This is a genomic window from Staphylococcus arlettae (assembly GCF_002902345.1).
In the GTDB taxonomy this organism is placed as follows: domain Bacteria; phylum Bacillota; class Bacilli; order Staphylococcales; family Staphylococcaceae; genus Staphylococcus; species Staphylococcus arlettae.
The window spans coordinates 66,299-123,969 of sequence record NZ_PPQB01000023.1 but is presented as its reverse complement, the minus strand read 5'-3'; the positions used below and the strand labels follow the sequence as shown (position 1 = coordinate 123,969).

57 protein-coding genes and 1 pseudogene (1 of these 58 cut by a window edge) are annotated in these 57,671 nt (G+C 33.1%); 22 read left to right on the top strand and 36 right to left on the bottom strand.

Features of this window, described 5'->3' with window-relative positions; all coding sequences use genetic code 11:
- Positions 1-131, top strand: the end of a protein-coding gene (locus CD036_RS12025; RefSeq protein ID WP_103388767.1) for a glycosyltransferase family 4 protein. It extends 1,018 nt beyond the left edge of the window; the window shows 131 of its 1,149 coding nt (coding positions 1,019-1,149); the start codon falls outside the window, past its left edge; its stop codon occupies positions 129-131.
- A gap of 301 nt (positions 132-432) precedes the next feature.
- Positions 433-2,118, top strand: coding sequence for a CDP-glycerol glycerophosphotransferase family protein (locus CD036_RS12020; RefSeq protein ID WP_002509081.1), 1,686 nt, complete (start codon positions 433-435; stop codon positions 2,116-2,118).
- 96 nt (positions 2,119-2,214) lie between these two features.
- Here CD036_RS12020 and CD036_RS12015 read toward each other — a convergent pair whose 3' ends face one another.
- Positions 2,215-3,039 (bottom strand): hypothetical protein, encoded by an 825-nt coding sequence (locus tag CD036_RS12015; protein ID WP_103388766.1) that lies wholly within the window; start codon positions 3,037-3,039, stop codon positions 2,215-2,217.
- Positions 3,040-3,528: 489 nt separating this feature from the next.
- A complete protein-coding gene (locus CD036_RS12010) occupies positions 3,529-4,053 on the bottom strand; it encodes a GNAT family N-acetyltransferase (protein WP_103388765.1) in 525 nt (174 codons plus the stop codon).
- Positions 4,054-4,373: 320 nt separating this feature from the next.
- Between CD036_RS12010 and CD036_RS12005 the strand changes: the two genes are divergently transcribed.
- Positions 4,374-5,363 carry an acrylyl-CoA reductase family protein gene (locus tag CD036_RS12005; protein WP_103388764.1) on the top strand — a complete coding sequence of 330 codons (990 nt, stop codon included), beginning with the start codon at positions 4,374-4,376 and terminating at the stop codon, positions 5,361-5,363.
- A gap of 249 nt (positions 5,364-5,612) precedes the next feature.
- On the top strand, positions 5,613-6,971 hold the full coding sequence (gene glcP, locus CD036_RS12000; RefSeq protein WP_002509077.1) for a glucose transporter GlcP: 1,359 nt from the start codon (positions 5,613-5,615) through the stop codon (positions 6,969-6,971).
- A 242-nt stretch (positions 6,972-7,213) separates the two neighbouring features.
- Here the strand turns inward: glcP and CD036_RS11995 are convergent, their stop codons facing one another.
- The 9 genes from CD036_RS11995 to CD036_RS11955 all read right to left on the bottom strand — a co-directional run bounded on the left by CD036_RS11995 (position 7,214) and on the right by CD036_RS11955 (position 14,634).
- Entirely contained in the window at positions 7,214-7,615 is a 402-nt protein-coding gene (locus CD036_RS11995; protein WP_002509076.1) for a GNAT family N-acetyltransferase, read from the bottom strand.
- Between the two features lie 75 nt (positions 7,616-7,690).
- Entirely contained in the window at positions 7,691-8,722 is a 1,032-nt protein-coding gene (locus CD036_RS11990; protein WP_002509075.1) for an NAD(P)/FAD-dependent oxidoreductase, read from the bottom strand.
- A gap of 180 nt (positions 8,723-8,902) precedes the next feature.
- Complete coding sequence (locus CD036_RS11985) at positions 8,903-9,319, bottom strand: DUF2871 domain-containing protein (protein WP_002509074.1); 417 nt, start codon at positions 9,317-9,319, stop codon at positions 8,903-8,905.
- Between the two features lie 45 nt (positions 9,320-9,364).
- The gene (locus CD036_RS11980) at positions 9,365-9,949 is read right to left on the bottom strand and encodes a YcnI family copper-binding membrane protein (RefSeq protein ID WP_103388763.1); all 585 of its coding nucleotides are present in this window, start codon (positions 9,947-9,949) and stop codon (positions 9,365-9,367) included.
- 12 nt (positions 9,950-9,961) lie between these two features.
- Entirely contained in the window at positions 9,962-11,212 is a 1,251-nt protein-coding gene (locus CD036_RS11975) for a copper resistance CopC/CopD family protein (RefSeq protein WP_002509072.1), read from the bottom strand.
- A gap of 196 nt (positions 11,213-11,408) precedes the next feature.
- Positions 11,409-11,849, bottom strand: coding sequence for a ribose 5-phosphate isomerase B (gene rpiB, locus CD036_RS11970; RefSeq protein ID WP_002509071.1), 441 nt, complete (start codon positions 11,847-11,849; stop codon positions 11,409-11,411).
- 24 nt (positions 11,850-11,873) lie between these two features.
- Positions 11,874-12,512, bottom strand: coding sequence for a dihydroxyacetone kinase subunit DhaL (dhaL, locus tag CD036_RS11965; RefSeq protein WP_002509070.1), 639 nt, complete (start codon positions 12,510-12,512; stop codon positions 11,874-11,876).
- An 8-nt stretch (positions 12,513-12,520) separates the two neighbouring features.
- The gene (locus CD036_RS11960) at positions 12,521-13,519 is read right to left on the bottom strand and encodes a dihydroxyacetone kinase subunit DhaK (protein ID WP_103388762.1); all 999 of its coding nucleotides are present in this window, start codon (positions 13,517-13,519) and stop codon (positions 12,521-12,523) included.
- A gap of 32 nt (positions 13,520-13,551) precedes the next feature.
- Positions 13,552-14,634, bottom strand: a complete 1,083-nt coding sequence (locus CD036_RS11955) for an erythritol/L-threitol dehydrogenase (RefSeq protein WP_002509068.1) — start codon at positions 14,632-14,634, stop codon at positions 13,552-13,554.
- Positions 14,635-14,807: 173 nt separating this feature from the next.
- Here CD036_RS11955 and CD036_RS11950 point away from each other — a divergent pair, with 173 nt between their 5' ends.
- Positions 14,808-15,575 (top strand): DeoR/GlpR family DNA-binding transcription regulator, encoded by a 768-nt coding sequence (locus tag CD036_RS11950; RefSeq protein WP_002509067.1) that lies wholly within the window; start codon positions 14,808-14,810, stop codon positions 15,573-15,575.
- A gap of 113 nt (positions 15,576-15,688) precedes the next feature.
- On the opposite strand, the gene CD036_RS11945 is transcribed toward CD036_RS11950, so the two are convergent.
- The 4 genes from CD036_RS11945 to CD036_RS11930 form a co-directional block, all read right to left on the bottom strand.
- Positions 15,689-17,173, bottom strand: coding sequence for a Na+/H+ antiporter NhaC family protein (locus CD036_RS11945; protein WP_371861086.1), 1,485 nt, complete (start codon positions 17,171-17,173; stop codon positions 15,689-15,691).
- Between the two features lie 51 nt (positions 17,174-17,224).
- Positions 17,225-18,559: an LLM class flavin-dependent oxidoreductase gene (locus tag CD036_RS11940; RefSeq protein ID WP_002509719.1), complete on the bottom strand. Its 1,335-nt coding sequence runs from the start codon at positions 18,557-18,559 to the stop codon at positions 17,225-17,227.
- Positions 18,556-19,575 (bottom strand): MsnO8 family LLM class oxidoreductase, encoded by a 1,020-nt coding sequence (locus tag CD036_RS11935; RefSeq protein ID WP_103388760.1) that lies wholly within the window; start codon positions 19,573-19,575, stop codon positions 18,556-18,558. Before CD036_RS11935 ends, CD036_RS11940 begins: the two co-directional genes overlap by 4 nt.
- A gap of 281 nt (positions 19,576-19,856) precedes the next feature.
- The gene (locus tag CD036_RS11930) at positions 19,857-21,524 is read right to left on the bottom strand and encodes a Na/Pi cotransporter family protein (protein ID WP_103388759.1); all 1,668 of its coding nucleotides are present in this window, start codon (positions 21,522-21,524) and stop codon (positions 19,857-19,859) included.
- 310 nt (positions 21,525-21,834) lie between these two features.
- Here CD036_RS11930 and CD036_RS11925 point away from each other — a divergent pair, with 310 nt between their 5' ends.
- Positions 21,835-22,773, top strand: a complete 939-nt coding sequence (locus CD036_RS11925; protein WP_002510076.1) for a magnesium transporter CorA family protein — start codon at positions 21,835-21,837, stop codon at positions 22,771-22,773.
- Between the two features lie 255 nt (positions 22,774-23,028).
- On the opposite strand, the gene CD036_RS11920 is transcribed toward CD036_RS11925, so the two are convergent.
- Positions 23,029-24,468, bottom strand: a complete 1,440-nt coding sequence (locus CD036_RS11920; RefSeq protein ID WP_103388758.1) for a sucrose-specific PTS transporter subunit IIBC — start codon at positions 24,466-24,468, stop codon at positions 23,029-23,031.
- A gap of 249 nt (positions 24,469-24,717) precedes the next feature.
- Here CD036_RS11920 and CD036_RS11915 point away from each other — a divergent pair, with 249 nt between their 5' ends.
- A complete protein-coding gene (locus CD036_RS11915) occupies positions 24,718-25,059 on the top strand; it encodes a DUF4889 domain-containing protein (protein ID WP_002510074.1) in 342 nt (113 codons plus the stop codon).
- 90 nt (positions 25,060-25,149) lie between these two features.
- Here the strand turns inward: CD036_RS11915 and CD036_RS11910 are convergent, their stop codons facing one another.
- A complete protein-coding gene (locus CD036_RS11910) occupies positions 25,150-25,503 on the bottom strand; it encodes a DUF3139 domain-containing protein (RefSeq protein ID WP_002510073.1) in 354 nt (117 codons plus the stop codon).
- A gap of 236 nt (positions 25,504-25,739) precedes the next feature.
- On the opposite strand from CD036_RS11910, the gene CD036_RS11905 reads away from it, so the two are divergent.
- Together CD036_RS11905 and CD036_RS11900 are read left to right on the top strand one after the other, a co-directional pair.
- Positions 25,740-26,180, top strand: a complete 441-nt coding sequence (locus CD036_RS11905) for a MarR family winged helix-turn-helix transcriptional regulator (RefSeq protein WP_002510072.1) — start codon at positions 25,740-25,742, stop codon at positions 26,178-26,180.
- 230 nt (positions 26,181-26,410) lie between these two features.
- Complete coding sequence (locus CD036_RS11900) at positions 26,411-26,839, top strand: Hsp20 family protein (protein ID WP_103388757.1); 429 nt, start codon at positions 26,411-26,413, stop codon at positions 26,837-26,839.
- Between the two features lie 74 nt (positions 26,840-26,913).
- Here the strand turns inward: CD036_RS11900 and CD036_RS11895 are convergent, their stop codons facing one another.
- Complete coding sequence (locus tag CD036_RS11895) at positions 26,914-27,450, bottom strand: GNAT family N-acetyltransferase (RefSeq protein WP_002510070.1); 537 nt, start codon at positions 27,448-27,450, stop codon at positions 26,914-26,916.
- A 132-nt stretch (positions 27,451-27,582) separates the two neighbouring features.
- Positions 27,583-28,410 (bottom strand): formate/nitrite transporter family protein, encoded by an 828-nt coding sequence (locus CD036_RS11890; RefSeq protein ID WP_002510069.1) that lies wholly within the window; start codon positions 28,408-28,410, stop codon positions 27,583-27,585.
- 185 nt (positions 28,411-28,595) lie between these two features.
- On the opposite strand from CD036_RS11890, the gene CD036_RS11885 reads away from it, so the two are divergent.
- Positions 28,596-29,003: an Rrf2 family transcriptional regulator gene (locus tag CD036_RS11885; protein WP_002510068.1), complete on the top strand. Its 408-nt coding sequence runs from the start codon at positions 28,596-28,598 to the stop codon at positions 29,001-29,003.
- 263 nt (positions 29,004-29,266) lie between these two features.
- Here CD036_RS11885 and CD036_RS11880 read toward each other — a convergent pair whose 3' ends face one another.
- Positions 29,267-29,968, bottom strand: a complete 702-nt coding sequence (locus CD036_RS11880; RefSeq protein ID WP_002510067.1) for a GntR family transcriptional regulator — start codon at positions 29,966-29,968, stop codon at positions 29,267-29,269.
- A 159-nt stretch (positions 29,969-30,127) separates the two neighbouring features.
- Between CD036_RS11880 and CD036_RS11875 the strand changes: the two genes are divergently transcribed.
- Both CD036_RS11875 and CD036_RS11870 read left to right on the top strand, forming a co-directional pair.
- Positions 30,128-32,029, top strand: a complete 1,902-nt coding sequence (locus CD036_RS11875) for a beta-glucoside-specific PTS transporter subunit IIABC (RefSeq protein ID WP_103388756.1) — start codon at positions 30,128-30,130, stop codon at positions 32,027-32,029.
- A 19-nt stretch (positions 32,030-32,048) separates the two neighbouring features.
- Positions 32,049-33,488, top strand: a complete 1,440-nt coding sequence (locus CD036_RS11870; protein WP_103388755.1) for a 6-phospho-beta-glucosidase — start codon at positions 32,049-32,051, stop codon at positions 33,486-33,488.
- 356 nt (positions 33,489-33,844) lie between these two features.
- On the opposite strand, the gene CD036_RS11865 is transcribed toward CD036_RS11870, so the two are convergent.
- The 9 genes and pseudogenes from CD036_RS11865 to CD036_RS11825 form a co-directional block, all read right to left on the bottom strand.
- Positions 33,845-34,318 (bottom strand): SRPBCC domain-containing protein, encoded by a 474-nt coding sequence (locus CD036_RS11865; protein WP_002510065.1) that lies wholly within the window; start codon positions 34,316-34,318, stop codon positions 33,845-33,847.
- Positions 34,319-34,918, bottom strand: coding sequence for a helix-hairpin-helix domain-containing protein (locus tag CD036_RS11860; protein WP_103388754.1), 600 nt, complete (start codon positions 34,916-34,918; stop codon positions 34,319-34,321).
- Positions 34,919-35,056: 138 nt separating this feature from the next.
- Positions 35,057-35,572 carry a YceI family protein gene (locus tag CD036_RS11855; RefSeq protein WP_002510063.1) on the bottom strand — a complete coding sequence of 172 codons (516 nt, stop codon included), beginning with the start codon at positions 35,570-35,572 and terminating at the stop codon, positions 35,057-35,059.
- A gap of 509 nt (positions 35,573-36,081) precedes the next feature.
- A pseudogene (locus tag CD036_RS11850) lies at positions 36,082-37,044 on the bottom strand (metal ABC transporter solute-binding protein, Zn/Mn family); the annotation flags it as partial.
- A 182-nt stretch (positions 37,045-37,226) separates the two neighbouring features.
- Positions 37,227-37,844 (bottom strand): DsbA family protein, encoded by a 618-nt coding sequence (locus CD036_RS11845; protein WP_002510060.1) that lies wholly within the window; start codon positions 37,842-37,844, stop codon positions 37,227-37,229.
- Between the two features lie 27 nt (positions 37,845-37,871).
- On the bottom strand, positions 37,872-38,240 hold the full coding sequence (locus CD036_RS11840; RefSeq protein ID WP_002510059.1) for a cystatin-like fold lipoprotein: 369 nt from the start codon (positions 38,238-38,240) through the stop codon (positions 37,872-37,874).
- A gap of 91 nt (positions 38,241-38,331) precedes the next feature.
- Complete coding sequence (locus CD036_RS11835; RefSeq protein WP_002510058.1) at positions 38,332-38,679, bottom strand: ASCH domain-containing protein; 348 nt, start codon at positions 38,677-38,679, stop codon at positions 38,332-38,334.
- Between the two features lie 220 nt (positions 38,680-38,899).
- Entirely contained in the window at positions 38,900-40,330 is a 1,431-nt protein-coding gene (locus CD036_RS11830) for an MDR family MFS transporter (RefSeq protein WP_103388753.1), read from the bottom strand.
- Between the two features lie 336 nt (positions 40,331-40,666).
- Positions 40,667-41,353, bottom strand: a complete 687-nt coding sequence (locus CD036_RS11825; RefSeq protein ID WP_002510056.1) for a 2,3-diphosphoglycerate-dependent phosphoglycerate mutase — start codon at positions 41,351-41,353, stop codon at positions 40,667-40,669.
- Between the two features lie 321 nt (positions 41,354-41,674).
- Between CD036_RS11825 and CD036_RS11820 the strand changes: the two genes are divergently transcribed.
- Entirely contained in the window at positions 41,675-42,040 is a 366-nt protein-coding gene (locus tag CD036_RS11820; RefSeq protein ID WP_002510055.1) for an aggregation-promoting factor C-terminal-like domain-containing protein, read from the top strand.
- A 130-nt stretch (positions 42,041-42,170) separates the two neighbouring features.
- Here the strand turns inward: CD036_RS11820 and CD036_RS11815 are convergent, their stop codons facing one another.
- Both CD036_RS11815 and CD036_RS11810 read right to left on the bottom strand, forming a co-directional pair.
- Positions 42,171-43,040: a cation diffusion facilitator family transporter gene (locus CD036_RS11815; protein ID WP_002510054.1), complete on the bottom strand. Its 870-nt coding sequence runs from the start codon at positions 43,038-43,040 to the stop codon at positions 42,171-42,173.
- Between the two features lie 219 nt (positions 43,041-43,259).
- On the bottom strand, positions 43,260-43,643 hold the full coding sequence (locus CD036_RS11810) for a GtrA family protein (RefSeq protein WP_002510053.1): 384 nt from the start codon (positions 43,641-43,643) through the stop codon (positions 43,260-43,262).
- 211 nt (positions 43,644-43,854) lie between these two features.
- On the opposite strand from CD036_RS11810, the gene CD036_RS11805 reads away from it, so the two are divergent.
- A complete protein-coding gene (locus tag CD036_RS11805; protein ID WP_002510052.1) occupies positions 43,855-45,006 on the top strand; it encodes a glycerate kinase in 1,152 nt (383 codons plus the stop codon).
- A gap of 70 nt (positions 45,007-45,076) precedes the next feature.
- A complete protein-coding gene (tcaB, locus tag CD036_RS11800; RefSeq protein ID WP_002510051.1) occupies positions 45,077-46,279 on the top strand; it encodes a putative multidrug effflux MFS transporter TcaB in 1,203 nt (400 codons plus the stop codon).
- A gap of 73 nt (positions 46,280-46,352) precedes the next feature.
- Here the strand turns inward: tcaB and CD036_RS11795 are convergent, their stop codons facing one another.
- Complete coding sequence (locus tag CD036_RS11795) at positions 46,353-46,817, bottom strand: GyrI-like domain-containing protein (RefSeq protein ID WP_002510050.1); 465 nt, start codon at positions 46,815-46,817, stop codon at positions 46,353-46,355.
- Positions 46,818-46,984: 167 nt separating this feature from the next.
- Between CD036_RS11795 and CD036_RS11790 the strand changes: the two genes are divergently transcribed.
- Complete coding sequence (locus tag CD036_RS11790; RefSeq protein ID WP_103388752.1) at positions 46,985-47,611, top strand: C39 family peptidase; 627 nt, start codon at positions 46,985-46,987, stop codon at positions 47,609-47,611.
- Between the two features lie 8 nt (positions 47,612-47,619).
- On the opposite strand, the gene CD036_RS11785 is transcribed toward CD036_RS11790, so the two are convergent.
- Positions 47,620-48,429 carry a metallophosphoesterase gene (locus CD036_RS11785; RefSeq protein ID WP_103388751.1) on the bottom strand — a complete coding sequence of 270 codons (810 nt, stop codon included), beginning with the start codon at positions 48,427-48,429 and terminating at the stop codon, positions 47,620-47,622.
- 220 nt (positions 48,430-48,649) lie between these two features.
- Here CD036_RS11785 and CD036_RS11780 point away from each other — a divergent pair, with 220 nt between their 5' ends.
- On the top strand, positions 48,650-49,150 hold the full coding sequence (locus CD036_RS11780; RefSeq protein WP_002510047.1) for a GNAT family N-acetyltransferase: 501 nt from the start codon (positions 48,650-48,652) through the stop codon (positions 49,148-49,150).
- A 90-nt stretch (positions 49,151-49,240) separates the two neighbouring features.
- Here the strand turns inward: CD036_RS11780 and CD036_RS11775 are convergent, their stop codons facing one another.
- The 3 genes from CD036_RS11775 to CD036_RS11765 form a co-directional block, all read right to left on the bottom strand.
- The gene (locus CD036_RS11775) at positions 49,241-49,681 is read right to left on the bottom strand and encodes a DUF805 domain-containing protein (protein WP_103388750.1); all 441 of its coding nucleotides are present in this window, start codon (positions 49,679-49,681) and stop codon (positions 49,241-49,243) included.
- A 67-nt stretch (positions 49,682-49,748) separates the two neighbouring features.
- Positions 49,749-51,347: a M20/M25/M40 family metallo-hydrolase gene (locus tag CD036_RS11770; RefSeq protein WP_103388749.1), complete on the bottom strand. Its 1,599-nt coding sequence runs from the start codon at positions 51,345-51,347 to the stop codon at positions 49,749-49,751.
- A gap of 273 nt (positions 51,348-51,620) precedes the next feature.
- Positions 51,621-53,012, bottom strand: a complete 1,392-nt coding sequence (locus CD036_RS11765) for an MFS transporter (protein ID WP_002510044.1) — start codon at positions 53,010-53,012, stop codon at positions 51,621-51,623.
- Positions 53,013-53,441: 429 nt separating this feature from the next.
- On the opposite strand from CD036_RS11765, the gene CD036_RS11760 reads away from it, so the two are divergent.
- The 5 genes from CD036_RS11760 (at position 53,442) to CD036_RS11740 (ending at position 57,631) form a co-directional block, all read left to right on the top strand.
- Positions 53,442-53,954, top strand: a complete 513-nt coding sequence (locus tag CD036_RS11760; RefSeq protein ID WP_002510043.1) for a DUF4242 domain-containing protein — start codon at positions 53,442-53,444, stop codon at positions 53,952-53,954.
- A 136-nt stretch (positions 53,955-54,090) separates the two neighbouring features.
- On the top strand, positions 54,091-54,831 hold the full coding sequence (locus CD036_RS11755; protein WP_002510042.1) for an ABC transporter ATP-binding protein: 741 nt from the start codon (positions 54,091-54,093) through the stop codon (positions 54,829-54,831).
- A 12-nt stretch (positions 54,832-54,843) separates the two neighbouring features.
- Complete coding sequence (locus tag CD036_RS11750; protein ID WP_002510041.1) at positions 54,844-55,806, top strand: ABC transporter substrate-binding protein; 963 nt, start codon at positions 54,844-54,846, stop codon at positions 55,804-55,806.
- Positions 55,807-55,809: 3 nt separating this feature from the next.
- The gene (locus tag CD036_RS11745; RefSeq protein ID WP_002510040.1) at positions 55,810-56,574 is read left to right on the top strand and encodes an ABC transporter permease; all 765 of its coding nucleotides are present in this window, start codon (positions 55,810-55,812) and stop codon (positions 56,572-56,574) included.
- Between the two features lie 13 nt (positions 56,575-56,587).
- Positions 56,588-57,631 carry an acyl-CoA dehydrogenase family protein gene (locus CD036_RS11740; protein WP_103388748.1) on the top strand — a complete coding sequence of 348 codons (1,044 nt, stop codon included), beginning with the start codon at positions 56,588-56,590 and terminating at the stop codon, positions 57,629-57,631.
- Positions 57,632-57,671 lie beyond the last annotated feature (40 nt).

Below are 57,671 nucleotides of genomic sequence, written 5' to 3'. Positions count from 1 at the left end.
CCTTTAAAATTCAACGTCTGTTAAATCAAGAATTTAAATACAATACGATTATCAAACATGGCTATGAGACCGTTGAGCAATATTCACCTGATGCTATTTACACACGATTTTCAACTATGTTAAAACACTAATTTATTAGCTAAACTAAAAGACGTTAACAGAATAATTTCAGCCTTATATGTCAATAACCACTTTGCGTCCTTTTAACAAATTAAACATTATATATAATAATATATAGAGCCTGAAATAATGAATATGTCAGGCTCTAGTTTATGTTACTTACTTGTTGTATCAGCTTATAAATACTTAAATAACACTATTTTATCATTACTGTTATATTCAATGATTTTAGTGTCTTTATATAACTCAAAGTTTATCTCTAAGCTCCTACATGATAAAATTGAGTTCAATTATGATAAGTAGAGGGATTTTATGATTAAACAATTAAATTTAAATATCTGGCAAGATTTAACTATGCATTTAAATAAAACATTACAAGAAGGTTATACTCACTTTATTCTTGTAGATGACTTCATACATATTTATCCAGAAATGTTGAATAATGTAACGTTAGATCAATCTAACATTGTTGCTGATTATACTGTTAACGGCTTATATCAAAATGATTGTCGCTATTTTGCGCAGGAAACTATTACCTTTAATGATTGGATCGAAAATATCAATCATTACCCTAACGTGATATATCATATTGAAACAACGTTAACCATGTTAGAAACGCACCACGTTAATACAATGTTTGATTTAGCTGTGCATGCACTATTACAAGATACGGTTAAAGTTGATCCACATGTCGTGTTCGACTATCAACAAACTTACTTGACCTCTTCTCAGTTATGGGAAGAGATTAAAAAATGTACGGTACTGAATACAACAAAATTCAATTTAAATAAGCTTGCATACATACACAAGCACTCTATACCGTTTAAAAATTACGAAACATTAGCTCCCGATCAGTTACGCTATACAGATAAATTGATAAAAAATTTCCGCTTCAAATTACCACATTGGATCTATAATTTTGCGCAACATCATTTTACAAAGAAACATCGTCAAATGAGCTATATATATGAGAAAAATGAAAACAAATTAAAAGACCATATTGTCTTTTTAGGGTTTGACTACGGTTTTAGAGGAAATTCACGTTATTTATTCAACCATTTCGCTAAACACTTTGCAAAAGTACCTATTTATTTCGTTACCGAAGATGTAAATGGACCAAATTTCATCAAACCTAATGACCCAAACACTAAAGCTTTAATCGAATCAGCACGTGTTGTTATTTTAGAAAGTAATATACCGGATGATATACGTCCAAACGGTACTATTATTCAATTATGGCATGGAACACCAATTAAAAAACTATTCTTAGATAGCCATGAAGTACATCAAAATAGTAAGATTTATAATTATAGAGCAAGAAAGTATAACAAATGGCTACAACAAAATTACTTAATTTGTGATTGTGAAGAAATTATCGATTACTTCAAATCCGCCTTTCCATTACAGCATACAAAAGTAGTTAGTAGCGGTTATCCACGCGTTAAATATTTATTGGATAAACAAAAAGATACACCTTATGTAAAATTTATTAAACATGAATTAAAAATTGATCCAGCAAAACCAACATTGCTTTATGCACCAACTTGGAAAACTACTGAAGACGAGTCTGATTTATTACCACTCAGTGACGGGTTGTTAAATAAGTATAATGTCATTTATAAAGGACATATCGAAAATACTTCAACTTACCTACCTGAAAATGCAATTATTGCACCAGCAAATATAGAGACACAGGATTTAATTCTTATCTCAGATGTAGTATTAACAGATTATTCATCTATTATTTTTGATGCACTAACTTTAGACAAAACAGTTTGTCAGTTCACACCAAATCATGAAAAATATATAGCAGAACGTGGTGTTTATGAAGATGTAATGCATTCACTCGCAGTGGTGCGTTACAGTGATGCCAAAGCATTACTCAATGATTTAATCAGTTTTCAAATGTCAGACATTACTAACAATGCATTTGTAAACAAAAATAATCATGCATTTGAGACGATATCGAATATCATAAAAAAACATATGAACCTATAACAAAATCGTAAGGCTTTAAATATAAAGAGGACTAATCCATATTACGGATTAGTCCTCTTATTTTGAGAAAGGAATTTATATCCCAGTCCCTTGTTATTATTGTTGATAAGCTGGATCTACTACACGTACAGTACCTTGTTGGTCAACTGTAGCTATAGCGTAGGTACCAGGTTGAGCTTGGTTTTGGAAACTAAAGATATAACTGTAATTTCCTTCACTACCTTCAATTGCATAATCATTATATGCATTATTTTGTCCATTAATAGCATTAACTTCTGACGTAGCGTTTGCTAAAGAATTTTCAAAATTAGGTAACGTTTGTAACGCTTGTTGAGGATCTACATTTGATGATGTAATGTTTTGTGATACTGGTACTGCATTTTCTCCTTGATAAGGTGGCACATAACCATTGGCATTACCACTATTAGCATTACCATTATTAGCATTCGCATCACTAGACGCTCCATTACCAGCGTTAGCTGTTGCATCATCAGAAGCACTATCTGCCCCAGCATTATTAGTTACTCCGCTATTAGCACTGTTACTGTCGTTAGCAGTACCATTAGCACTGTCACTAGCTTGGTCTCCACTATTACCATTACTACTAGCACTTGAATCTGAACTACTTGAATCGCTATCAGAACTGTCAGAGCTACTAGCACTATTAGAGTCATCAGAGCCATTAGAGCTGCTATCGTCTTCTGAGTTGCCATCTTTGTTGTCAGAGTTTGATTTATCTTCTCCATCTTTCGAATCTTTTGAGTCTTTTGAACTATCATCATTATTTTTCTTACTGTCACTAGCTGAATCTTTTGATTTATTATCGTCAGATCCGCCGTTGTCCGAACCTTCATCGCCCCCATTAGAACATGCAGCCAAAGCAAGCGATAATGTTAAGAAACCTGCCAAAAGTTTTTTCATTTAAAACAACCTCCTCTATTTTTTGTACACTTGCTAATTCGTAGATATTTCACTATGTAATATGCTTCACTCCACTTTCATAGCAAGAATTACTATGTTATACACTAAAAAATTTCAAATAAACATATTTCATAAAAATTTATTTTCAATTTACATACAAACTGTATTCAGAAATTGGGACAGAAATCCCACCCCAGCAAGCATGACTAGTATCGAACAAAGCTTCATTTGAAACGCATTTTCAAAACAATCAGCTACTGTCTCTTTGAAATGGGACGGGGATGAATCAATATTATCCCAACCTATAAAAGCGTAAACAAAACCAGCGTATTATTTATTGGCAGTGGATTATGCCGACTCCTGCGGGAATAGCACTCGCTGAAGACTACAGGCTGAAGCAGTGCCCGCGGAAAGCGTGCATAAAAAACTGCCGACAAAGCCAGAGACCTTGTCGACAGTTTGAGTATTAATATAAGGTTTACTTGGAGTTCAATTGGTTGTTAACTCTTTTTCCATAACTGCATCAAGATCAATTGTATTTCCTGTAATAAATTGATGCTCTCCAGTTTTGACGAACCCATGTTTTTTATAAAATTGCAATGCTTGTTTATTATGTTTCCAAACACCGAGCCAGATTTTGGTTTTAGCTAATTCTTGTGCACGCTGTAATACAAAGTTAAAGACACGTGTACCTTTACCACCACTTTGTGCATCTTTAACAAAATAAATACGTTGTAATTCTAAATACTCTGTACCTTTTGCTTCTGTTTGTCCTGCATCTACATTTATTTTAAAAAATCCTAATAATTCACCATGTTCTCTATAAAAGTAAGTTTCAGATTGCGGGTTATTCAATTCTTGTTCTAAAGCTTCTATACTATAGGCACTTTCAAAAAAGTCACGAAAATCTTCATCACTGTAACTACCTTCGAATGTTTCTCGGAAAGTAGTAATACAGATATCACGTAACATTTGTACTTCGGCTCGTCTTACTAAATCAATTTGATATGTCATAATAAATTATCTCCTCTTAATTTATAACAAGTTATCCCTATAATATAAATATATGTATTACATTTCAATTAAAATCTTTTATAAATTCTGCCAACTTAATTTTAGTCCTAATATTGTTAAACATTTATAATTATTTTATAATAGACCAGTTGCATGAATAATAATAAACCATATAATTGTGTTTAATTTCAATATAAAGCGTTTACTTACATTAAGAATAACTACAGCGTATTGTATAGGCAATAAATTCGTGATAGAGTATATTTTAGTTTTTATATTGTTCATAAATTTAAAATTACATAAGGGAGTGCCATAGCGCAATGAGTGAGACATTTAAGGCTTTAGTAGTCGATGAACAAGATAACAAAGTAATTAGTCAATTTAAAGAATTAACGATAGATGACCTTCCAGAAGGTGAAGTACTAATCAAAGTTAAATATTCTGGAATCAATTATAAAGATGCATTAGCAACTACAACTGGAAATAAGATTGTCAAATCTTATCCAATGGTTCCAGGTGTAGATTTAGCTGGTGTAGTAGAAGCGTCTGACAGCCATGCATATGAACCAGGCGATGAAGTAATAGTTACTGGTTTTGACTTAGGTGTAGCCCATTTCGGCGGCTTTAGCGAATACGCTCGTGTAAAAGAAGAATGGCTTGTCAAACTGCCTAAAGATTTAACACTAGAAGAAGCAATGATTTATGGTACGGCAGGTTATACTGCTGGTTTGGCAATTGAAACATTGGAACATAACGGATTATCAATTGAACATGCACCTGTACTAGTTCGAGGAGCATCAGGCGGAGTTGGGACATTAGCCGTTATGATGCTAAAAGAAATAGGCTTTAAAGTTATTGCCAGTACAGGCAAAACATCAGCTGCAGACAAATTGCAAACCCTTGGTGCTAAAGAAATTATTGATCGCCTCCCTGACAATGACTCTAAACCACTCGGAAAACGTACTTGGCAAGCAGTAATTGACCCTGTCGGCGGGGATGGATTAGCACATGCTGTAAAACATTTAGATTACAATGGTAGTGTTGCTGCTATAGGTATGACTGGTGGCGATAACTTTGCAACTTCAGTCTTCCCATTTATTTTACGTGGTGTTAATATCTTTGGAATCGATTCTGTCTATACGAATTTACGTAAGAGACAATTAATTTGGCGTAGATTAGCAAAAGATCTTAAGCCAAAACAATTACACGATATCAAAACTGTCATTAGCTTCTCAGAACTTGAGTCTAGCATTGAAACAGTGGTTAACCATAAAAATGAAGGTCGCATTATTATTGATTTCGAAGCATAAATCAATATTTTACAACGTAACTCAATAACTATATGAGGAAGTATATAACAGCAATTTTATTCAGATGCTGTTATATACTTCCTTTTTCATGTATTCACAAATTGTTTTTAATTTAATTTTAATTATTAAATAGTCATTTTCAAATAATAATCCGTACAAATAAATAATATAGTTATATTTTATTATTTACAAGAATAAAATGAAAGCGTATACTTGTGTTTATGAATTTAATCAGGAGGGGAATTTTTTATGGGATTAAAAGTAAATAAGAAACTCATTTTCTTCTTAGGTGCACTTGGAGGATTACTTTATGGTTATGATATGGGAGTTATTTCAGGTGCCTTACTTTTCATTAAAGATGATATTCCACTAAATAGCTTTACTGAAGGACTTGTAGTATCTTCTATGCTCATTGGTGCTATTGTCGGTTCAGGTGCAAGTGGTCCTATGTCAGATCGACTTGGTCGACGACGCGTCGTCTTTATTATTGCAATTATATTTATCATTGGTGCCTTGATTTTAGCATTGGCTCCTTCTATGCCAGTATTAGTTATTGGCCGCTTAATTATTGGACTAGCTGTAGGTGGTTCAACTGCCATCGTACCGGTTTATCTATCGGAAATGGCACCTACTGCACAACGTGGTTCACTTAGTTCATTAAATCAATTAATGATTACTATCGGTATTTTATCTTCATACTTAATCAATTATGCTTTAGCACCAATCGAAGGTTGGAGATGGATGCTTGGTTTAGCAGTCGTACCATCATTAATTTTATTAATCGGTGTTGCTTTTATGCCAGAAAGCCCAAGATGGTTGTTAGAACATAAAAGTGAAAAAGCTGCACGTGATGTAATGCGTTTAACATTTAATGACAGTGAAATCGATAAAGAAATTGCCGCTATGAAAGAAATCAATCGTATTTCTGATAGCACATGGAATGTGTTGAAATCACCATGGCTACGACCAACACTAATTATTGGTGCAGTCTTCGCGTTATTCCAACAAATTATTGGAATCAATGCCATAATTTATTATGCTCCTACGATATTTAGTAAAGCTGGCTTAGGCGATGCCACATCAATTTTAGGTACTGTGGGTATCGGTACAGTTAACGTTTTAATTACAATTGTCGCTATTATGATTATTGATAAAGTTGACCGTAAGCGTTTACTTGTTATAGGTAATATTGGTATGGTCTCTTCATTATTAATCATGGCAATATTGATTTGGGCTATTGGAATTCAATCTTCTGCTTGGATTATTATTTTATGTCTAACAATATTCATTATATTTTTCGGTTTCACTTGGGGACCAGTATTATGGGTTATGTTACCAGAATTATTCCCAATGCGTGCACGTGGTGCAGCAACAGGTGTAGCAGCACTTGTGTTATCAATTGGTAGTTTACTTGTAGCACAATTCTTCCCAATGTTGACTGAAGTTTTACCGGTAGAACAAGTCTTCTTAATCTTTGCAGTCATTGGTATTTTCGCATTATTCTTTGTAATCAAGTATTTACCAGAGACACGCGGACGTAGTTTAGAAGAAATCGAAGCAGATTTACGTGCTCGAACAAATGCTACTGAAGCTCATCTTAAGGAATAAAAACATACTAAAACGAGTCGGGATATAACTATCTTTGACTAAAAAATAAACGTCAATTTCTATTAAGAAGATATAGAAATTGACGTTTTCTTTAGTTTTATGAAATATCATTAACCCAAACCAAGTTCTTGCTTAACTTTTTGTTTGTTTTCGCATAGTCTTTTGAATACCAAAATATAAACTTCGTTTTATATTAAGATAAGTTATCAAACTTTAGCTATTAGTGATTACATAGTTAGTCACTAATATTTTATATACATACCTCCTGAATTTGGTTCAGTAGATTCAAAGCCAAATTGTTTATATAATTTATCTGCTGGATAATCAGCAATTAAGCTTACATAACTACTTGGTACAGCAACCGCTTCGATATAATCCATAATATGTGTTAATACCATTTTGCCATAACCAAGTCCTTGATATTTTGGGTCTACAGCAACATCGATTATTTGAAATGCCGTACCACCATCACCAATTACTCGGCCCATCGCAAAACCGTAACCATCATCATAAATCACAACATCAAAGCACGCATTGCCTAATCCTTGTTCAGCTGCTTGTATTGTCTTTTCACTCATACCTGAGTCTTTTCTTAAGCGACGGTATGTTTCAACAGTTGGTGGTTCATGTTTTATATCAATCATTTGTAATTCTCCTATACTTATTTGTTCAATTAATAAGATTAAGACTTAAACTATCTCTTGTAAGACATTATGATATTACAAATACTGTTGTATCACTTTTTCATTATCAGCTTTAAATACAGCATTGTGACTTGAAACATAGCCTTCTGGTTTGGCACTAGGCTCTACATATTGTTTGGCCAAATTTGCGGCATTACCAGCATCACTAAATGCACTAGCAATCAGATGTACTTTTGCTTCATGATGTACAATATCACCACAAGCAAATAGACCAGGTACGCTTGTTGTAGTATTACCTAACCCTTTAATTTGATATTCATTTAACATTTCAACACGTGTAGTCGCTTGAGCCAACAAAGTGCTTTCACGATCAAAACCATGACTGACAATTACTTCATCATAATTTGCTGTATCAATTTCTCCTGTATCTGTATTTTCTAATATCACTTGTTCTATACAATCTCCGGCAGGATCGCCTATCAGTTGTTTAATTTGGGTATTAGGTAGTTTTCTGACTTGTAACTCTTCTAACAATTGATTCATTGCTTCGTAACCACTAATATCTGCTTTACGGTAAATTAAGGTCACGCTTTTCGCATATCCACTTAAATCGCGTGCCCAGTCTAATGCAGAATTACCTGACCCAGAAATTAACACATCTTTATTTTTAAATTGTTTTAATGATTGTACTACGTAATGTAAATTAGTTAACTTATATCGTTCGGCGCCTTGAACATTTAATTCTTTTGGATTGATAATACCACCGCCAATTGCAATAATAACACTTTTAGACTCATAAACATTTCCTAAATTTGTCTCTAATTCAAAGTGGCGTTCATTTAGTTTACGAATATCAATAACTTTTTCTCCTAAAGCTACTTCAGGATTAAAATGTGTTCCTTGAGAGACCATGTCTTTAATAATTTCATAACACGGTTTCGGTGCCAATCCCCCAATATCCCAAATTATTTTTTCAGGATATATATGCATCTTGCCACCTAGTTTCTCCTGTACATCAATAATTCTAACGTCCATGCCCCTTAAACCTGAATAAAAACTAGCGAATAGCCCAGCTGGCCCGCCACCTATAATTGTTACGTCTTTCATATATAATCCTCCAAACATGACACCATTTACTAGTCATTATCCTATAGTTGATAACCATTATCAATGAAAAACATCAATATCTCGTAAAAATCCATATTTCGACCTATATAAAAAGAGAAAAGTGCACAAATAGACATCGTTTGTGTTCTTTTCTCTCGTAATATGTTGTACCTTGATTATTTATTCATTATGAGGAGCTTTAACTATTGCATTTCTTAATAAAAAGAATAACAAGATAAATCCTGCTGTTAAAGTTGTATGTCCAATACCAGCAAAACCAGCAAATGATTCTGGTACGTTTTTACCAATTACTTGGAATGTACCTTTAGTAAACATCATTCCAACTGTCGATAATACACCTAAATTATAAATAATAAAGAACCAGTTAAATAAATAGTAACTACTTAACTTAAACACTTTATTTAAAGGAAGCATGATTAGATGCATAAACATACCTAATATTAACGTATGCGTATGCACAACGACTAATTGTGTCTCTCCTGTAAAGTCATATGCTAAGGTAAGCTCTCTATAGTAAAATCCACTCAATAACCCTAAAATTGTATAAACCAAAAATGCATATAAAATTCTACGCATAATATATCTCCCTTCTTATCAACCACTGCCCGTTATAACATACTATTATTTTTTAGTCTTTTTAAAAATAGCAATTAGTGACAAAATAATAGCTATAATAGCGACAATCCATAAAGGTGTAGTATTTTGTTGCTCTTCATCTTTGCTCTCACCTTGCTCTTGAGCAGTGTTGGCACTCACAGTCGTAACAGGTGCTGGTTTTTCAGCATCCTTACCACCTGTCCATTTTACGGTTTCACCATCTTCGTAAGTTTGGTAAGCTTTCCATTTATATTGACCTTCCTCTTCAGAATTTGCCACTTGTATTGGAAAATCAATAAATTCATTAGGTCCGATGCCTTCACCTGTTGCAGTCCAAGTAACTTTTGTTATATTACCTTTTGAATCTTTAGTAAATTTATGTTTGAAACCGTCCACTGGTGCTACTGCTACTAATTGTAACCCATCAGGCACTACTAATTCGACCTTTGTTGTATTCGTATCCTTCTCTACTGGCACACGCACATCATGTTTTTCATATGCTCCCGGTTCACTTTTGTCTGGATTTAATGTTACATGGGCATTAGCAATATTAGTCATTAATACCATTGTAAAGACAAAGAATGCCATTAAACTTATTTTTTTAATCATTGTTCTACTCCTTTAACTTGGTATTTGAATTTGACTCATAATAATGCCAGCTAGCACTAACATAATACCAATTATTATTTCACAATATAATACTTTCTTATTAACTTTTTGTAAGTTCGTTAAAGCTCTAAAACTTTGATAACCACCTAATGTGATCATTAAAATAGTTCCAATTATTTTTACATAAAACAAACTGCTCCAAGTTGTTACACTAGACCAAATAGCCGCCAGACTTGTTTCGTCTATTGCCATCAATACTCCAGATATGACAAGTGCAATCACTGCGCCTAGATTAAGTTTAAAGAAAAACCGTTTTACTTTTACAATGTCTTGCAACTGTTTAGTAGTTGCTAACCAAACTAAGTACACCATACCGCCTAGCCATAATGCCATGCCTAATAAATGTATTGATCGTAGTATAATTGACCACAATGGAAAACTTTGGGCCCAAACATGTCCAGACATACTTAATGTCACAATAATAATTAAAGAGATTGCTATATACCAAATAGTCATCATCTCATTTAAAGTAAATAATAGTAACAATACTATTATAGCTATCATTGCTAATAAGAATGGCGCTTGCAATAATGCAGTCATGTCTAAAGCCATTATGTTTGAAACAAGTTCTGGAGACAATGTCATTATGTAAATAATAGCCGTTATAAATGCCATAGCACTTAATATCCAAGAGATTGGTTTGTAACTAAAGAATGCCAAATATGTCGGTAATTGGTAACGTTTGGCTACACTATTGACTAAAAATGATCCCATTAATACGATAAGACTCCCTTCAGTAATAAATCTAAATAGACCAAACCAAAAGTTAGAAGTCTCATAAAACGGTGGTGTAACATCTATATTACTTGTAGTCTTTTTATTAATAGAAAATTCAAATTCATCTTGAATTTCATGACCATCAGCTGATGTTGTATGCCAACTCACTTTGTGTGTCCCGTTGTCCAGTTGGCCTACATCAAAGGTCAAAGTTTGGTTGGTTCCAGAATTTGTTGGTTTAAATTCACCAAGAGACTTTCCCTTATCATCAAAAATTGTAATACTAGAATATTTAGTATTTACTGGTTCATTATAGTGCAATTCTATTTGTTGAGGATGCGATACTACACTGTTTTGAGCAGGCGTTGTACTTTCTAATGTAGCGTGAGCAGAAACTTGATTTGTTGCTACTGCCATTAAAAGTAGTGCAAAGAAGACTACTATCAACGTGCTTTTGGACATAACTCTCTTTGTATAAAGCAGCATATTATCCCCCTATATCATTTATTTATGCTTCTTCACAATTTTATAAAACAATAGTTATATAAACAATACAAATACTGATTTGTCATGTTTTCGTCAAATAATTAAATAGCAAATTCACCCATTACAACACAATATGAAAAGAGGTTGGGACAATTTTGATTTGTCCCAACCTCTCTAGTTTTATTATTATTTAAAGTTATTCTTGTGCTTCAATATCATCTATTTTATCGACTTTGCGTTGTGAGCCGCCTTCCCAAGCGACATTTAAATATGCTTCAACGTTTTTCTTAGCGACTTCTATGCCAATAATTTGAGCACCCATTGTTAGAATTTGTGCATTATTACTAAGTTGGGCACGTTCTGCAGAATAAACATCATGTGCTAATGCTGCACGGATACCTTTCAACTTATTAGCAGTAATAGCTACACCAATACCAGTGCCACAAATTAACACGCCACGTTCATTTTGACCTTCTTGTATACTTTTACCTACTTCTGCTGCAACATCAGGATAATCTGTCTCTGCACATTGATGGCAACCAAAATCTTCTACTTCATGACCTAATTTTTGGACATGTGCTTTTACCGCTTCTTTTAATTCATATCCATTATGATCTGCACCAATAGCTATTTTCATAGTTATCTTCCTCCTTAAAATTAATTATGCACCACTAAATGGTTTAAATTGTGCTAACATTAAATAAGATGACATTGCACCAGGATCGACATGTCCTTGTGAGCGATGACCTAAACGCTTGGAGCGCCCTTTATTAGAAACAATATCTTTTGTACTTTCCATACCTTGTTTGGCAGCGCTTAGAGCTTTATCAAATGCCTCATGAAACGGTGTTTGTTGCGCTTTATATTGCTGTAATGTCGTGAAAAATGGTTCTAAAGTATCTATCATGGTCTTGTCACCAATTTCAGCTTTCCCTCTATCTTTAATGCCTTTACTAAATGCAATCCAATAATCATAGAGCCCTTCGTCATCTAATTCAGTTTTATTTTTAACTGCGACAGCTGCTTTTAGATAACCTGATGCATATAAAGGACCTACTGAAGATCCCACAGCATCTAAAAAGCTTTTTCCAATTGCCACACTAATTTTTGCTATGTCTTGTTGATCTTGTAACTCAGATTCGAGTGTTTGTTTTACTGCTTGATACCCAATATTCATTGTGACACCATGGTCACCATCTCCTATTTTGCGATCAAGTTCACATAAATTATCTTTTTCTGTTTCGAATAACTCAGTTAATGCTAATAGATAATCTTTAAAGTTATCATTTGTTAATGTCATGGTTTCACCTACACTTCTTTAAAATTAGGACAATCAACCGCATGGTCAATACAACCTTTTAATGTTTCATCTAATTTCATTAACGTGACAGAAAAGCCACCCATTTCCATCGACGTAATAAAATTACCAACATAAGTTTTATAAACATTAATATTACGTTCATTTAAAATCGCATTAACTTCTTTATTAATGATATATAGTTCCATTTGAGATGTTGCACCCAAACCATTGACCAATACTACGACATCATCATTTTCCTGATAGATATTTTCTTTTAGTATATTTTGCATAATCACTTTAACTGTTTCTTGTGCAGTACGAATGGTAGTCTTTTCAATACCAGGTTCGCCATGATGTCCTAAACCGATTTCCATCTCGTTATCTTCCAAATCAAAACTAGGTTTGCCAGTTTGTGGTAAATAACATGGACTTAAGCCAATACCCATTGAACGAGTATTATCATTTGCTAATTGTGCAAGACGTCTTACCTCTGCTAAATCATGGCCAAAGTCTGCAGCTGCACCTGCAACTTTATAAACTAATAATTCGCCTGCAATACCACGGCGATCGTCAAGTGTTTTCGAAGATGCTACATCGTCATTACCAATTACTGCAACGGTAGTAATTTCATCTTCAATTTCAGTCATTTCACTCGCCATTTCGAAATTCATTAAGTCTCCAGCATAATTGCCATAAATATATAACACACCATGACCTTGATCAATTTCTCTTGTCACAGCTTGGATTGGTATTGGAGAAGGAGATGCAAAAATATTACCAACTGCTACACCATCAGCCATGCCTTGTCCTACATAGCCTAAAAATCCAGGTTCATGACCAGAACCACCACCGATTAACACACTTACTTTTCTTTGCGGATTTCTTTTTTTACCAATCAGTGCACGTTGATGCAACTCAGAGCGTCTAATATACTCAGGGTAAGCAGCTACATAGCCACTCATGAGTTCATCAATGACATTATCAGGATTATTTATCATTTTTTTCATTACTTACCTCTCCTTTGACCAAATGTTATTTACTATGGAACTAATACTACTTTTAATGATTTGTCACCTTGTTTCATAAGTTCGAATCCCTCTTCGAATTGATCTAATGACAATTGATGTGTCACTACGCCTTCAGTTGGGAAATCACCTTTTTGAATACCATCTATAACTAATGGATAACAGTATGGACCTAAATGACTACCTAATAAATCTAATTCTTTACGGTCAGAAATAATACTCCAATCAACTGTAACTGGATCTCCAAATACTGAAAACTCTACGAAAGTTCCTAACTTACGAATAGCACTTAGCCCTTGTTCTACTGATTTTGGATGTCCTGTTGCTTCGATGTAAGTATCACAGCCATAGCCATCTGTTAATGCTTTAATCTCTTTCACTACATCTACTTTAGATGGATTCATTACAATATCTGCGCCGAATTTTTTAGCTAATTCCAAACGGTCATCTTTCATATCAAGTACTACTAATGTTTCAGCTCCATTTTTCTTCGCTGCGCCTACCATACCAAGTCCTAAAGTACCAGCACCTGATAACACAACAAAATCACCTAATTTAATATTGGCACGTTGCACTGCGTGTAAGCTACACGCATATGGTTCAATTAAAATAGCTTCTTCTATAGGTAAATCTTCTGGCACTTTATAATTAATTGCTTCCTTCGTAAATTTCATATATTCTGCCATGCCGCCATTGACATTATTTTGGAAACCATATAAATCATGTTTTTCGCACATCCAATACTGACCACGGTTACAAAATCTACAATCCCAACAAGGTACAATTTGTTCAGATATTACACGGTCACCAATTTCAAAATCAGTAACAGCATCGCCTTTGTCAACGATACGTGCAATAAACTCATGCCCAGGAATCATTGGTGCTTTAATGTATGAAGGTTGTGTTTCGTCACCCCAAAAGCTAGGTGCCCCTCCATAAGCTTTAATATCTCCAGCACAAATTCCGCATGCTTCTACTTTGACGATAATTTCTTTGTCATTTTCCAGTGTCGGTGTATCTACAGTTTCATATTTATAATCACCAGGTGCATAAGCTACTACTGCTTTCATTTTTTCTGGATAATTGTTTTTAGTCATAATCAAATAACTCCCTTCATTTTGGAAAACGCTTTCATTTACACTTTATATTCTAATATATTTTTTCGTTTCTTTCAAATATTTTTTCATTTCTTTTCGTTTATCTTCGCTTATATTTGGTTATTGAGTATATTGTACAAATCATTTATGATAAATTTAAGGATGTGACTGAAATGAAAATGTACCCTGATGAACGCAGAGAACATATATATACGTATATAAAATCTCACAAACGCGCTACTGTTAAGCAACTTTCTGATTATTTAAGCGTCACTGAAGCAACCGTGCGCAGTGATTTACGTAGATTAGAAAGCGAAAATAAAGTGATACGCACACATGGTGGTGCCAAAGTAAATGAAAATTCGGGTTCTAAACTAAATTTTTCTTACCGCTTAACTCAAAAGCATAATGAAAAACATCTTATCAGTATGCACGCGCTAGCAAAAATCAAACCACAACAATGTATTATGATTGATGCAAGTTCCACTACATACGAATTGGCAAAATTACTTGCTGAAACAACTATGGAATTAACTATTATTACGAATGGTTTAGAAAATGCCGTATTATTAAAAGAAAATCCAAATTTAACTGTGTTAATTGTCGGCGGCTTTGTATCTAAAGATTCTAATGCAATAACAGGGAATATAGATTCTCAAATTTTAGAAATGTATCATATTGATTATTTCTTTTTATCTTCGAACGGTTTGACTATGGACAATGGTTTAACTGATTTTTCTTTACCAGAAGTTCAATTAAAAAAACAAATGGTTCAAGAAAGTGATCAAGTTATTGCTTTAATAGACCATAGTAAGTTTGATGTATCGTCGACTTTATCTTTTGCTAAAATTGCTGATATTAATGAAATAATTACTGATGAATACCCTGCAGCAAAATGGCAAGCAAACGTTCCATTTACACTAACTGTTGCCCAAGATTAACTATCTGCATAACCACTATTTTAATCTTCATAAAAAAGCTGGAACAGCATACTGTTCCAGCTTTTACACATTAATTTTATTTTTATTAAGTAACACTACTAATTTAATGTTACTTAAATACCTCCAGACCAACCTACGTTGGTAAAAATATATAATATAATCGAACCTATAACTAACCATATAATAAATAATGGACCCATAAATTTAATCCAAGCACCAAAATTTGCCCGTGCTATGGCAATAGCACCGATGGTTGCACCTAATGTTGGCGTTATCAAATTACCTAATCCACCGCCAAAAGATAAAGTTGTTATTAACATTTGATCATTAACACCTAACGTATGAGTTACTGGTTGTAAAATTGGTATCATAACACTCATCAATCCTGAACCTGAAGGCACTAAAAAATTAAAGACAGTAGCAACTAGGAAAACAAGTATTGCTACAACCCCAGATGAAGCTCCATCTAGTTGAGTCGTTAATGTATGTACAATTGTGCTTAATATTTTTCCTTTTTCGAGAATAACACTAATTGTATTTGCCATAATAATAGCAAACGCCACTACTAACATTGGACGAGCACCTTCAATAAATCCTTCGACCATTGTTTCTGAATTTTTCCGTTTAACTATATAAGCTAAAATAAAACTCAGCATAAATATCGTGATAAATACACCATTACCATATCTTTCAGTCCACTGAAGTACACTATTACCAATAGCTAAAATAATTGGCGTAAAAACAACTAATGCAACGACAACTAAATCTCGCCATGTCACATGTCTATCATTATTATCTGTTTGGGCATCTTCTAAGTTGTCATCACTGCCAAACCAATCTTCTACTGGCATCGCACTAGATTGTGGTTTTTTAATAATACGACGTGTATACCATAGTACATAAATAAGTGTCACTATTAAAAACACACTATACATAATCGCTCTACCACCATAACCAGAATACATTGGCACTTCAGGATAAACGATTTGACCTAGTTTCGCCATACCAGAAGGAGAAACTGAAAAAGCCATATATAGTGGTAAGAAGGTCATTGCTAATGCCATAATAGGATCCAGTTTCAATCGCTTCGCTAAAATCACACCTAATGTTACAAAGACAATCATTTGGTCTCCACCGACAAAAAAACCTATAAATGCCATTAATAAAAATAAACCTGTGACAAGTGGCACAGCTCCAGCATGTTCAAATCGAAATATTAAATAATTAGTTACTTTTTTTACTGAATCTAAATAAAGTATTCCTCCTATAGAGCCACCTACAAATAGCAATAATGTTACTGTTTGGGCAGCCTGTATACCACCATCTAATAATAGTGTGATGGCATAAATAGGATTAACTGGGTTTTGCGTAATTTGATGGTAAGTTCCTTCTATAATTGTGCCATTTTTTTGTGTATTAAACTCACCTGCAGGAATAATATACGTTAAAAGACAAGCAAACATCATCATGATTAACATCATAATCAACACATGTGGCAATTTAAATCTGCGTTGTACTTTTGATACTGTTGATACTTTTTCTGTTTTGCTATAGTTTGATACATTATTGTTATTTGATGTTGTACTTGAACTATTCAACATATCACTCCTATCTCATTGATTTAAGTTTGCGCATAATTTTATTTGTCGCTATTTGGTATGCTCAACACTTTGTTGTTGATATCTATTAGCTTTAAATGGAACTCCAATATTTTCACGTAATGTTGTTCCTTGATAAGTTGCATCGTAATAGCCTTTAGCTTCTAAAATCGGTAAAACATTGTTAATAAACTCTTCATAATTATCTCCATAAATATGAGGTCCGAATATAAAACCATCTGCAGCTCCCGCCTCAAACCAATCAATTATTGTTTGAGCTACATCTTTATAAGTTCCAAAGAATGGAGATTTGCGTGTTGTTTCTTCTAATGCTACTTGACGTAAAGTTAAATTGTTGTCGCGTGCACGTTGTGCAATAGCTTCAGTAGTAGCTCGGAAACTATTTTTACCAACATCACCTAACTCTGGGAAAGGTGCATCAAGTTCATATTGAGAAAAATCATGGTGATCATAATAACGGCCTAAATAAGTTAACGCTTCTTCAATTGTTGTTAATGACTTTATTTCATCATAACGTGCTTCGGCAATATCAATAGTTTCACCTAGTATAGGTGATAATATAGGATAAATTTTAATATCATCAGGTTGGCGTCCATATTCAACAGCTTGTTGTTTAATGCTGTCATAATTCTTCACAGCACTTTCTATACTTTCACCAATAATAAAGACAGCATCTGCATATTGTGCAGCATAAGCTTGCCCTTTTGGAGACGCACCTGCCTGAAAAATTACAGGTTGACCTTGTTCTGATCTATCAATATTTAAAGGTCCTTTAACTTGGAAATAGTTACCTTGATAATTTAAAGTGTGCATTTTGTCCTGATCTACATATTGGTTATGCTCTACATCTCTTGGAAATGCATCGTCTTCATAAGAATCCCACAATCCTTGAACTACATTTATATGCTCTTCAGCTATGTCGTATCGAACATCATGCTCTGGATGTTCACCTTTACTATAATTGTCAGCACTTCCTTCTAATGGAGAAGTCACTACATTCCAACCTGCACGTCCATGACTCAACTTATCTATAGTTGCAAGTTGTCTCGCTATTGTAAAAGGTTCACTATAAGACGTAGAAATCGTTCCAACTAAACCGATATAACGCGTAATAGGTGCCAACGCAGCTAATAATGTTAAAGGTTCAAAACGATTTAAGAAATGTGGTATCGATTTATCATTAATATATAAACCATCAGCAACAAATAAAAAGCTAAAGCCTGCTTCTTCCGCTTGACGAGCAATTTTTAATTGAAAGTCAAAATTAGTACTAGCGTCACTAGGTACTTCGTCAGACTTCCAAGCATGCATATGACTCCCTGGACCATTTAACATTATGCCAAAATCTATTTTTTTATTGCTCATATAATCCCTGCTTTCGTATTATTTATTATCTTATTGCTAGGTGCTAGTTGCTTAACTGTCTTAACACGTAGCGCATGACTTTGCACTGGCATATGTAACATTAATTCATCTACATAGCCTTCGATGACTAATTGTTGTAATTCTACTTCTACTTCTTGTTTAGAGCCATGAATCACATCAATTTTCTGCTCTTCAACAGTTAACGCTTCTGAGGATTGTGTGCGAAATGCTTCAACTTGCTCGATGGTATTAACTGTTAAACTTTTACCTTCTGCTAAATTGACGCGATAATTCGTACGCCCCTCTTCAACTTGTTGTTTATCCGCATCATTTTCGACAACAACTGCAGCTGCTGCGACTACAAATATTCCCTCTGGAAACAATTGTTTATAAACACGTGCTGCTTCTTCAAGTGCATCTTTACTTGAATTGATGAAATACGCAAATATAAAATTCACTTGTTCCTTTGCAGCCAATTCAGCTGAAGAAGCACTACCACCCAATACAAAAATATTCGGTTTCGGTATATCATCCGAACGGTTAGCTGTTTGTAGTTGTTTAAATTCATGATCTTTTGGAAAGCTATTAGAGTTAAATTGATTTAATAAATGTAATTTTTCTTCAAAAGGAATGGGTGGATTTTGTAATTCTAATTGAAGTGCTTTTGTAGCTAATGGAAATCCTCCCGGCGCTTTGCCAACACCTAAATCTACTCTTCCAGGTGCTAATTGACTCATGAGATGAAATTGTTCAACTACTTTGAAAGGATTGTAATGCTGTAACATTACACCACCTGAGCCAATGTTTATGCGTTCTGTTTTAGATAATAAATGCGTTACTAATATTTCTGGACTCGTTCCCACGACTTCTGAAATATTATGATGTTCTGCTACGAAATAACGCATATAATTTAATTCATCTGCAATTTGTGATAATTCAATTGTCCGCTTTAAACCATCTTGCACTGATTCATGCTGTTCAATTGGACTTTGATCTAAAATGCTTAGCGCAACCATACGAATACCCTCCTAACTTGTTACCGTTTAATTATATTTATATTATGCCTCATTATTTATTTTGTCAATCATTCTTATCGATTTAGTCGGATTTAAGGTGATTAAAAAGGGAGTGGGACAGAAATCTGATTTTGAAAAAATGATTTCGTCGTCCCAACCCGGCAAGGATGACTAGCGTTGAAAAAAGCTTGGTTACAAGCGCATTTTCAATGCAGTCAGCTACTGCCAATATGAAAAGAAACTAGGACAAATCAATTTTGTCCCAGCTTCTAATTGAATTATTATACCCATGCTGAATTATTTTCTGTATAGGTCTTATCATTACTAATATCGTCACCATAATTAATCATAGATTCTGAAATTACACGAGAATGATAGCCAATACGTTCTAAAATAGAAATCATATCAAGATAGCGAACTGCCCCTTCAGGTGTACATTCACCAGTGCTCAAACGCTTAATATGTTCTTTACGTAGATCATGTTCTAAACCATATGCTTCTTGGCTACGTTTAACAATTTCATCTTTCTTAATATCATCATACACATTAATGATATCAACCGTATCTCTAAAGGACACAGTAACATGTTCGTACAATTGACTTATACTAGTTAATGCTTTTTCAGATATATTCACCTTACCTTTAGCTTGTATGTCTAAATCATCCATATAAGCTTGAGAAAGGCTAGAAACTTTTAAAATTGCTCTATTAACATCAAATAATACGGACATGCGTTCAGCATCATTTGCAGATAATTTCTTTTGCGATATCTTCGTTAAATATTGACGAATATTATCGTACATATTTTCTATGACTTGATGTTTTTCCTCTGCATGTTTCTTACTTTTTTCGTCTTTATTTTGCGCACTTTCTAAGATAGATAAAGACATTTTACCAAGATTTTGAATTTCATCTTGTGCTTCTTGCAAAGCAAAACTTGGCGCTCTATCTATTAAATTTTTATCTAATACTCTTGGTCTATATTGTTCATTCACATCATTACCAGGAATAACTTTTGTTACAATCCATGCTAACACGAAGACAAACGGTAATTGAATTAGAGTATTTGTCACATTAAAAGTACCGTGTGCAAAAGCAATAACCATTTCAGGATTTAATGAAAATGCACGTTGAATCATTTCCATAACACTTTGATATAAAGGTAATATAATTAAGAAAATCGTAGCACCTATGACGTTAAACAGAACATGTACAAGTGCCACACGTTTAGCCGCTAATGAACCTGCTAAACTTGCTAATACTGCAGTAATTGTTGTTCCTATATTGTCACCTAATAATACCGGTAATGCACCATGTAATGAAATTAAATCATTGGCAAAAAATCCTTGTAAAATACCAATTGTCGCACTTGAACTTTGTATAATCACAGTTAAGAAAGTTCCTGCTAAAACACCTAATATAGGGTTAGATGAAAGATTTAACATAATTTCGTTAAAGCCGTCTAACTCAGCAAGTGGTTTTACCGCACCACTCATCAATTCCAATCCATAAAATAGTGCACCAAAGCCAAATAAGATCATACCTATATTTTTTGCTTTACGTTTGTGTATAAAGAAAATTAAAAATGCACCTAATGCAAGTATTGGTAATGCATATTCACCGATATCTATCCCGATGATAAAAGCAGTTACCGTAGTACCTATATTAGCCCCCATAACTACACCAATTGCTTGTCTCATTGTCATAAATCCAGCTGTAACTAAACCGATTGTAATTACAGTTGTACCAGAACTACTTTGAATCAAAATAGTCACAACCATACCTGCTATAACACCCATAATTGGGTTACTTGTAAATTTATTTAAAATATCGCGTAGTCGATCTCCAGCGCTAGCTTGTAAACCGTCACCCATTTGCTTAATTCCATATAGAAAAATACCTAAACCACCGATGAAAGTGAAGATAATCTCCATTGCAGATATATCCATTTTTGCACCTCTTCATATAATTTGTAAATCACGTTAATTATATCTAATGTTTTTTAAGCCAATGTAAATTTTAAGTTAATTTTTTAGAAGTAATAACAAAATATTAACGTAATATGATTACAAATTATCATAATAGTCTCATAATTTAAAATAAATATCAGCTGCATATATGCTATTGTTGAGCACTTTCATTGCCTATAACATTGATAGCGATTGCATTTAGCACAATATATCGTATAAAATCTTGTCACTTTATTAGTTATTCGCTAATATAAATAAGTATTAAAAATTGAAAGGAAGTATCTAGGTCATGATAAATGCATACAAACACGACAGTTCACAAGCAATTACTCGCTCAGCTTTAGACACTTCTACATCATGGATTAACGTGATTGACCCAGAACGCGAAGAAATTGAATTATTAATGTCACAATTTCATATTCCTGAGGATTTTATACGCGACCCTTTAGATTCAGAAGAAAGTGCTCGTATTGAATATGATGAAGATAGTGGCTATTCACTGATCATTATTGATTTACCTATAGTTAACAATAAAAATTTAAAAGTACTATCATTTATAACCATACCTTTAGGCATCATTATTGGTAATAAAAAAATATTAACTGTGTGTAGTGAAGAAATAGAATTTCTCGATAATTTTTCACGCCAACCTATTAATTTAAACTTCCATAGTCGTTTTGCTTTAAATATCTTGCTAACAATTGCCAATCATTATAATAGAAATTTACGTTTGTTAAACAAAACACGTTTAAGAATTGAGCGTGAACTAAAAAACAATGTGACAAATAAACAACTTTATAATCTAATGGAAGTAGAAAAAAGTTTAGTGTACTTTTTAGCTGCTTTAAAAGGTAATGATAATATTATTAAAAAGTTATTTCGTTTACCTGCAATTAAGCGATTTGAAGCTGACGAAGAATTATTAGAAGATTTAATTATAGAAAATAAACAAGCAGTAGAAACCACAGAATTGTACACTAATATTTTAGAAAGTATTACAACTTCATATGCATCTCTATTATCTAATGAAATGAATAATACAATGAAAACTTTAACATTATTCACTGTATTTTTAACTTTGCCTACGTTAGTCTTTAGCTTTTTTGGCATGAATGTACCCTTACCGATTGATGACCATAGTTATATCTCTTGGATCATCGTCATTGGACTTTCACTCATTTTAGTATCTATTGTAGGGGCATTTCTATGGAGAAAACAAAAACTCTGATGCTGTAAGACCTTGTTTTTAGGTTATTTATAATACTCAACCTTTTAGACTGTCGACAAAATTTTCAATTTTGTTGGCAGTTTTTTTATACACGCTTTCGGCGAGTGCTATTCTCGCAGGAGTCGGCATAAAACACCTTATTTTGGATCTTTAGTAAAAACTATACACGTCGTTTTCATAATGTAATAAATAACCACTTCGCATTAGTGTGCGAAGGGGTTATTTATGTTCTGACTGAAGGCTTTTTAACACTCATTAATTTTGTTGGCGGTATGTTTTGCGGAATGACAATAAAACAGTAATGATAAAGGTCACGCTAAATGCAATAAGCATACCAATAAAGTAATGTAACCATCCAGCATTGAGACCATTGATTGAAATAAAACCTGGTAAGCCAGCTGTGCCTAATGCTACAGCTTTAACTTTAAAGAATGAAACATACGCCGCTGCTACGCCTGAACCTACAATCGCACCGATAAAAGGATACTTCAATTTTAAGTTTACTCCAAACAGTGCTGGTTCTGTAATACCTAACAATGCTGAAATGCCAGACGCAGATGCTACACCTTTTAACTTCTTATTTTGTTTAATCACGCAGAACGCTGCTAAGGCAGCTGCACCTTGTGCGATATTTGACATCGTTGCTATAGGAAAAATAAAAGAACCACCTGTTGATGCGCTGTCAGCTATTAATTGGGTCTCTATCGCTATAAAACTATGATGCATTCCAGTAATGACGATTGGTGCATACAATAGACCAAATATCAAACCACCTATTGCACCTCCAAATTCGTATAACCACGTTAAGCCATCAGATAGCCAATAGCCTAAAGTACGTGTAATTGGGCCTACGAATAAAAACGTTAGAAACGCAGTCACAAATATCGAAACTAGAGGCGTTACTAAATTATCTAATGCTGTGGGCATAAATTTACGAAGACTAAGCTCTAATTTAGCTAAAATATATGACGCAACTAAAATAGGTAATACCTGTCCTTGATATCCTACTTGATTGATATCCAACCCAAATAGTTGCCATTGTGGTATTTCTTTATTTTGCTCTAATGCTTTAGGATAATCATATGCGCTCATTAATTCTGGATGCACTAGTATCATACCTAATGCTGCACCAAGAAAGGCATTGCCACCAAATCGCTTGGCCGCGCTAAAACCAATTAAAATTGGCAATAGTGTAAATGGCGCATTAGCAAAAATATTAATCATTTCTGCCAACCCAGCAAATTGCTGATGTATTTCTATAATAGATTGATTCTCATAAAATAAACCGGGTGCCGTCAATATATTATTAATACCCATCAATAAGCCGCCCGCTACAATAGCTGGAATAATGGGTACGAAAATATCTGATAACATTTTCACAAATTGTTGTAGTGGATTCATTCGTTTCGTCCCTTGAGATTTTACCTCTGAAGTCGTCGAAGCTTCTTTACCGGTAAGTTTTTCAAGTTCACTAAACACTTTGTTAACAATCCCTGAACCTAATATGATTTGATATTGTCCACCAGTCATAAAAGTTCCTTTGACATGTTCTATCTCAGCTAATTGATTCTCATCAATCTGCTCTGTATCTTTTAATACCAATCTAAGTCTAGTAGCACAATGTGCCATCGTATCGATATTATCATTTCCACCTATAGCGGTTAAAATTTCTTCTGCAATCTTTTTATTGTTCATATTAATAAACCTCCACAGTAAAATAGAACCGGTTCCAAAACACATAAACAATTGTAACCGGTTCCAACTAAAATCGCAAACTTTTTTTTAATTATTTCCTACTCCAACCTACTTTTAGTAATTTTTTGTAAATTACGTCCATTTTGTTACAGATTCAACATTTTCTATATTTATAGTTAATATTTAATTGCTTTCTACCTATATTTTAGTTATAAAAGAATTAGATGATTAAAAGGAGCAATGATTACAATGAATAAAAAAGTATTCAGTATTGGCTTAATTGCCGTAATGCTAATTGTCAGTGTTGTACTCATAATTATTATGATGACTTCAGGTGAAAAAGAAACTTATTTTGGCTATATGAAAAATAGTAACACTGCTGACAAAGTAATTAACGAAAAAGATCATAAAATCGAAGAAAATGTTAAGCTACCTGCAAAAGATGGATTTTCTCCAAAAGAAGGAGATTTTGTAAGATTAGTAAAATCCTCTAAATCAGATGAATATACTAAAATGCAAGTAGTTAGCCATGATGATGTACCTCACGGATTAATGATGAAAATACATGACATGGACGAAATGAAACATTAATCGAATGCTTCACTACTGTTCAAAAAAATAGCGCGCCCATTTAATTCAACTTAAATGGACGCGCTATTTTATGACACTAAATATTAAATATTATTGTGGTTTATATTTATCATCAAACTCATTATACTTTGCCTTTTTAATATTTTTCTTCGTTTCAGTATCAAAACCTTGAACTACTATGCCTTTAAAAGTACTAATAGGTTGAACCACATATGTGATTGACGGATTATCTTTAAACTTCACTTCTTTATAATATAATCCTTTTTGCCCACTGTATTTTGTTTTTTCCTCTTTTATTTTATCTGTTAAATTATGCTCTGCTAAATATTTATCTACTAATTCTATATTTTTATGTCCTTGATACATTCGCATTCCAATAAATAAAGCAGCAGCTACTATAAACGATACAATTAAAATAACAATTACTTTCAAAACCGTTTTCATTACTAATCTCCTTTGAATCTGCAATTTTTATCATGTTCTTTTTAGTATGACTTAAAATATTTATTTTAGAAAGACATACTCAAGATTTGTAACAAAATCTCCTTAATATTAACTATTTAACTAATAAATTTGCCTATATCTTCTTAGATTACTATATTTGTACCTTAGACAAGCGATTCTTTATTGACAAGACGCTTACTTCATACTATCGTTAAGTTTCAAAAGGGGTGACAAATATGACAAAAAAAGATAATTATTTGGAACGACAACTATGTTTCTTATTTTATGTATCTTCGAAAGAAATTATCAAAAAATATACATCATATTTAAAAGAGTATGACTTGACGTATACTGGGTATATTGTTTTACTCGCTATCGAAAGCGACGAAAAAATCAATATTAAATCACTAGGGGAACGTGTATTTCTTGATTCCGGTACATTAACACCTTTACTGAAAAAATTAGAAAAAAAAGGTTATGTCGACCGTATTCGTGAAACAAACGATGAAAGAAATTTACAAATTTCACTGACAGAGAAAGGCAAATCTATCCAAGAACCACTTTCAAAAATTTCCATGCAAGTATTTGGTGAGTTCGATATGGATTTAGATGAAGCAATCGAGCTAAAATCAACGCTTCAAAATTTCGTAAATAAGAACTTCTCAAAAGATCTGTAAATTCCATTAGTTGAGGTATCTAGAGTAAGTCTATGCAGAATTAGCCTTAAACTTTGCCTTTTGCTTGCCTTTTTACCTCTATTTAATTTACTTTACCTCTCCTTAGCGCATATATATGTACTAATATGTGTCTTTGCTTTCTTTTTCCACTTTTACCTTTTACAATATAGCTAGATGATACTTTAACTATTGCAACATATTATCCATTTTAATAAAGGGAGCGATATTGTATGGCATTTGAAAAAAAACCATTTAATAATGCTTTATTTGACGTTGATCCAGGTGAATTTTTTAAGGATTTTGGACGCCAAATATTTGAACAAACGCCACTAAAACGTGATATAAAAACTGACATAATTGAATTTGAAGATAAATACACTGTAGTAGCCGAATTACCAGGTTTCACTAAAGAAAGTATAACCTTACAATATGAGAACCAAGTACTTACTATTGTTGCTGATCAAGTAATTGTTAATGAGGCTGACAAAGGTACTGTTATTCATAAAGAACGTAATACACACAATTTACGTCGTCAATTCTCATTTGAACATATTGATAAAACTAAAATTGCAGCGACTTTTACTAACGGTTTACTATATGTAACATTACCGAAAAAAGTAGACACCGTTGATGATGCATCAACAATTGAAATTAACTAAATTAAACTAATAAAGGCTAATGTAATCGCATAATTACATTAGCCTTTATTATATACGTATCACAGTATAGTTAGTTAAAACGGTGGATGCCCTAAAACTGATTCATCAAAGCGTTCTGGTATTAACACTTTGCGCATAATTACGCCTAAATCACCGTCATCACTTTCATGTTCTGCATACACTTCATACCCTCGTTTTTTGTAAATATCCAATAACCATGGATGTTTGCGTGCAGAAGTCCCTAAAGTAACTGCAGGTGCTTTTAAAGTATCACGTAAATACGTCTCTTCCACATAGGTCAATAGTTTACTACCAATGCCTTGTCCATCATAACTAGGTTTCGTGGCAAACCACCATACAAATGGATACATAGAAATACGACTTTGTCCTTCCCATGGGTAACGCACTGTTATTGTAGAAATAATTTCACTATCATTTTCCAATACGAAAGTAGTACTATTAGTTAAATTTTTCTTAACTAATGCTAAATCAGCATTAACAGATGGCCAATCTATGCCTAATTCTCGTAATGGTGTAAATGCTTCATACATTAATTTTTGCAATGCTTCAGCATCAGCTTCTACTGCTATTCTAATATTATATTCAGACACAATAATACTCCTCCTTGTTCTCATTACTTAGCTGTAATATTCAAATCACCTGCATAAATAGTACATGCTCAACAAGAGTAGTACAATTAAAATGACTTGAGCAAGTCACAGCCCAAGTCATTTATAGTTATTTTATTTTTCTTTTGTGACCATACTATTTCTATCACCATTTAAGTACGCATAAACAAGACCGACAAAAATACCCCCACCAATATAGTTACCAATAAATGCATAGAATAAATTTTTAAGTACATCTAACCAACTCAATGCTTCTAAATTATAAAACACCATACCTGCATATAAACCAGCATTAAACACTACATGTTCATATCCCATGAACACAAATACAATTACGCCACAAGCAATAAAAAATGTTTTAGAAAGCCCATCCTTAAATTGTATCGATACATAGATACCTATGTTGATAAAGAAATTACAAAAAATAGCTTTTACTAATATTTCATACCAGGATGAGTCAACTGTTTTAAGTTGTACCATATCTGACAATGCTGTTATCATTTCAGGCGTCATTATTTGAGTGAATTTCATTAAACCAAATAAAATAAAACCACCCACAATATTAAAAGCAAAACACACCATAGCAATTACAACTATTTTGTTTAATGTTATTACTTTGTAATACCATCCAATAGTTAAGTACATAAAATTACTAGTTAACAACTCTGAGTGCGTTAGTACAATTAACACTAAAGCTAAACTAAAGGATATTGCACCTACTAAGCCTATTAATCCATCATTTGTTCCAGCAAATAACGTTTTCATAGCAAACATAAACACAGTAACTATAGCTAATAAAAAACCTGACATAATAGCTTTCAATATGTATCGTCCAGGTGTACGTTCGATCATTACTTGCTTCATTTGTACTTGATTTACTGCGTTTTCGACTGTAGCTTTTGACATAAACGTATCTTCCACAGACTTTGTATTTTTAATCATAGTAAATCCCCTTTAAAATTAATATTTTTTTAAAATTCAATTACATCATACTAAAATGTTCACTTATATGATAGAGGTGAATTTCGACACAAAGTATTAAAGATATTGAATTTACCTACTAAAGAGCGTAAACTTTACTTGTATCTAAAAATAACACAAGGAATATAAAGAAAGGGGCCTACACGATGAACACACAGTTTTCCGTAGCCATTCATATTTTAGTACTACTTGCAGCTGAAAAAGAACCTAGTTCTAGTCAGTATATCGCTTCAAGTGTTAACAGTAATGCTACGCTAGTGAGAAAAATTTGTCGCTATTTAAAAGATGGTCACTTTATAAAAAGTAGTCAAGGTGTGGCTGGCTATAGTTTAAATACCCCTGCCTCTGAAATTAATTTAGGCGCTGTCTATCAATATATATTCAACGCTGAGACACACTTTGCAAAAATTCATCAAGATACCAATCCTAACTGCCCAATAGGACATAATATTACGCACGTATTAGATGATATTTATCAAGAAGTAGATCAAGCTATCATTGATAAATTAAGTAACTACACTATTGCAAACATCCATCATCGTATAAGCAATTAAAACAACTTTTTATTTGTTATTCAAAGGTCCTTATTATTGAATAACAAAATATAACTTGTACCGATTTTGTAACTTGCTGACGCCCGGGGTAATAGTATGAGTGAGAGACTACAGGCTCGAACCAAACCCCAGGCAAGCATGCACGGTCAAAATCGAATATTTTAAATGCAGTCAGCTACTGCCAATTTGAAAAGAGTCTAGGACGAATCAATATTGTCCCAGCCTCTCCCTTATTTTAAACATAGAGCTTTATGTTCCAAACTTTATTTTAATGCTGGAATATAGAATAGCGCATTTTCATAATGATAAACCAGTTGTGAATAATCAAATGGCACTCCTGTAGTCGTATAAAATAATTGCTCATATCGTAAGCATGGTTCTCCAGCTTGTAATGATAGTTTTGGCGCTTCATTCTCTGTTAATTTATCTACTTTAAAATAAATATCTGAAAAGCCAATTTTCACTTTTAAGTGCTGCTCTAAATATTCAAATATAGAAGACTCTGCTATCCCTTCATTTAAATACAACACTACACTTTTGTTAAAATAAGATAACTCAGTACAAAACGTTTTATTATCTACATAAATAACTCTCTCAACTTTATAAATTGGTTCATCAGCCTCTAATTTCAACTGCTTTTGTACATGTTTACTAGGTGTTACCTCAGCTACTTCTTTCACTTCATAAGTCAATTGACGTCCAACTATTTCATCATGAAATCCACTAGCTGAAAATAAATTAACATAGCCATCTTTCTTTTTGTTTCTCACATATATTCCGCTACCCCTAGTTTGAAATATAATACCCTTTTTTTCCAAATTCTCTAAAGCTTTTATCACAGTGCTCTTACTCACACCATATATCTCTTTGAATTTTTCAACGTTAGGTAATTTATCTCCCGCTTCATAATGTTCTTTTTCTATATATTCATTTATTTCTTGAGCAATCATTTCGTATTTCAGCATACCTAGTCCTCACTTATATTATTATAATCTAATTTTAGCATGATATAACATAACATAACAGACAATCTAAATACACCCCTCTTTACAAATTGTACCGGTACAAATATAATAGGCTTATGTTATTTGAAAACGCTTTACTAAAAGAGAGGGGTAGTTTATGTGTCAGCTAAAAATGAAACATTAGCACAAAATATTTTAGAAGCTGTAGGTGGAGAAGAAAATATTATCAGTAGCACACACTGTGCAACACGATTACGTTTAGTCTTAAAACGCTCTCAACCTGATGCCAAAAAGAAAGTTGCTAATATCGATGGTGTAGTTACCGTTGTAGAAAACAATGGCCAATTTCAAGTTGTTATTGGCAATAATGTAGGAGATGTCTATAAAGCTTTCGAAAGTTTAATTCACTCCGAAGACACTAATGAGACAACGCAAGCGTCTAACGAATCAAAAGGAAGTATATTAAATAGAGTTATCGCTACTATGTCTGCAGTATTTGCACCATTTATTTACATTTTAGCAGCAGCAGGTATTTTGCAAGGACTACTTATAATAAGCAAAATGATCTACCCTCCAGTAGAACATACAGGTACTTTTGAAGTATTTAACTTTATTTCATGGGCACCTTTCACCTTTTTACCAATTTTTATAGCTATTACAGCGGCTAGACATTTTAATGTAAATTTATATATTGCTGTAGCATGTTCAGCTGCTTTAGTTAGCCCAGATTTAACAGCGATAATAGATAAAATTGGTTCAGGAGATACAGTTAAATTTCTAGGTATACCTTTATCAGAGACGAGTTATACAACATCTGTATTACCACCATTGTTTCTAGTATGGTTATTATCATATGTTGAAAAATTCCTAAATAAATATATTCATGATGTTGTAAAACCTTTATTCACACCATTCTTTAGCATTGTAATTATGGTACCTCTAACATTAATCGTTATCGGCCCTATTACTACATTGATTGCTCAAGGATTAGCTGGTGGCTTTAATACTTTAGTTGATGTTGCGCCATGGTTAGCCGGCACATTAATCGGTGGATTTTGGCAAGTTTTTGTTATTTTCGGGGTACATTGGGGTATCACACCTGTAATTTTATCCAATTTTGAACAATATAAAAGCGATGCCTTTCAAGCTTATCAGACGATTGCAGTTATATCTCAAATTGGTGCAGTTTTAGGAGTATTAATTAAAGTTAAAATTATCGATATCAAGCGTGTTGCTTCATCAGCAGCTATAACTGGTATCTTTGGAATTACAGAACCATCAATGTATGGTGTTAACTTACGCTTTAAAAAGCCCTTTATTATCGCCTGTGTCAGTGGTGCTATAGGTGCTTTTGTCGCAAGTTTCTTTAACCCTAAATATTATGCTTATGCTGGTTTACCAGGTCCTATTACTATCTTTAATGGCTTCAGCCCAGATAATCCTACGTCGATTTGGGGCATTATTATAGGGTCACTTATAGGTCTTTTATTACCTATAATTTTAATTCAATTTTTAGGTTATGGAGAAGATACGACTCAAACTGAGACTGATGAACCAAGTGCAAATAATACTACTGAGTCAACGGCAACAACAATGACACAAACAGAAAATAATTTAGTAACACCGATTAATGGACAAATTGTACCACTATCGGAAGTTGATGACCCAATTTTTGCTGAAGAAATGATGGGACAAGGAATTGCCATTAAACCAAGTGACACTACTGTGTATGCACCAAGTGATGGTGTAATTAGCATGGTAGCTCCAAGTAAACACGCAGTTGGTATTACTACTGCTGATGGCATAGAAATGTTAATACATGTCGGATTAGACACTGTAAAAATGGAAGGTCAAGGTTTCAAACTCTTAGTGGCTGAAAATGATACCGTAGCTAAAAATCAGCCAGTATTAGAATTTGATAAAAAGTTAATCGAGGATTCTGGTTATACTTCAATTGTGCCATTCATTATTACTAACTCAAGTGAATTCAATGAAATTATTCCGCAATATTATGAACAAGCTACACACAATGATACGGTGCTATCAATTATCAACAAATAATTTAAAGGAGAGTTTAGTTATGACAAAATTACCAAAAGACTTTTTATGGGGCGGCGCTTTAGCTGCCAATCAATTTGAAGGTGGCTATGACGCAGATGGCAAAGGATTAAGTGTGATTGATGTAATGACTGCAGGTGCTCATGGTACAGCAAGACAAATCACACAAGATGTAGAGCCTAATCAATATTACCCTAATCATATCGGTATAGATTTTTACAATCGCTATAAAGAGGATATTGCGTTATTTAATGAGATGGGATTAAAATGTTTACGAACTTCTATTGCTTGGTCAAGAATTTTTCCAAACGGCGATGAAAGTGAACCAAATGAAGCAGGTTTACAATTTTATGACAATGTGTTCGATGAATTATTAAAATACGGTATTGAACCAGTCATTACACTATCGCATTTTGAAATGCCATTACATTTAGCTAGAACTTATGGCGGTTTTAGAAGTAGAAAAGTTGCTGATTATTTTGCGAAATTCGCAGAAACGGTATTTACACGCTATAAAGATAAAGTTAAATATTGGATGACTTTTAATGAAATTAATAACCAAATGGATACTGATAATCCAATTTTCTTATGGACCAATTCAGGTGTGACAATTGAAGAAGGAGAAAACCCTGAAGAAGTTCTATATCAAGTAGCTCATAATGAATTGATTGCAAGTGCCAAAGCAGTAAAAATCGGCAAAGCAATTAATCCAGACTTTGAAATTGGTTTAATGATTTCCCATGTGGCAATTTATCCTTATTCTTGTAACCCTGAAGATATGATGGAATCTGTTAAAGCAAACCGTTTAAGATTCTTCTTCCCTGATGTACAAGTAAGAGGATATTACCCTGGTTACGCTAAGAAAATGTTCGCTAAAAAGAATTATAATATAGGTTGGCAAGATGGAGATGAGAAAATTCTTAAAGAAGGTACTGTGGACTATATTGGTTTCAGTTATTATATGTCAACGGTTGTCAAACATGATGCCGTACAATATACAGGTGAAAATGTAACCAATGGTGGTTTGCCAAACTCTGTCGACAATCCATATATCGAACAAAGTGATTGGGGATGGGCTATAGATCCAACAGGTTTGCGTTACACACTAAATATTTTATACGATCGCTATCAATTACCGCTGTTTATAGTCGAGAATGGCTTTGGAGCAGTTGATACTTTTGACGACAATGGAGAGATACATGATCCATATCGTATTGATTACTTAAAAGCTCATATTAAAGCATCAATTGATGCCGTACATGAAGATGGTGTTGATTTGATGGGTTATACACCTTGGGGCATTATCGATATTATCTCTTTTACTACTGGTGAAATGAAAAAACGCTATGGTCTAATCCATGTAGATAGAGATAATGCAGGTAATGGGTCATTACAGCGTACTAAAAAAGAATCATTTGAATGGTATAAAAATGTCATCGCAAGCAATGGTGAACAATTATAAATGGTGAAATCAGAAAACGTCAATTTCTATATCTGCTCAATAGAAATTGACGTTTATTTTTAGTCAGAGCTATTTATATCCCCGACTCTTTATGAATATTAACTTTATTTTTTAAGTTTTGAAAGTATGTGTAAGCCATACGCAAAAATACCATAACCTAAAATGTTCTGCATCAACCACTGTTTAAAATTAACTTTAACATTCTTTGACTGGCAGAGTATGTTAGGAATCAAAGTACTTAAAGTATATAGACCCAATACTTGTAAATATCGTTTATACAATTTATGCACCTCATTTCACTTATTTATTATAACTGAAATAGGTACTGCTGTTTGCTATTTAATTCACTTTCTTTATCATTTTGTGGCTAACAAACGTTCTAAATTATCAAAGGTACTATTCATTCCCTCTTCTACACCCATTTCTAATAACTGTTGTGCTGATTTGGCATCAGGCAATATAGATGTGGCAGTCAATTGAGATACCCCATTACCCATATCTTGAATGTTTATGTTATTGTGCATCCCTGCCATTGACTTATCAATTTCACCATCTGGCGTCGCAAAATAATCATAATAATCAATAATATTAGGTCTTGTTATTTCATTATAATGCGTTACCGTATAACTTGAGCCTTGGGGTGCATGAATAGCAAAAAATGCTGACCCTCCGTCACGAACATCGAATTCATATATTTCTAACGTCGTTCCTTCAGGATGAAACCATTGTTTAAACAACGTGGCATCTGTATACGCTTGAAAAATATGCTTGGGCTGAGCCTTAAAAGTTCGAGTGAATATAATTTGATTTTCTTTGATTTCAATTGTCATTTATAAATCTCCTTCTGGCATAATTACGTAAGACGTAACTGTTTTAATTTTTGCTGTCTTACTATGATTTTCAAACTCGATAAAATCAGCAAAATATGCTGGTTTACCTGCTTTATCAACTAGTGTACCGTGAATTGCTCCAGTTTTACCATGAGTTATATTGTGCTTCAATTCGATAGTAGAAAATTCCGATGGATGTGCAGACAACTCTTCATAAAACTTATCTTTCCCCTCAATGGTAAAATATCCAGGCACGTTCCACTGAAATGATGTGTTTAATAATTCATCTAAGCGTTGTTGATCAAGTGTCGCAGTGGCAATTAAATAATCTAAGAGCACTCGTCTTTTCGGTGCATTGTCACACTGTAAATCACCAATTAATTCAAACGGTAATTGTGGGTCCTTTGGTGCTGACGATTTAAAAGATAAGCTGTGGTTTGTTAAAGCCTCTTCTAATATTTGTATTGCCTTAGGACCTACACCGTGTAATTTCAATAAAGTTTGTTTATCATATTGCGCTATTTGTTCTAATGTAGTTATACCTTCATGCTTTAATGCATGAGTTGCTGGTTTGCCAATTTTAGGTAAAGGTTGACTCATTTGCTACCTCCTCAAATTTATACAAATTTGTATGTATATCATACCCGAAATGTTTTAAGTTAATTATTGATAACAATAAGGCCACACTCAATATATGGACAATTGAGTGTGGCCTTATTTATTATGAATATGTTTCTTTTATTCTTCTACTGCAAATTCTGCGCTGACTTCAAATTTAACTTCTTTACCAATCATTACGCCACCAGTTTCAAGTGCTTGGTTAAATGTCATACCATATTTTTCACGATCCACTTTACCTGTAACAACAACACCAACTGTTTGTGCACCGTTCATTGGGTTTTTACTTACACCTGGGAATTCAACATTAAAAGTTTCTTCGTGTGTTTGTCCTTTAATTGTTAAGTTACCAGTAATTTCATTGTTACTTACTGATGTCGTTTCGAATTTTATTTCAGGGTGATTTTCAATATCGAAGAAATCATTAGTACGTAAATGATTATCTCTATCTTCTACTCCTGTATCAATTGAATTAGCTTGAATTACAACTGATGCTTTTAATGAACTTAAATCATTTGTATCACCTTCAGCTTGAATATCGAAATCTTGGAAACGTCCTTTAATATTTGAGATTACTAAGTGTTTAATAGAAAATTCTACTGCAGAATGTGCTTTATCAAAATTTAATTTTGCCATGCTTTCTACCTCCAAATTTTGTGATATATTTAGTATACCAAATATAATAAATATATCAAGTAATAAACTCAAACTTCTTCTTTTCATCTTCCCATTAAGTTCTTTTACTAATCATTTTGCTAAAAAAATTATTATTTTCTTAACTATTTTTTCAACAAAAAATTTGTAGTTTCTCTGTATTAAACTGCCGACAAAACAGGGAGTAACCGAAATTTAACTTTATTAAATGGTTTGTATCATCCCATGCTAGAAGTGAAAACTTCATTTTAAAGCGCCTTTTCATTTCAGTTATCTCTGACAATGTGAAATTAATGTTGGCAATTTTTTTGCTCGCTTTCTGTGGGCACTGCCTTAGCCTGTAGTCCTCGGCTAGTGCTTTTCCCACCGGAGTCAGCCCAAATAACTGCAAATATAATGAGGCTGGGACAAATTAATTATGTCCCAGCCTTTCCCATGCAATAGATTGCGTCTGTTATTTATTACTTTTTGATTGTAAGGTATTAATAGCTTAGCGCTTTTTCAATATTTTTGATATTTTTGTTCATTAATTGTTGGTATGTCACCTTATTATCTTGTTCTTGTTGTTTATTTAGTGATTCCATATTATAAAACTTAACTGGCTTTGCATCTGTTTCTTTGCGAATAGTATCTGTAACTTTTGTAGAAACATTATCTTCATACAAAATGTATTTAACGTTCGCTTTGTTTATCGCTTTAACCATGTTTGTTAAATCTTTTTGTGATGGGTCTTCAGCACTCATATTTTGTACACCTTTTTGTTCAAAGCCGTAACGTTCTGCCAAGTAGCCCATTGATTCATGTGAAATATACAATGTTTTCCCTTGTTTATCTTTTGTCAATTTTGTTAGTTGTTGGTCTAATTGTTCAAGATCTGCTTGTAATTTTTTATAATTTTTTTCGTAAGTTTCTTTATGTGATGGATCTTTTTCTATTAATTGTTCTTTGATTGACTTAATAAATTGTTCATTTAACTTTGGATCTAACCACACATGTGGATCATACGTACCGTGTTGATGTTCTTCATGTTCATGTTTGTGATGATCATCATGCGATTCATGTGCTTCATGCTCATGTTGATCAGTTAATAGCTCTGACTTTTTCAAATCTTTTTGTAAGGATAACTTTTTATCATTATCTTTAATTGTCTTTGCTACTTTTTTAGCAACAGGGTCTAAGTCGTCCCCAGTATAAATAAATAAATCCGCTTTAGTTGCTTCCATTAAGTCTTTTTGTGTTGGTTCGTAACTATGTAAATCAGTCCCTGTTGGGTAAATTGATTTAACTTCTACATGTTTACCACCAATTTGTTCTGTGAACGATTTTAATGGAAAAACCGTTGTATTAATAGTAAGTTTTTCGCTTTTTTTATCAGTTGATGAAGCACTACTACAAGCAGCTAATACAATCATCAAAGCGCCTATCATTATAAGCATATATGTAATCTTTTTCATAATACCCTCCTGTAAACAGTAATCTTTACGATTTAATATTATATATCCCTACCGCCATAATTACAATAGTTTTTTAGTAATTGTTACGATTTATTTTTTCAATACAAAAAAGACTAATACACATAATAATGTATTAGCCAATTTTCGAATAAGTTGCGGGTTATTTGCTATTCACAATAAAGTTATTTTTTTGAGTACTTCTCAATGAGTTGTTTATAGTTTTTAAATTTATAAGGATCTTCGACTTTTTCACCACCAATAAAAACGGTTGGTGCAGTCTCAATGTGGCGCTCTTCACTTAGTTTTTTGTCTTTGTTGGCGGCTTGCCATGCTTTACTATTCTTTGTTTTATAACTTTTTTTGATTTGTTCTTTTTTGTTATTAGTAATATCCAATGTGTCTATTTGATTATCTACAACTTTTTCAGTAATCCAATTGTCCTCAGATTTAGGTTGCTGTGCATACATTGCTTTTTGAAAATCAGAATAATGTTTGGGTGCAATCAGTTGTACTGCATGCCCTGCACGTGAACCGATAATAGAATCACTACCTAAAAAAGCCATATTAATAAATTGGTAATCCACTAAACCTTTATCAATATATTGTTGTTCTATTTTAGGCATGATTTTCGTCTCTACTTTTTTACAATATGGGCACTTAAAGTCTCCATACACTATCATTTTCACCTTTCCATCTTTGGAATATTGGTCATCTTTGTGCACATCATCTTTATTACTACAGCCGACAACTATAAGCATAGCGACACTTATAAGTAGTAAAATACTTAGATATTTTTTCATAGTTCCTCCGTTATCTTGTTGTATTCACTAATTCAAATTCATATTTTCTTCTTTATAATCTGGTTCATGTGTTTCAGCATATCCTTTAGAATTAAAATCTGCTAAATATTGTGCTTTATCATTGTTCACACGGTACGTATAGTAATGTACTTCTGCATCTTTTTTTAGCGGTTTATATGCGATAGTAATATATTTCCCTTTATCATAGACATAAATATTTGCTTCTTTTTGATCAAATTTTTTATCAACATCACCATGTCGTTGTTCAGCTAAATCAGCCTGATATTCTTTTTGTGCTGATACTGCTTTATCAATTTTATCCGCATATTTCCCACTACTACACCCCGCTAACAATACACCGACAATAATAATTGATACTATCATTCGTTTTTTCATTTAGATCGCTCCTAAAAGTTCACTATTATTTAGTTATTGTTTGTTCATCTGTATCTCATAACCATAATTCGAATTAGCTATACCAATTACGCTACTTAATTAATCTAATACTAATCGCTAACACACCATGCTCTAACTCATCGCGTTGATTATATATTTGATATATCGCCGCTAATTTCTGTGAGAGCTGTGCATCTTCATCTGCACCTACCTCAATATTTGAATATTGATTGAATAGCGCTTGAAATGATGGAAATTCAACAGTTTCCATCACCTTAACCTTCAATGTTTCTTGTGGTTTATCTATATTAGTAAAAATAATAATATCATTACCAGTCACTTGTTGTCTTTTTTCATCATGTAACCGTACTTCGATCGTTTTTGTTTTTTGTTTAATTAATTGAAATGGTTTATCTTGTAATTGCATCCTGTGTTCCATAGCTTACCTCCAAATTACTTTTCTTCTGTTTATTTATGATACATACTCTTATCCTAATTAGTCTACATTATACTATTATTTTACAGTGCTTGAATAGTTGTTCCCTTTATTCTTTGTTAGCAATTTATTGTCTATATTAAAAACAGCTGAATTACTATACACCAAGTATAGAATCAGCTGTTTAAATACATAGTGCTACTATGTGTTAGTTATAATATTTTTATGCGTGTTTTTTGGACTTACCTTTCAAGAAAAAGACGCAAATCAAACTAATAATTGAAATTGACACCGCAAACCAAAAGGCAGCATGATAACCATTAAGTAAGGCATCATGTTGTATTTGTAAAGCCATTTCTTGTTTATTCATTCCTTGATAATCTGCCATATTCGGTTCAAACTTGTTAGCTATATGACTCATAATAGTAATCAGTCCAGCTGTACCAATAGAAGCTGAAATTTGTTGTACTGTATTAGTCATTGATGAACCGTGTGCATTCATTTCATGTGACAATTGATTCATAGTATGTGTCATTAATGGCATTAAACCTAAAGCAATACCAATCATACGAATACCGTATACAGTTGCTAATGCCGCTGTTGACGTTTCTCCATCCATAAAGACAAAGAATGACGTTGTAATAACTACTATTAACATACCAATGAAAGCTAAAATTTTTGCACCATATTTTTCATATAACATTCCAGAAATAATGGACATAATTGCCATAACAATTGCCCCTGGTAATAAAATCAAGCCAGATTGCAATGCACTTTCTTGCATAATATTTTGTACAAACATAGGCAATACCGTTTCAGATCCAATCATGGAAATCATTGTAAAGGCCATAATAATAATACCTACAGCAAATTGACTATTTTTAAATACCGAGAAATCTAATAATGGAGACTCTAGTTTTGTTTGTCTATAAACAAATAGTGCTACTAAAATTGCTCCACCAATTATCGTCGTCAAAACTATAGGGTCTTGAAATCCATCTCTAGAAATTGAACTTGTACCGTACAATAAACCACCAAAACCGAGCACTGACATAATAATCGATAAGACATCAATACGTGACTTGATATTTATCCCTACATTATGCACAAATTTTAACGCTGCTATAAACGTTAACGCTGCAATTGGAGCAACTACATGGAATAATGATCTCCAATCAAAATATTCTACTAGGTAACCGGACAATGTAGGACCTATTGCTGGTGCTAAACCAATAACTAACCCAAATGTCCCCATATACTTACCGCGTTCATGAGGTTCGAAGACATCTAAAATTGTCGTCATCATAAGTGGCATCATTATACCAGAACCCATAGCTTGTACAATTCTCGCAATTAATAGCACCGTAAAATTAGGACTAAATCCAGCTATAACTGTACCTATAAAGAAGATTGAAATTGCGACTAGAAATACTTGTCTCGTACTATATCTTTGAATAAACATCGCTGATAGAGGTATGACTACACCATTAGTTAATAGAAAGGCCGTAGTCAACCATTGTACTTGTGTGTACCCTATATCAAATGATTTCATAATACTTGGTAATGCTGTGGTTAATAATGTTTCATTTAACAAACCAAAGAAACCACCAAACAGCATTGTAATAATCATAATTAATTTATTTTTATGTGACATATTTATCTCCTCATCATTCATTCTATATGGATAAAATGTATTCTTTTATTTTTGACTGCAACGTCACATTATACATATATTTTTCTTGATTGGATAGTAAAAATATTTAAAAATGGTATTAAATTTATTATTATTTCAAAAATCACGATTATATGTTTTTAAAATTATTATGTATTTTGTTAGTAACAGTGTCATATGGTTTAATTCTTTCTTCATTTGTCATACCACGGTTAAATAGTTTGAGTTTTAGAGAAGGTAAATACGAAAAAAGCATTCAACTCGACTATACACGATTTGAATGCTTTTTATATTAATAACATACATTGTCTTTATTCATTATAAATAATATTTATCTATTACTGTTAAATCCTCTTTTAAATCGTAAATTAATGGCGCACCTGTTTTAATTTCATATCCAACTATATCTTCTGGAGACACATTTTCTAAGAACATAATTAACGCTCTCAGAGAATTGCCATGTGCTGACACGAGCACTGTTTTATTAGCTAAGAGTTGTTGTGATACTTGGTCGCTCCAATACGGAATAACACGGTCAAGTGTATCTTTTAAACTTTCACCTTCTGGCATAACTCTCCGGTCAAGATGAGCATATTTTCTATCTTCTAAATAACTTTGCCACTGTTTCGAATTTTGTTCGGGCGGCTTAACATCATATGAACGTCGCCATAAATGAACTTGCTGTTCACCATATTGCTTACGAGCGTCATCTTTGTTTAACCCTTGAAGTCCTCCATAATGACGCTCATTAAGACGCCACGATTTTACAACTGGAATATACAGTTGATCAGATTGTTCTAATAAATAATATGTGGTATTAATAGCTCTTTTTAGCAAAGAAGTATAAACAATATCTATTTCTATTTCTTGTCTTTTCAATTTTTGTCCTGAGGTAATTGCTTCTTGTTTGCCTTGCTCTGACAAATCTACATCAGCCCAGCCAGTGAATAAATTTTTAGCATTCCATTCACTTTGACCGTGACGACATAATATTAATTTTGGCATGTTAATCACTTCTTTCATTTATTTTCAAAATATTGCAATTTTGTAATATAAATTTTTCATCGTTCATATATGCCCAAGTATGTATTTTACAGTGACTCAAAACTGTAAATCACAAAATAATTGTAACAAATTACACGTTATTTTGAAATAAATGTCTTATTTTAGTCATAAAGTCGCTCGTTTTTTTATCTCGTTGTAACCTATACCTTAAATTTAGATGTTATAGTATTAATCATTAATTCGAAAAGTAATTAGCAAACAAGATGAAATATTATATTGTAACGCAATGAATAACACGAATAATTAGGAGGATTTTTTATCATGAAAAAGTTTTTAATTGCTTCATTTGCCACATTATCTATTACAGCAGCAGGCGTGGGTGCTAGTGCAAATATTAATTCTGCCGATGCCGCTGAAACAACACAACAATCTACTGACGCTGTATATCAAGAATTTATCGAAGCTGGAGGCACACCAGAACTATGGGAAAAAGTTGTCTTACCTGAATCTGGCGGAGATCCAAATGCTGTAAATGAGTTAGGATACAAAGGACTTGGTCAAACTAAAGAAGACTGGGGAACTGGCTCAGTAGAAACACAAACTAAAGGTATGATTAATTACGCTGAGGAACGCTATGGTTCTATTGATGCAGCAATTGATTTCCGTGAAGCAAATGGTTGGTGGTAAGTTATAGAAACCTATAACTTACACATAAAAAGGCTATTCCATATTTAAATGGAATAGCCTTTTTTTATGCCTGACAGTGCTCGTCATATTATTCCTAAACGCTATAGTTCAAAAGTTATTAACAAAGTAATCACTGTATAGAAGCTGGTTCGGGATGTACATAAATAGATGAGACACCCTTATTATGCATATGTTGTTCAACAGCATCACATATATGATGCGCTTCTTCTAACGTTAAATTGGACTCAACGACTATCGTCACATCTACGAAAATACTGCTGCCATAATACCGTCCTTTAATAGATTGCACATCTATAACATCATCTACTTCTAAAATATAATTTTTAAATGCTGTTAATTCACGCTCATTAAAACCATCACTTAAAGCAAAAATAGATTCTTTAAAAATTCCAAAACCAGTATAAATAATTAGCAGACCAAGTATTGTGGCCAAAATAGTATCGACGATTGGCATACCAATTTGTGTAAAAATTAACCCAATAGCTGTACCAATACTGACTAATGCATCAGACAAATTGTCTTTTGCTGCAGAATTTAGGGAGCTACTATTAGTATATTTAGCTAATCTTTGATTAATATAATAAACGATAAACATGATGATACCACTAATCATACTGACATAAATAGTTATAATGTTCGGCGTAGGATGTTCTTTTATAAAAATTCGCGGTAAATTTTCAATAACAACTTGAATACCTACAAACATAATTACGAAAGAAACTAATAATGTTGCAATATTTTCTGATTTCAAGTGCCCATAAGGATGATTACTATCCGCAGGTTTGATTGAAATTTTCAAGCCAACAATAACGGCAATAGATACAATAATATCAGTCATATTATTTAAACTATCCGCACGTACTGCTGCCGAATCATAAATTGTTCCTACGAAAAATTTAGCGATAGATAAAATGATATAAATAATTAAACTGAGGTATGCTCCCCGCTGTGCTAGCTTTAATTGGTTACTTTGATTCATTTTTCAAGACCACCTTAATTCAACTGAAATACAATTATGACCGATTCAATTCTATTTTACAACGTTTTAAATTCTAAAATTAATTAATATTTTTTATCTAAAAAAAGGGTTCGTCTCTCCTAAATTTCTATTTCACTATAGATTACAACAATAATTTAGGCTTTCTGAAATTTAATACATACAGTAAATCAAATTAATTTATTACCAGGCACAATAAAATTAAGCATCTCTCAAAATATATTTAGATAATATGAATGTTACAGGAATAGTAATAATTAAACCTGCAAATGGCGCAATCACAGAAGAAATATTAAACCATTGTACGAATATATATAATAATAAAGTCTGCATACCCATGTTAACTACTTGAGTTAGTGGAAACTGTATAAATTTTTTCCAAGTTGGTTGTACTTTATAAACAAAGTAACAATTAAGATAATATGAAATTATAAAACTAATAACAAAACCTGAGATGTGACTAACTAAGTAGTTCACACCAATTAATTTCAATAATAACAAATAAATAATGTAATAATTTAAAGTATTAATACCACCCACTATAATAAACTTTAATATTTCATATTGTGTTTTTGTTAAATTCATTTACGTACTCCTTTAGTCATGCAATATATAACAATCATACTTTAACACATCACTTAATTTTGCGCCTACATTTTTACAGGCACTATATTTTTTTATTTCAATGATTATTGTAATAATATAGTTAAAGTTATTGTAACCGTTTTACTCACATATAGTTTCATAATAAGATAAAAAAATTATTAACACATTAACATTTGCTGGAGGTATTAAGATGACTATTTCGAAGGTTATTATCGCACCAGATTCATTTAAAGAAAGTATGTCTGCTATGCAAGCTGCTCAAGCAATTCAACAAGGTATGTCGAAAATTTTTCCACACGATACCCATTACGAATTAATCCCAATGGCTGATGGCGGTGAAGGTACTACTGATGCACTCATGCATGCTTTGAATGCTAGCTACGTTTCAACTACGGTACTCGACCCGTTACAACGTCCAATTCAAGCACAGTATGGTTTTTCTGCTACGACTAACACTGCTGTTATTGAAATGGCTGCAGCTTCCGGACTAGATTTAGTATCAACAACTGAACGTAATCCACTAATTACTACAACATACGGTACGGGACAGCTAATTAAAAGTGCATTAGACCAAGGTGCTGAACGTATTATTTTAGGCATTGGTGGTAGTGCTACTAATGACGGTGGCACAGGTATGCTTTCTGCACTAGGTGTTCAATTTTTAGATGCACAGCAGCAACCGTTACAAGCAGGAGGGGCTGATTTATTGCGTTTGGCTACTATTGATTTATCAAAACTCGATTCACGCCTCGCCCATGTTTCTTTTGAAGTAGCATGTGACGTAACAAATCCATTACTTGGCTCTCAAGGAGCAAGTGTGATATACGGTCCGCAAAAAGGAGCTAATGTTCAGATGGTTCAACAATTAGATAAAGCATTAGCCCATTATCATAATCAAATAGAAGTACAACTCAATATATCAGTTAAAGATATTGCAGGAGCAGGAGCTGCAGGAGGTTTAGGGACAGGGTTATTGGCGTTTTGTCATACAACACTAAAAAAAGGTATTGATGTTGTATTAACGGAAACAAAATTTGATACACATCTCCAAGGTGCAGACCTAGTTATTACTGGAGAAGGTAAAATAGATCATCAAACTATTTATGGTAAAACACCTATAGGCGTAGCACAGCTTGCTAAAAAATATAATATTCCAGTAATAGCACTCTCTGGTAGTCTTGGTGAGGGCTATGAAGCTGTGTATCAGCATGGTATTGATGCAGTATTTAATATATTGCAACAACCTCATGATTTACTTACCGCTTTAAAAAATGGTGTGCTCAATATCGAAAAGACTGCTGAAAACATTGCAAGAGTTATAACGCTCACGGAAAAGTTCTAATCTGCTAGTTACAAACCATATAACAGGGGTTATAATGAATTATTGAATGAAATATAAAGGAGATCTTTCAATGGACAACCACATTAAACGCCCTTTCCCTTTAATGATGCTTATTGTTTTGGGCATAATGACTACTTTTGGTCCTTTAACTATAGATATGTATGTGCCATCTTTACCAAGCGTGCAAAATGACTTTGGTTCCACAACCTCTCAAGTACAACTCACGTTATCCTTTGCTATGATTGGTTTAGCCATTGGTCAATTTATCTTCGGACCTCTGTCTGATGCTTTTGGCCGTAAAAAAGTGGCACTTATTATTATCGCAATTTATATCATCGCTTCATTTATCGCAATATTTACTACAATAATGCCCCTGTTCTTATTGTTACGCTTTATTCAAGGTTTAACAGGTGGTGGCGCCATTGTTATTGCTAAAGCTTCAGTTGGTGATCGTTACCAAGGTGCAACCTTAGCTAAAGGTCTAGCATCATTGTTAGTAGTGAACGGTATTATTACAATTTTAGCACCATTAATTGGTGGTTATACTTTAAGCGTCACTACTTGGCAAGGTATTTTTGCTGTTCTAACTGTTATCAGCTTAATTATTTTAGTATTAGCTACTATTAAAATGACAGAAACACAATCAGTAGCTAACAAACGATTAAATTTTGGTGCTATTTTCAAGGACTTTGGCCAGTTATTTAAGAAGCCAAGATTTATTCTTCCTATGTTATTACAAGGATTAACCTACATTATGCTCTTTAGCTTTTCAGCTGCAGCGCCTTTTATAACACAAAAAATCTATGATATGACACCTCAGCAATTTAGTGTTTTATTTGCTATTAATGGTGTGGGTTTAATTATTATGAGTCAACTTACGGCTAAATTAGTCGAATATATGAATCGCTACGTTTTATTACTTATTTTGACAGCTATACAAATCATAGGCGTTGTTATTATAGTCTTTGCCTTAGTGGTACATTTACCGTTATGGGTCGTAGTGATTGGTTTCTTCTTAAATGTTTGTCCTGTTACAGGCATTGGTCCTCTTAGCTTTGCTTTAGCTATGGAGTCACGTACTGGAGGAAGTGGTAATGCCTCTAGTTTACTAGGTCTCTTCCAATTTATTTTAGGGGGCGCAATTTCGCCTTTAGTAGGACTACAAGGTCAATATAGCGTTACACCATACTTATATATTTTAATTATTACTTCTGTCATTATTATTGTGCTTGAAGTAGCCCTCAAGTTTAATAGACCGCTTCAGAGCAAGTAATATACCACTATTTAATATGAACATAATAAAAACTAGTCTGGAACAGCATCTTACCAGACTAGTTTTTTTGTAGCTATTCTATTGGTAACCATAATTCAGTAATATAGCTATCTTCGGCTGTATTGCCGTCACGATAATATTCAAAAAATGGTGCTTCTCGTAATTTATAATCCAATGATGGTAGAAGTGTTTTATTTATATGTTGCATTGCGTTATGAATCGATTCTGGAACTGGACCCTTTGCTTCAAATACAAGGTAGCGTCCTGCCTGTAACACTATTGCATCGAAATTGTTATTTTCATCATCGGTAGTAACGCCAATTAAATAATGCATCTCACCATTATTTTGTGGCATACAAACACCCAAAATCCCTGCAAAATAGTTGTTATTTAATAAAGTGAGTGTAGTTTTATATTGTTGCGCATCAAAATCCAACCAAAACTTATAAATATGTTCTTTTGCTTTTTGACCAGTTGCATACTTTCTCTTCAAACCAACAATTGTCATTTTTTCTGTTTTGTCAATACGATAATCCACTATTAACACCCCATCTCTCTTTTGTGACAGCATACCAAATCTACTCACTCGGGTACAGGTACACATACAATTCGCATCAAGTTAAAACGCTATACTACCCCTTTTGTACAATGCAAGCTATAATAATTAACATATTAATATATTGTGTCATACAGGAGTGAACATACATGACAAAAATTTTGAATGTTACACCGATTAGTCAATTATTCCCCATACCAATGATTATGGGCTGCGAAGGTGTCTGTGCTGCAATGATTCTCCAATATAATGATTATCCTATCAAAGCTACAGATATTATGAAAAGTTGGCCTAAACATCCTAACAATCCTTATAAAGGCTATGTAGGTCACCAAATAGGTATTAAATTTGGTTACCATCAAACAATATTTCCTACTGCCTTTGTCCCTCACCTTCAACAATTTAATGCGCACATTGTAGATAGCACAGGACAATCATTACACTCATTAAAACGTGTTATAACTCAAGGCCAACCTGTAGTGATATACCATACTGTATTAGGTCAGAAACCTATTATGCGTACGTTTAAATTTGAAAATAGACCTACCAAAATCGTCTCTAATATTCACACTACAGTGTTAGTTGGCTATGACGACACTCATTATTACTATATAGACCCACTGTGGTCACATTTTGGTAAGGCTATCATATTACCTGCTTTAGTTCCTAATAAATTTCAACTGCTAAAAATTTCGAAAGCACATATGGAAAAAAGTTTTAATGCACCAGGTCGAATGAGTTTTTATTTAAACTATCCTGCTACAAACGCAAAATAATATATTACTTAAATATTAAACGTATACAATGATTGCGTAATTTCCCTAGCAAGATCTGTAGTTCGCCATTGACGTTCATATCCCAAGCAAGGACATATATAAGTCGTACCTTGTTCTTCAAAATGATTACGAAAATGTACGTGTCCCATAATGCTATAGTGAATTGGATATCGATCATATATTTGATCAAAATCTGAAGTACCAATAAATGCATTGAAATAATCAAATATACGATGCGGCATAGGTACGGCAAAATTATTATGCGTTACTATGTGCGTCATCAATATTAATTTTTTGTCGGCCACTTGTTGAATATCTTTAGTAATTTGTCTGACCGCTATATCTGACATTTTTCTATCATGAATTGGCCAATTAATCCGTTCCTTATCTTGCCAAGTCGCACCAATGTATTTTCTTTGTTCAATACGTTCTAGTGAGAACCTACTATCAGCGTAACTATAATCATACCAACCCGTATTGCCAACGATTGCCCATTCGTCATTAACAATGTATGGTTGCCCAATTAAACATTCTTGCATTGCCATATAATAATCAAGTATTTCTAATGATGCTAAGTCACCTGATTGAGTCCAAAAATCATGATTACCAGGCACAAATAATACAGTAATTTGTAACTTTGTTTTTATGGTCGTTATAAACTGTGCACTAAGTTGATAATTATTCGAAATATCACCAGCAATTAATAAGATGTCTATACGTTGGCTTTGTACACTATTACATAAATGTCGTTCAAAGTCTTCAGGTGTATAGCGCTTGCTTCTATCTATATGTAAATCTGAAATCACACCAATTTTCATAACTATCCCTCTATTTATTTATCATATATTTTTAATTATGACATAAATAGTTTTTTTCTTAATCATTCGGACTTACTCGCTTACTCAATCCTCTTTGTGACCTTTACTCCACTTTAAAGGTAAAAATCCTTCCTTATTCAGAGTGGTTTTAGTTAATCTTAGAAGCAGAAAAATGCTATAATAAATGAAATTATTCACCAATCAAAAAGGGGGGACTCTTATGGAATTTACAATTAGAGCGCTCGAAGAATCTGATAAACAGAGTAAGGCGTTAGTCCATTACCAAAGTTGGATAGAAACATACGAAGATATCGCTGTTAATAATTACTTAGAAAATCTTAACAAAGATCAATTTATTAAAAAATCAGCATTACAAGATGTCCCTACGCTTGTGGCAATCGTTAATAATGAAGTAGTTGGGTTTATTGCTTATGGCAAAACTCAAGAAGTTAATGATAACGATGACTGGAGTCAAATTTATGCCCTTTATTTATTAGAAGAATATCAAAATCATTTAATTGGTTTTGCTTTGACACAACGTGCTTTGGAACTTTCATATCCTGATAATATGACCTTATGGGTTGTTGAAGAAAATGATAATGCCATAGCCTTTTATGAGCAAATTGGTTTTAAAACAACAAAGCATACGAGCCCCATCTACTTCGGTAAAACATATAATGAAATTCGCATGGATTTTTACCGTATGGAACATGAAAATTAATCGCTATTTCGTCTAATTAACTCAACATAAAAAGGCCTTGAACAATCAATCATTTGATTATTCAAGGTCTTTTACTATACGTGTGTAGTGTTAAATCCATTTCAATTGTGCTTCAGGAGTAGGTTTAGTTGGTAGTAACGTAATAACAATTAAAATAATTGTAGAAATTAAAGTAATAATATTCATTAAAATGGCCAAACTATCTATCTGGATAATATCAAAGATAATATCCCCTATTAACGTAATTAAAATTAACATGAGTGCTGTCATACGTTTACGTCCAGCATCATAAAATCGTCTCATAGTTATAGCTATCATCGGTACAATGTTGGCTAATAAAAACAAAGCAATAACACTAAAAATAATAATAGCTATTACCAGTAATCCTGTCACAAAAGTTATGGCTCCAATTAATGACAAAATAAAAATAACTAGAATATGTACGAGCACTGGTACCCAAAATTCTGTTCTATTTGATTTGCTTTTAAAATCTATGTACCTTTTCCAAAAATCTGTATATGCCTCTACCATTATCCAACACTCCAATATCTATCTATATTAATTAATATAACGTAAGTGTTGTCAATTTCACAATTATTTATACAAAATGTTTCTTTATAATAGTTTCTAATATTATTGGCAATTCCTCAAATGCACTTTTTTTATAAACACGTTCGCCAACTTTATGCGCATCTTTACCTATAGGACCACACAAAATAACAGGGGCACTAATTTCAGCTATTTTATCAAAAGGAATGGTATAAGTACGATTGAAGCTAGGCGCATTTTTACTAAATATTGTCATTTCATCTAAATGATTATTTAATTGCACATAACTTGAATCACTAATGCCGTTAAAATAATGTACTAATTGACTATCTCTATTAAATTGTGTTTGAGAGGTCTCTTTAACGGTCTCCACAATACCTTGTACTAACGTATTCTCTGAAGAATTGACTGCTGGATAAAATGGTGGCGCAAAAAACGTAACAACCGCAGGCGTTATTTCACGACAAAGTTTGATAAGTTCATCTGCAATAGCAATACTTTGCATGTGCAATGAAGGTGTCGTGTCTAATACATGTTGGATAATTTGTGATACTTTCTCCTCTCCATGTTGTGCAACTACATAATTGTTTAACTGTTCAAATGTAAGTACATTAATTTTTGACTCAAATGATTGATTTTCTAGTTCTAAAATATTCAGCCAATCATTTTCACAACGTTCCACCGCTTTAATAACTACTTCTAAAAACGTTTGGTATAGTGTCGCCGGTGTTTGTTGAAATAAAAACATATTGTATAAAGCATATGATCTAAATGGCGTTTGCACGTCATAATTCTCTTTTATATCTTTATTAGCGATTGATAATGGTAAGGGCGTTGTCTCGTGTTCAAACTTTTCTTTAAATCTAGCATTGTATTCAATCGACTGTGTAATATAACTTAATATAAAATTAGAACTTAATCCCTCTAAAGGATTACCTACATGTGTTTCTTTCCCAAAACACAACACGCCTGGCATGATTTTTCCTATAGAGCCAGAATATACATAATGCGTTAGATCATTATCTAATTGCTGAAAAGTCGGCTCGCTATTTAAATGTAATTGAATATCAAGGTCGTATTGTTGTTGATACTCTGCAATAATGTGGATTGCTTTACGCATGCCAGAAGAATTCACTTCTTCATCAGGCACAGTTACTAATAATAAGTTTACATCCCATTGCTCCATTGATGCTTTTTCAAGTAATGACATATGGAGCATGAGTCCTGCTTTCATATCCATTACACCTCTACCGAATAAAAATTCATCAGATTGCAAATCTGTTTGAGCTTGGTCATCTAAATAGTTAGGATGTGCATGAAATACTTCTTGTAGTTTGTCTGGATTAAATGCATATTGATGATGTGTTGCATAATCATCCACTCCTACCGTATCAAAATGACTAAGTAACACAATCGTTTTATTACTATTTTGTCCACGGTATAGCGCAGTAAGTAACTCTTTATCATCTTCAGTGACACTATGTTGGATTAACTCTCGATGTTGATTAAAATATGTTAATTTAAGTAATAATGATTCAACAAAACGTGCAAATGTTTTTTCTCCGGGTGTGTTTGTTATTGTCTGCTGTTGTACTAATTGCTTTAACAAATTTTCTCTTGCTTCGTATGTTTGCCATAATAATTGCATATAATCCTATCCTCCTATAAGAAAGCGCTTTTATAAGATTATAATACGTTGCACAAGTAATTAGCAATAAATAGAAAAGGGAGTGGGACAGAAATCTGATTTTGAAAAAATGATTTTGTCGTCCCACCCCGGCAAGGATGACTAGCGTTGAAACAAACTTGGTTTAAAGCGCATTTTCAATGCAGTCAGCTACTGCCAATATGAAAAAAGGCTAGGACGAATCAATATTGTCCCAGCCTCCTCAATTATAATAAGTAGTACTTACTATTAATATTAATTATTAAATTGATGTTTAGGTACTAAAATTAAAATCGCTATAAAAGCAATAATGGCTAATGCCAAATTAAAAAACAGTCCAAACATTGCCCCTACATGTAAGTTAGTAGTTGCTGATACTACACCGAATATCGTAGCTGATATAGCAACACCAAAAGAATTTCCTAAAGAAGATGCCATTTTGTAAATTCCTGATGCTACGCCTACTTTATCTTCAGGTGAAGTAGATACCGCTGTATCTGTTGAAGGTGTTGCATACATGCCAAGGCCTAGTCCGAACAATAGATAACCTATAATACATGACACGATGTACACTGCTGTTGGTAAAAAAGTGAGAGAAATTAGCAAAATACCGCTAGCATTTAGCGCTGCACCAATTAACATTGGCCGTTTCGCTCCAATTTCTTGTAACAGTTTTTCACCAACACGAATCATTAATAATACCGATACTAAGTAAGCAATACTCATAGCTCCTGATTGGAACGAACTAAAATGTAATCCTGATTGGAAGTAAGTATTAGCAACGATTAAAGTACCTGCTACTGCATTCAACATAAAGTTTGAAATCGTTGCACCACTATAAGCTTTATGTTTAAACACTCGAAAATCAATAAGTGGGTTCGTTTTTTTACTTTCAAATATAATGAACACCACTAACGAAATAATAAATATAGCTATTAAAGTCATAATAAATGGCGACAACAGACCATAATCTGATGATTGCGTAATAATTAAATTAATACTTAACATTGCAATAATCAAAATAATCAATCCAACAATATCAAATTTTGCATTTTTCGATTGTTCTGTCACTGGTGCCTTTGTTTCAGGTGTATGTCTGATTAATAGTATCGCAGCTATTGTAACTATTATTGATACGATAAATATAGATCGCCATCCTACAAATGTTGACATTGCCCCACCTAAAAAAGAACAAATGCCACCGCCACCCCAAGAGCCAATTGACCAATAACTTAAGGCACGCTGTCTGTCAGTTCCGATATAATACTCATTAATAACAGCTAATGTCGAGGGCATGATAAAGGCAGCAGATAAACCTTGAATCCCTCTACCTAATACTAACAACGTAGTGAAGCCAGGTATAATGATCAACAGCGAGCCAATAATGCTCATAATTAGTCCAATATACAGCATTTTCATTCTGCCATATCTGTCTGCTAATCCTCCTGCTCCAACTACAAACAAACCACACAATAATGCCGTTAAACTAACTGCAACATTTATAGTGCCATAGTTCGTGTGGTACGATGACTCTAGATCTGGCACTATATTCACGAGCGATTGCGCAAAGAGCCAGAATGTAATAACAGCTAAAAAAATCCCCAAGAGAAGTCTATTATCTCCCTTAAAGGTTTGTGATGAATCCATGTGCTTGTTCCTCCTAATATTCAATTAGAAAGATTTTCAAAATAGTTGTACACCCTTTTAACTGCCATTAAAAAAGTCTATAGCTATCTCAAAAACCTCATAAAATACTCTAATCCGAGTATTCAAACCATTCAAATAAATATATATCCCCTTTATTTAAAATAGTTCATTTAAACACGATACCACTAAAATTTTTAAAACGCTAAGAAAAAAATTTTATCTAACAATTTTTATATTTATCTTTCAGTGATTAACACCCAGTTTTAACAAGCTTTATAGCAAGCCAATTTTTATTTATAAGACACTTTAAACATAGATTAATTTTGTTCTAAATTTTCTTAAAATTTAGTTAATTCTTGTTATAATCCCTTGTATTTCGATAGGTTTTATTATATTATAGCCTTATCATTTTACTAGGAGGCAATTCAAATGACTTTATATTTATTAGAATCTAATGACTTATCTTTCGCTGCAACTAAAAGCGAACTAGAAAATAAAGCACAATCATTATCAACTAATTCAATTCCAACTTTAATAGAAGTACAAGCAACAGAAGATCTTACACACGCTTATTTTATCGTCGAAGCTAACGACGAAAATGAAGCTAAAGACTTTTTAGAACAAGCTGAAGTACCTATCTCACTAACTAAAGAAGTACGCTTAGTCGGCAAGGAATTAGATGAGATTAAACAAGGCGATGCTAAAGTTGACTATCTTGTAACTTGGAATATTCCAGAAGGCGTTACAATGGATCAATATTTAGCACGTAAAAAGAAAAATTCAGTACATTATGAAGAAGTACCAGAAGTACAATTCCAACGTACTTATGTCTGCGAAGATATGTCAAAATGTATCTGTCTATATGACGCACCTGATGAAGATGCGGTAAGACGCGCTAGAAAAGCTGTCGATACACCTATCGATGATATTGAAAAATTATAAATTATAAAATAAGCTTGTAGACTTATAAAACCCTAAATGGGGGCGAGCATATGAAATTAAGTTATATAATTTCAATCTCGCTCCCTTTGTTATAACAAAAGCCTACTAAAACGATATGATTAATAGAGGTGTTGTAGTGATTCAAATTAATAACATCCAACATAAGTTTGGAGACCATCAAGTAATTAATGATTTTGACTATTCTATTGATAAAGGGAAAATTGTTAGCTTCATAGGAAAAAGTGGTTGCGGAAAGTCCACGTTACTAAATATTATCGGTGGCTTCCTTTCCCCTACTAACGGTGAGGTCCTCATTAATAACAACTTAAAGTCTGAGCCTTCACCAGATTGCTTAATGATTTTTCAACACCATAATTTATTACCTTGGAAAAATATCAATGACAATATCAGGTTAGGTTTAAGTTACTCGCTGAGTGATGAAGACATCAACAAATATTTATCTAATGTAGATTTAAAAGATAAGGGACATTTATTCCCTGAAGAATTATCAGGAGGAATGAAACAACGTGTAGCCTTATGTCGTGCACAAGTTCATCAACCAGATGCCATATTAATGGACGAACCACTGGGAGCTTTAGATGCTTTTACTCGCTATAACTTACAAGATCAACTTATCCAATTATCTGAACACACGACTGCTACTATTATTTTAGTTACTCATGATATTGATGAAGCTATCTATTTATCTGATGAAGTCATCTTACTCGGTGATGGTTGTGAAATTATTAATCAATACAGTATTTCCCAATCTCATCCTCGTAATCGTAATGATAGTCATTTATTACAAATTAGGAATAATATTATGGAGACTTTCGCGTTGAATCATCATATGGCTGAGCCGGAATATTTTATCTAAGGAGTGTCACCTATGAAAAAACTTTTGTATAGTATGTTGGTACTTCTTATATTGATTTCTGGGTGTAGCAATAACAACACATCTAATGAACGCTCAAATCACCAAGCAGATAAAAAAACTATAAAAATCGGTTATCTACCCATTACACATGCAGCTAATTTAATGATGACGAAAAAAGTATTAGAATCGCGTAGTAATGGCAATTACAACTTAGAATTAGTTAGATTTAATAATTGGCCTGATTTGATGGATGCTTTGAATAGCGGTCGTATAGATGGTGCATCAACTTTAATCGAATTAGCTATGAAATCAAAACAAAAAGGTAGCCCTATTAAAGCTGCTGCCTTAGGACATCATGAAGGTAATGTCATTATGGGACAAAAAGGTAAAAGTGTAGAAGATTTACACAACCATAATAACTATAGTTTTGCTATACCGCACCGCTATTCTACACACTATCTGTTGTTAGAAGAAATGCGCAAACAATTGAAACTAGACCATAATACATTTGACTATCATGAAATGGCTCCCGCAGAAATGCCTGCTGCTTTAAATGAAAACCGCATTGCAGGTTATTCTGTAGCTGAACCCTTTGGTGCATTAGGAGAAAAACTAGGTAAAGGACATACACTTAAACATGGTAGTGAAATTATACCTGATGCCTATTGTTGTGCCCTTGTTTTACGTGAAGATTTAATTAATAACCAGCACGATGTCGCTCAACAATTTATGACTGATTATAAAAAAGCAGGTTACCAAATGACTGACAAAAGTAAAAGTGTCGACGTTATGTCTAAACACTTTAAACAAGATGACAAAGTATTGGCACAATCTGCAGAATGGACATCTTACGGCGATTTAACAATTGAAGAAGATGGCTATCAGAAAATTACTGAGTTAGTACAAGAACACAAATTATTTACAGCGCCTTCGTACAAATCATTTGTCGATTCATCATTATATAAGGAGGGGTAAGCTGTGGCTTTTAATATTGTAAAAAGATACACCCTTCCAATAGGATCGGTTATCCTATTATTATTTATTTGGCAATGTATTATATGGATTGGAGATTACCAACCCATTTTATTACCTGGGCCACTACTTGTTGGCAAAAGTATTATAAACTTTATATTCACTGGTGAAATCTTTAGTCATTTAGGTATTAGTTTATTCCGCTTTGCTGTAGGATTCATTTTAGCTATTATTGTCGGGATACCTATTGGTTTTCTACTCGGTAGAAGTCAGTTTTTTTATACTGCAATTGAACCAATCTTTCAACTAATACGTCCAATTTCACCAATCGCATGGTCACCATTCGTAGTGTTGTGGTTTGGCATAGGAAGTTTGCCAGCGATGGCTATTATTTTTATTGCTGCGTTTTTCCCTATTACCTTTAATACCATCAAAGGAGTAAAAGGTGTGGAACCACAATATTTAAAAATAGCGTCTAATTTGAATTTAACTGGATGGTCACTTTATAGAAATATTTTATTCCCTGGTGCTTTTAAACACATTATGGGTGGAATACACATGGCAGTTGGAACCAGTTGGATCTTCTTAGTTTCCGGTGAGATGATTGGTGCACAATCGGGCTTAGGATTTTTAATTGTCGATGCTCGAAATATGCTGAATTTAGAAGATGTATTATCAGCTATTTTCTTTATCGGTTTATTTGGTTTTATTATAGACCGCTTAATCACACATTTAGAAACATATATTTTAAAACGATTTGGAGAAAATTAGGAGTGTTAAAATTATGACGTTAAATACATTAATAGAAAACAAATTAGATCCTTATTTAGTAGAAATTGATGACGGGTCTCACTATGCCAAAGATTTTATTCAGGATTTATTTAAAGAAAACCATTTTTCAAAACAAGATATCGAAAAAAACTTACTTACAATTGAACAAGTTTCAAACTCATGTTTAACTACAGGTTTTTGTTTATGGTGTGAATTAGCATTTTCCACCTACTTACAACATGCATCCACAAACTATTTAAATACTGAGTTACAAAACAAACTATTAAATGGCGAAATTTTAGGTGCAACTGGCTTATCTAATCCAATGAAATCTTTTAACGACTTAGAAGCTTTTAATTTAAACCACTATTATATAGATGGTACATTATATGTTAATGGGAAATTACCAGCGGTCAGCAATATTGGAGACGACCATTATTTTGGAGCAATTTCGAAAGCTCAAGACGGTGAAGAATTAGTAATGTTTATTGTTCGTGCCAATCAAGAAGGAATTAAGTTAACAGAAATGTCTAATTTCTTAGGTGTCAATGGCTCTGCAACTTATACTATTCAATTTGACGATGTCATCATCCCAGAGAAACATATCATTACAAAAGATGCTAAGTCTTTTGCTACACAAATCAGACCACAATTCGTGACATTGCAAATACCTATTGCCTTAGGATCTATTCGCTCATCACTTGACTTGATTCATAAATTTTCTACTGCGCAAAATGGCATTAATCAATATCTTGATTATGATGTTGATGCTTATGAAGCACAGTACCAACAATTAAGAACAGAATTTTATGAGCTTGTTCATGCGCATAAAGATGAATTGTCTGCTTATTTCGCTGACATTATCCGTATTAAAAAAGAAGCAGGTTATTTATTACTTGAAGTTAATCAAGCTTCTATGGTCAATGGCGGTGCACGTGCATACTCTCATAAAGCACCACAAGCGCGTAAATTAAAAGAAGGATTTTTCTTCGCCGCTTTAACACCAACATTACGACATTTAGGTAAGTTAGAAGCAGAATTAAAACAACAAGCTTAAATCAAACGAGGCTAGGACACTATTGATTGTCCTAGCCTCG

What these genes read in the sequence shown, in the direction of transcription:
- CD036_RS11870 (WP_103388755.1), top strand. Translation starts at nt 32,049, where the DNA reads ATGACAAAATTACCAAAAGACTTTTTATGGGGCGGCGCTTTAGCTGCC.
- CD036_RS12005 (WP_103388764.1), top strand. Translation starts at nt 4,374, where the DNA reads ATGAGTGAGACATTTAAGGCTTTAGTAGTCGATGAACAAGATAACAAA.
- CD036_RS12010 (WP_103388765.1), bottom strand. Translation starts at nt 4,053, where the DNA reads ATGACATATCAAATTGATTTAGTAAGACGAGCCGAAGTACAAATGTTA.
- CD036_RS11810 (WP_002510053.1), bottom strand. Translation starts at nt 43,643, where the DNA reads ATGAATTTAACAAAAACACAATATGAAATATTAAAGTTTATTATAGTG.
- CD036_RS11920 (WP_103388758.1), bottom strand. Translation starts at nt 24,468, where the DNA reads ATGAACAATAAAAAGATTGCAGAAGAAATTTTAACCGCTATAGGTGGA.
- CD036_RS11905 (WP_002510072.1), top strand. Translation starts at nt 25,740, where the DNA reads ATGACAAAAAAAGATAATTATTTGGAACGACAACTATGTTTCTTATTT.
- CD036_RS11995 (WP_002509076.1), bottom strand. Translation starts at nt 7,615, where the DNA reads ATGATTGATATAAAACATGAACCACCAACTGTTGAAACATACCGTCGC.
- CD036_RS11930 (WP_103388759.1), bottom strand. Translation starts at nt 21,524, where the DNA reads ATGGATATATCTGCAATGGAGATTATCTTCACTTTCATCGGTGGTTTA.
- glcP (WP_002509077.1), top strand. Translation starts at nt 5,613, where the DNA reads ATGGGATTAAAAGTAAATAAGAAACTCATTTTCTTCTTAGGTGCACTT.
- CD036_RS11845 (WP_002510060.1), bottom strand. Translation starts at nt 37,844, where the DNA reads ATGAAAAAATATCTAAGTATTTTACTACTTATAAGTGTCGCTATGCTT.
- tcaB (WP_002510051.1), top strand. Translation starts at nt 45,077, where the DNA reads ATGGACAACCACATTAAACGCCCTTTCCCTTTAATGATGCTTATTGTT.
- CD036_RS11890 (WP_002510069.1), bottom strand. Translation starts at nt 28,410, where the DNA reads ATGATTAAAAATACAAAGTCTGTGGAAGATACGTTTATGTCAAAAGCT.
- CD036_RS11935 (WP_103388760.1), bottom strand. Translation starts at nt 19,575, where the DNA reads ATGGTTGCGCTAAGCATTTTAGATCAAAGTCCAATTGAACAGCATGAA.
- CD036_RS12020 (WP_002509081.1), top strand. Translation starts at nt 433, where the DNA reads ATGATTAAACAATTAAATTTAAATATCTGGCAAGATTTAACTATGCAT.
- CD036_RS11780 (WP_002510047.1), top strand. Translation starts at nt 48,650, where the DNA reads ATGGAATTTACAATTAGAGCGCTCGAAGAATCTGATAAACAGAGTAAG.
- CD036_RS11855 (WP_002510063.1), bottom strand. Translation starts at nt 35,572, where the DNA reads ATGGCAAAATTAAATTTTGATAAAGCACATTCTGCAGTAGAATTTTCT.
- CD036_RS11940 (WP_002509719.1), bottom strand. Translation starts at nt 18,559, where the DNA reads ATGAGCAATAAAAAAATAGATTTTGGCATAATGTTAAATGGTCCAGGG.
- CD036_RS11840 (WP_002510059.1), bottom strand. Translation starts at nt 38,240, where the DNA reads ATGAAAAAACGAATGATAGTATCAATTATTATTGTCGGTGTATTGTTA.
- CD036_RS11980 (WP_103388763.1), bottom strand. Translation starts at nt 9,949, where the DNA reads ATGATTAAAAAAATAAGTTTAATGGCATTCTTTGTCTTTACAATGGTA.
- CD036_RS11750 (WP_002510041.1), top strand. Translation starts at nt 54,844, where the DNA reads ATGAAAAAACTTTTGTATAGTATGTTGGTACTTCTTATATTGATTTCT.
- CD036_RS11770 (WP_103388749.1), bottom strand. Translation starts at nt 51,347, where the DNA reads ATGCAATTATTATGGCAAACATACGAAGCAAGAGAAAATTTGTTAAAG.
- CD036_RS11915 (WP_002510074.1), top strand. Translation starts at nt 24,718, where the DNA reads ATGAATAAAAAAGTATTCAGTATTGGCTTAATTGCCGTAATGCTAATT.
- dhaL (WP_002509070.1), bottom strand. Translation starts at nt 12,512, where the DNA reads ATGACATTAACAAATGATAACTTTAAAGATTATCTATTAGCATTAACT.
- CD036_RS11950 (WP_002509067.1), top strand. Translation starts at nt 14,808, where the DNA reads ATGAAAATGTACCCTGATGAACGCAGAGAACATATATATACGTATATA.
- CD036_RS11790 (WP_103388752.1), top strand. Translation starts at nt 46,985, where the DNA reads ATGACAAAAATTTTGAATGTTACACCGATTAGTCAATTATTCCCCATA.
- CD036_RS11955 (WP_002509068.1), bottom strand. Translation starts at nt 14,634, where the DNA reads ATGACTAAAAACAATTATCCAGAAAAAATGAAAGCAGTAGTAGCTTAT.
- CD036_RS11760 (WP_002510043.1), top strand. Translation starts at nt 53,442, where the DNA reads ATGACTTTATATTTATTAGAATCTAATGACTTATCTTTCGCTGCAACT.
- CD036_RS11860 (WP_103388754.1), bottom strand. Translation starts at nt 34,918, where the DNA reads ATGAGTCAACCTTTACCTAAAATTGGCAAACCAGCAACTCATGCATTA.
- CD036_RS11815 (WP_002510054.1), bottom strand. Translation starts at nt 43,040, where the DNA reads ATGAATCAAAGTAACCAATTAAAGCTAGCACAGCGGGGAGCATACCTC.
- CD036_RS11820 (WP_002510055.1), top strand. Translation starts at nt 41,675, where the DNA reads ATGAAAAAGTTTTTAATTGCTTCATTTGCCACATTATCTATTACAGCA.
- CD036_RS11830 (WP_103388753.1), bottom strand. Translation starts at nt 40,330, where the DNA reads ATGTCACATAAAAATAAATTAATTATGATTATTACAATGCTGTTTGGT.
- CD036_RS11785 (WP_103388751.1), bottom strand. Translation starts at nt 48,429, where the DNA reads ATGAAAATTGGTGTGATTTCAGATTTACATATAGATAGAAGCAAGCGC.
- CD036_RS11880 (WP_002510067.1), bottom strand. Translation starts at nt 29,968, where the DNA reads ATGCTGAAATACGAAATGATTGCTCAAGAAATAAATGAATATATAGAA.
- CD036_RS11865 (WP_002510065.1), bottom strand. Translation starts at nt 34,318, where the DNA reads ATGACAATTGAAATCAAAGAAAATCAAATTATATTCACTCGAACTTTT.
- CD036_RS12015 (WP_103388766.1), bottom strand. Translation starts at nt 3,039, where the DNA reads ATGAAAAAACTTTTGGCAGGTTTCTTAACATTATCGCTTGCTTTGGCT.
- CD036_RS11990 (WP_002509075.1), bottom strand. Translation starts at nt 8,722, where the DNA reads ATGAAAGACGTAACAATTATAGGTGGCGGGCCAGCTGGGCTATTCGCT.
- CD036_RS11765 (WP_002510044.1), bottom strand. Translation starts at nt 53,012, where the DNA reads ATGGATTCATCACAAACCTTTAAGGGAGATAATAGACTTCTCTTGGGG.
- CD036_RS11885 (WP_002510068.1), top strand. Translation starts at nt 28,596, where the DNA reads ATGAACACACAGTTTTCCGTAGCCATTCATATTTTAGTACTACTTGCA.
- CD036_RS11775 (WP_103388750.1), bottom strand. Translation starts at nt 49,681, where the DNA reads ATGGTAGAGGCATATACAGATTTTTGGAAAAGGTACATAGATTTTAAA.
- CD036_RS11910 (WP_002510073.1), bottom strand. Translation starts at nt 25,503, where the DNA reads ATGAAAACGGTTTTGAAAGTAATTGTTATTTTAATTGTATCGTTTATA.
- CD036_RS11960 (WP_103388762.1), bottom strand. Translation starts at nt 13,519, where the DNA reads ATGAAAAAAATGATAAATAATCCTGATAATGTCATTGATGAACTCATG.
- CD036_RS11900 (WP_103388757.1), top strand. Translation starts at nt 26,411, where the DNA reads ATGGCATTTGAAAAAAAACCATTTAATAATGCTTTATTTGACGTTGAT.
- CD036_RS11925 (WP_002510076.1), top strand. Translation starts at nt 21,835, where the DNA reads ATGATAAATGCATACAAACACGACAGTTCACAAGCAATTACTCGCTCA.
- CD036_RS11835 (WP_002510058.1), bottom strand. Translation starts at nt 38,679, where the DNA reads ATGGAACACAGGATGCAATTACAAGATAAACCATTTCAATTAATTAAA.
- rpiB (WP_002509071.1), bottom strand. Translation starts at nt 11,849, where the DNA reads ATGAAAATAGCTATTGGTGCAGATCATAATGGATATGAATTAAAAGAA.
- CD036_RS11825 (WP_002510056.1), bottom strand. Translation starts at nt 41,353, where the DNA reads ATGCCAAAATTAATATTATGTCGTCACGGTCAAAGTGAATGGAATGCT.
- CD036_RS11975 (WP_002509072.1), bottom strand. Translation starts at nt 11,212, where the DNA reads ATGCTGCTTTATACAAAGAGAGTTATGTCCAAAAGCACGTTGATAGTA.
- CD036_RS11985 (WP_002509074.1), bottom strand. Translation starts at nt 9,319, where the DNA reads ATGCGTAGAATTTTATATGCATTTTTGGTTTATACAATTTTAGGGTTA.
- CD036_RS11805 (WP_002510052.1), top strand. Translation starts at nt 43,855, where the DNA reads ATGACTATTTCGAAGGTTATTATCGCACCAGATTCATTTAAAGAAAGT.
- CD036_RS11740 (WP_103388748.1), top strand. Translation starts at nt 56,588, where the DNA reads ATGACGTTAAATACATTAATAGAAAACAAATTAGATCCTTATTTAGTA.